Below are 57144 nucleotides of genomic sequence, written 5' to 3' on the forward strand. Positions count from 1 at the left end.
CGGCCAGGTGCGCGTCGGTACGGAAACCATCGGTACGGCCTCGCGTGAAATCGCCGCCGGCAATATCGACCTGTCCTCGCGCACCGAAATGCAGGCGTCGTCGCTGGAGAAGACCGCGTCGGCGATGGAAGAGCTGACGTCGACCGTCAAGCAGAATGCCGACAATGCCCGCGAAGCGAACCAGCTGGCCGCCAACGCATCGGACGTGGCCCGCAAGGGTGGCGCCGTGGTGTCGCAGGTGGTCGACACGATGAGCTCGATCAACGAATCGGCCAACAAGATCGTCGATATCATCGGCGTCATCGACGGTATCGCCTTCCAGACCAATATCCTGGCGCTGAACGCCGCCGTCGAGGCAGCACGTGCCGGCGAACAGGGCCGTGGCTTCGCCGTGGTGGCATCCGAAGTGCGTAACCTGGCCCAGCGTTCGGCCGGCGCCGCCAAGGAAATCAAGGCGCTGATCGGCGACTCCGTCGAGAAGGTCGAGCGCGGCTCCAAGCTGGTCGGCCAGGCCGGCGTGACGATGGACGAAGTGGTGGCCTCCGTGCGCCGCGTTACCGACATCATGGGCGAGATCGCCAACGCCAGCCAGGAACAGAGCGCCGGCATCGAGCAGGTGAACCAGTCCATCATCGAGATGGACGGCATGACCCAGCAGAACGCCGCGCTGGTGGAAGAAGCGGCCGCCGCCGCCCAGAGCCTGCAAGACCAGGCATCGGAACTGGCCCGCGTGGTCAGCATCTTCAAGCTGGAAGCCGGCGAAGAGCGTGCCGTGCAGGCCGCCACCGCCGCCTCCACCGCCCGTACCCCGGTGGTCAAGGCCCTGCCGGTACGTACCCCGGCACCGCGCAAGGCAGTGGCAGCACCGCAAGCACCGGCCAAGCCGAAGAAAGTGGTGGCCAGCGCCGCTGCCGGCGCGGACGAGTGGGAAGAATTCTAAGCAATCCGGGAATGCCGCCCTGGGGGCGGCTTGCACAGACACGTTATCGAACATCCGTTGGAATAAAAATGAACAAACAACTCACCGGCTGCAAAGCCATCGCCCTGATCGCAGCAACCCTCTTCGCCGGCAGCGCTTTTGCCGTGGAAGTACCGGCATCGGTCGATGCCCGCAAATGCAAGGCCGACTACCCGAAAGCGTCGCTGCTGAACGAAGAGCAGGGCGCTGTGACGATGGCCTTCCTGGTGTCGCCGGGCGGCGATGTGATGGAGTCGAAAGTCGAGAAATCGAGCGGCTACAAGAACCTGGACAAGGCGGCCATCAAGGCCCTGACCGCGTGCAAGTTCAAGCCGGGCATGAAGGATGGCGTCGTGGCGCAGACCTGGACCAAGGTCGATTACGTTTGGTCGCTGTAATTAATTTTGATCAATTCAAGGGGAAATCAAATGACGACGAATAAGCGTTTCATGGGTGTTGTGGCCGCGGTGCTGGTGGCGTTCGCGCCGGCCGCGTTTGGCGCGGAAGTACCGGCATCGTTCGATGCCAAGAACTGCAAGGCCGATTATCCGAAGGCCTCGCTGATGAACGAAGAGCAGGGCACCGTGTCGATGTCCTTCCTCGTGTCCGCATCGGGCGACGTGAAGGATTCGAAGGTCGAGAAATCGAGCGGCTTCAAGAACCTGGACAAGGCGGCCATCAAGTCGCTGTCGGCCTGCAAATTCAAGCCGGGCTCGAAGGACGGTTCGCCGGCCGAAACGTGGACCAAGGTCGACTACGCCTGGAAACTGGACTGATCGCGTTTTACCCTGCAAAAACCGGCTTCGACAAGCCGGTTTTTTTATGTCCGCGGCCATGGCGTCGCCATGCCCTATTGAACGCCGCGCACATCTGTTAATCTGCTGGTATCGTCTGCCTGGTTTTTACGTCATGACCTACCCGTCCCGCTTGTCCCTGTCCGTCCTGTCGCTTTGCACCGTGACCCTTGGCCTGTCCGGCTGCGGCATGATGCGCAATCCCCATGACCCCGCGCGCCAGAAACAGACTGTGTCTGTCATTAATGCCATGACGTGGAACAATCCCCTGTCCGGCAAGCGCGACGGCGTGCGCACCAGCTGGCCGCTGGCGCAACTGGCCAATCACGAGGAGATATTCCCTCTGGCCCAGATCAGGCATTGCCCCGGCGTGGCAGCCACCTGTGCCTGGGGCGTGCTGAGCACGTCGCGCACCATCACGCGCTACGATTATGTACCCGGCGGCATATCGGTCGACCTGGGCCTGGTCGTGGACGTGCACCGGCGCCAGCAGGATCGGCGCCGCAATTTCCACACTTCGATGGCAATCCCGGCCGACGTGGCCGCCCTCAGCTACCAGAAAAAGGGCAAGGAAGCCGTGGCACTGCCTTACGGGAAGGTCTACCACGTCGAAATGGAATACGGCATCCGTTACGATATCTGTGCCCAGCGGCTCGACGCGGCAGGGCGTGCGCTGGATAAATGCGATATTCCGTATATTTGATTTCGAGGGAAACAAGGGTTTCCCACTTCGAACGGGAGAGTTCAGATGGCACAGTCGAAATCGTCGGGTAGTCAGAACAAGCAGTCCGCCACCCAGGCGGAACAGGAGTCGTCCTCGGCGGACAAGAAAGCCAAGAGCGGCAAGGACGCTGCCAGCCACACCAAGGCGGGCAGCGACAAGGGTGCCGGCGGGGGTAAGAAGCAGGCGCGCAAGCATTGATAAGAGAAGCGCCGCGACCGACCGTCGCGGCGCTTTATGGTGGATGCCTTGTGTTTGCCATGTGCACGCTGTAACCGTGTGTAAAACCACGGCAGGCAGGCGTGATTTTCCCTAGAATGGTCTATTGGGAGGAAAATACCATGCGAACCTTGTTGATTCTGCCAGTCCTCGTTGCCGGGCTTGCCGGCTGCGCCGTACCTGGCCCGTATTATGCTGCCCAGCCTGTCGACCCCTATCAATGGCGAACGGTGTCGGTCACGCCGGTACCGGTCGGTACGGGCGCGCGCGCGGGCTCGCAAGTGGAGTATCGGGATGTTCCGACAGTAACGTATGCGCCGGCGCCCGTGTATGCGCCCGCGCCGATCTATGCACCGGCACCTGTGTATGCAGCGCCGGGTTACGCTTCACCGTATTACTGGCCGCCCGTGTCGATCGGCCTGGATTTCGTGTTCAGCAGCCACCGCCATCGCGGCTGGGGCGGGCGCGGCTGGCACGGCCGCGGCCGGCGCTGATCAGCGCAGCAGGAACAGCGTGCCCTGGGTCAGGGCATCGGCCGAGCACAGCAGGTAGGTCGACGTGGCAACGAAGCCGAGGATGATCGTGCTGGTCAGGTGAAGGTGGCGTAGCATGGCGGGACTCCCAAAGGTGCCCGGATTTGATCGTTTTGATCGTTTTGATCGGGCATGGAGTCATCTTAAGTGAGGCTTAAGCCACCGTCATCGGCAAAAGGTGCGAGACCTTGTAGGAATAACGCTCGCGGTCTGGCGGCTTTATCCGGACAATAAAAAACGCAGGCGCGCAGCCTGCGTTTTTTATTGTCGAGCCGCTCAATGCCGCTGAATACTTATTTTCGGCCGAAGGTAATGACGTTGCTGGTCGGGGCCGTGTCCATTGCGTCGGAAACGGTCAGCCATTCCATCAGCAGCTCGGGATGACGCAAGGTGATATTGGTGCCGTCGATAAAACCGACCAGTTCCAGGGTGCTGGGATTCATCTTCGCCTTCGACACCGTGGGTGCCAGCGCGATCAGGCGGTCATACGCCTTGCGTACCTTGTTTTCCCACTTGTGCAGGCTGCTCTCGTCGAAGCGGTTGGCTTCGAAGTAGACCGTCAGCGAGCCGTCCGGGTTGCCGAAGCCGACAATGCCGGCACCCTTGCGGATCGTCGTCGAGGCGCCAAGGTCGAACATTTCCGTGGGGGTGAACACACCGACGCGGCCCCCGAAGCTGGGGTGGCCGACAGGCGTGTCCTTGCTGTAGGTGGTGAATTCTCTGCCGGGATTGTCTTCTGCCATGATGGGGTGCTTGCCTTGGAATCGATGCTGTTACGATCCTGTTATTCTAGCGCTAAACTAATTCCACTTGGAAACTTTCGGCGCCACTTTCATAGTATTTCGTCGTTCCCTTGCGCTGTGTCCCATTCCTGCATACGAAACGTCGCTTATCCCACGCGCAGGCCCAGCTCCGCCACCAGCTCGGCCGCCTGGCGGGGCGAGATCCAGGCGCCCTTGAACGGTTTCGTGTCCGTCAGGCGCAGCCCGCCCAGGTCGGCGCCGCGCAGGTCGGCATCCTCGAAGCGGGCCCCCTTCAGGTTGGCGTTCCTCAGGCTGCCGCCTTCGAACACAGTGTCGCGGAAGTCGCAGCCGGCCAGGTCGGCGTCGGACAGGTCCAGCTGCACCAGCGTGGCCTTGCGCAGCGACAGGCGGCGCAGGTCGGCGCCGATCAGCAGGCACTCCTCGAACACAAGGCCCAGGTGGGCCACTTCCTCGAATTTCGCACCCGTCAGCTTGCAGCCCTTGAAGGTGCTGGAGGCCAGCTTGGCGCGGCGCCAGCTGCTGTTGTTCAGGTCGCAGCTGGCAAATTGCGCGTCGGTCAGGTCGGCCGATTCGAAATCGGCTTCGCGGCCGCGGCAGCGCTGCCACGTGCTGTGGCCCAGGTTGGCCGCGTACAGCGACGTTTCGGCCAGGCTGCAGTTGCTGAAGGTGGCGCCCCGCAAATCCAGGCGCGACAGGTCGGCACCATCGAAGTCGCAGGTGTCGAAGCTGGGGGTGCCCTGGGCGAGAAGGGTGGCGACGTCGTCGCGCGTCAAGGTCTGGCCGGATACCTGCATGAAAAATGCTCCACAAAACAAAAAGCCCCATGCATGGGCACGGGGCTTTTCGATGAATTCGGTGGGGTGGCTGATGGGGCTCGAACCCACGACAACAGGAATCACAATCCTGGACTCTACCAACTGAGCTACAGCCACCACTGAACTGCTTTACTTCTTTTCTGCCACGCTTTCTGTGACAGAGGCCGCATTATACATAGCGGTTTTACTTTCTGCAAATCTAAATTCCGAGGTCGGAAAAATCCGGGACAGTCCCCGAAACATCCGGGACAGTCCCCGAATTTTCCGGGACTGTCCCGGACTTTTCTGCATTCAGCCCAGCTTGACGTGTTCGATGCGCGGTGTCAGCCCCAGCAGGCCGCGAAACGCTTCGGCCAGCACGTCGGCACCGGCCGTCGTGTAGCCGTGCAGCTGCGCCACGCCGGCCGGGCGCAGCAGGCCCGCGCCTTCCAGCAGGCGCCCCAGCTGGCGCGCCACGGCGTCGCCCGTGTCGATCAGGGTAACGGGCGTGCTGGCGTGTTCGCTGACGATGCGGCGGATGATGTCTTCCACGAAGGGGTAGTGCGTGCAGCCCAGCACCAGCGTGTCGGCACCGCCTTCCAGCAGCGGCACGACGTATTTTTCCAGCATCGCCTCGGTCGCCTCGGACCCCAGCTCGCCCAGTTCGATCTGGTCGACCAGGCCGACGCAGGGCTGCAGCAGGAAGCGCGCGTTCGTCGCCGCGGCGATCTGGTCGCGCAGTTGCAGGAATTTTTCGCCACGCAAGGTGCGGTCCGTGGCCAGCACGCCCACGGTGCCGCTGGTGGTGGCGGCGGCGCCAGGCTTCAGGCCCGGTTCGACGCCGACGATGGGCATGCCCGGCCACTGGGCGCGGATGGCCTTGATGGCGGCCACGGTGGCCGTGTTGCAGGCCACCACCAGCGCCTTGGCGCCGTGGCCGAACAGGAAGCCGGCCACGGCCAGCGAGCGCTCGACCAGCCATTGCTCGCTGCGGCCGCCGTAGGGGGCATAACCCGAGTCGGCAAAGTAGGTCAGGTGTTCATGGGGCAGCTGCGCGTGGATATGGCGCAGCACCGACAGCCCGCCCACGCCGGAATCGAAGATGCCGATCGGCGCGTCCGAGGCCGCGTTGTGGACGGGCTGTGTCATGGCTTCCCCTTATGCCGGCACGGCGTTCTTCAGCGACTCGATCTTGACGGACCATTCCTTCGGACCAGTCTGGTGCACCGAGGTGCCGGTCGAATCGACGGCCACCGTTACGGGCATGTCGACGACGTCGAACTCGTAGATCGCTTCCATGCCCAGGTCCTCGAAGCCCACCACCTTGGCGTGCTTGATGGCCTTCGAGACGAGGTAGGCGGCGCCGCCGACGGCCATCAGGTAGGCCGACTTGTGCTTCTGGATCGATTCGATGGCCGTCGGGCCCCGCTCGGCCTTGCCCACCATCGAGATCAGGCCGGTTTTTTCCAGCATCATGTCGGTGAACTTGTCCATGCGCGTGGCCGTCGTCGGGCCGGCCGGACCGACCACTTCGTCGCCGACCGGATCGACCGGGCCCACGTAGTAGATGACGCGGTTGGTGAAGTCCACCGGCAGGGTTTCGCCCTTTGCCAGCATGTCCTGGATGCGCTTGTGCGCGGCGTCGCGGCCCGTCAGCATCTTGCCGTTCAGGAGCAGGGTCTGGCCCGGTGCCCACGAGGCCACTTCTTCCTTGGTCAAGGTGTTCAGGTCGACGCGCTTGGATTTCTCCGTGTCCGGCGCCCAGCTCACGCTCGGCCAGTCGGACAGCTTCGGCGGCTCGATATAGGCCGGGCCGGAGCCGTCCAGCACGAAGTGGGCGTGGCGCGTGGCGGCGCAGTTCGGGATCATCGCCACCGGCTTCGAGGCCGCGTGGGTCGGGTACATATTGATCTTCACGTCCAGCACCGTCGTCAGGCCGCCCAGGCCCTGGGCACCGATGCCCAGCGCGTTGATCTTGTCGCACAGTTCGATGCGCAGCTCTTCCAGCTTGTTCTGGGGGCCGCGCTGCTTCAGTTCATACATGTCGATGTCTTCCATCAGCGACTCCTTCGCCAGCAGCATGGCCTTCTCGGCGCTGCCGCCGATGCCGATGCCCAGCATGCCCGGCGGGCACCAGCCGGCGCCCATCAGCGGCACGGTCTTGAGCACCCAGTCGACCAGCGAGTCGGAAGGGTTGAGCATGACGAACTTGGTCTTGTTCTCCGAGCCGCCGCCCTTGGCCGCCACGGCCACTTCCACCGTATTGCCTTCGACCAGTTCCATGTGCACGACGGCCGGCGTGTTGTCCTTCGTGTTCTTGCGCTCGAAGTGCGGGTCGGCCACGATGGAGGCGCGCAGCTTGTTGTCGGCGAAGTTGTACGCGCGGCGCACACCTTCGTTGACGGCGTCCGTCACGGTGCCGCGGAAGCCTTCGAAGCGCACGCCCATGCCGATCTTCAGGAAGACGTTGACCATGCCGGTATCCTGGCAGATCGGACGCTTGCCTTCCGCGCACATGCGCGAATTCGTCAGGATCTGCGCGATGGCATCCTTGGCGGCCGGGCTCTGTTCCGCATCGTAGGCGCGGGCCAGGTGCTGGATATAGTCGGCGGGGTGGTAATAGCTGATGTATTGCAGCGCTGCCGCCACGGATTCGATCAGGTCGTCTTGCTTGATGATGGTCATGTTAAAACTCACTAGCGGTTGGCTGGATTAGTGTTGCTTGGATTCGTTGTGGGTGGTCGACATCAGGCGGTCCGTGTAGGCAATCGCCATGGCCGACGCCAGGAAGGCGACGTGGATCACCGTCTGGGCGATCAGCACCTTGGGCTCGTAGGCCTGGGCGTTAATGAACGTCTTCAACAGGTGGATCGACGAGATGCCGATGATGGCCGTGGCCAGCTTGGTCTTGAGCACGGCGGCATTCACGTGCGACAGCCATTCGGGCTGGTCCGGATGGCCTTCCAGGTTCATGCGCGACACGAAGGTCTCGTAGCCGCCCACGATCACCATGATCAACAGGTTCGAGATCATGACGACGTCGATCAGGCCCAGCACCACCAGCATGATGGTGGTTTCGTTCAGCTTGGTCGGCATGGCCGCGCCGGGCACCGTGACGGCCTGGAAGATATGCTGCAGCGACGCTTCGTTGCCCATGGCGGCACCGATCAGATCCTTCAGCTCGACCCAGAAGTGGAACACGTAGACGCATTGGGCCAGGATCAGGCCCAGGTACAGCGGCAGCTGCAGCCAGCGCGACATGAAGATAAAGGATGCGATCGGGCTGAGGCGCGGGCCGGCCGGGCGATTGGGGTCGGTCATCGTACTGCTTCTCCTGTTGGACTTGCGGGCAAAAAACACCCGACATTCTACACCCGTCGGTTCCTTGCCGCTCTTCAAGACCATCGTTTTGCGGCCGCCCGCCACACCCGCCAGGCCCTGCACCGCACGGGCGTGATGTTGTTGTCGGTAAGTAACGGATGAGCAGGAATGTTTTGCCTTGTGGCATTATTTTCTCTACACTCTCGTCCTTCCCGGAAGCCTTCGACACCTGCCGCGCCCGCGCGCCGGCCTGGGAGGCGACGCCTTTCCAACCATATCGGATCGAAAATGTTCAATAGCCTGAAAATCGGCACGCGCATCAGCTTGATGCTTGGCGTGCTGTTTGCTCTCCTGCTGGCCGTCAGTGTCATGTCGCTCATCAGCGTCTCGCGCAACAACGACGGCATCCGCGACCTGAAGTCGAGCAGCGGCGGGCTCGTGACGGCGCAGAACGCGATGTGGGAGTTGCGCTTCGGTGTGGCCAACTTCATGACCGGCAACGAGCAGGCCCGCGCCAAGATCCTGGGTGACGAGAAGAAATGGGCCGGCATCATCGAGGACAGCCTGGGCGCGTTCGCGCAGACGGCCGGCACCGACGAAGAAAAGGCGGGGCTGGCGCAGTTGCAGGAAGCCTACCGTAAGTACGTCGAATCGCGCCCGCGCTGGTTCGAGCTGTATTCGGCCGGCCAGGTGGAGGAGGCCGCCGACTGGCGTGCCAAGCACACCAACAAGTACGGTGCCGAGACCGTCAAGGCGTTCAAGGACATGATCGAACTGGAAAAGCGCATCGCCGATGCCGAGGTGGCCGCGCTGCTGGCCGCCAACGACGCCTACCGCACCGTGCTGGTCGTCGTCGTCGTACTGGCGCTGGCGTTCTCGGCCATCATGGGCTACCGGGTCGTGCGCTCCGTCGTCGTGCCCGTGCGGGTGGCCGTGCGACTGGCGGAAGCCGTCAGCCGCGGCGACCTGACGGGCCATATCGAGGTGCGCTCGAAGGACGAGATCGGCCAGCTGATGGGAGCACTCAAGACCATGAACGAGAACCTGGTGGGCATCGTCGCCCAGGTGCGCAGCGGCACCGACACGATCGCCACCGCTTCCGGCGAGATTGCCGCAGGCAACCTGCACCTGTCGCAGCGCACCGAGGAGCAAGCCGGGTCCCTGCAGCACAGCGCCACGTCGATGGGCGAGCTGACGGCCACCGTGAAGCAGAATGCCGACAATGCACGCCAGGCCAACCAGCTGGCCCAGTCGGCCTCCGGCGTGGCGGTCAAGGGCGGCGCAGTGATCGGGCAGGTGGTGGCCACGATGGACGCGATCAACGAGTCGTCGCGCAAGATCGTCGACATCATCGCCGTCATCGACGGCATTGCCTTCCAGACCAATATCCTGGCCCTGAATGCCGCCGTGGAAGCTGCCCGTGCGGGCGAGCAGGGCCGCGGCTTCGCCGTCGTCGCTTCGGAAGTGCGCAACCTGGCCCAGCGTTCGGCCAGTGCCGCCAAGGAAATCAAGGCCCTGATCGGCGACTCGGTGGACAAGGTCGACGCGGGCAGCCGCCTGGTGGCGCAGGCGGGCAGCACGATGACCGAGGTGGTGGATGGCGTCAAGCGCGTCACGGACATCATGGCCGAGATCACGGCTGCATCCGTCGAGCAGAGCGCGGACATCGAACAGGTCAACCGCTCGATCGGGCAGATGGACGCGATCACGCAGCAGAATTCCGCCCTGGTGGAGCAGGCCTCCGCGGCCGCCACGTCGCTGCAGGACCAGGCGGGCAGCCTGGCCCAGGTCGTCGCCGTGTTCAAGCTGCACGCGCCGGCACGGCAACAGGCCGGCCACAAGCTGGCCGCGCTGGCACGCTGACGGGCGGGTAGTACTGGGCCGGCATCGCCGGCCATCATGGATTGTGAGTAGAATGACAGGATTGCCATGCCCGGCCGCGGCAGGCCGGCTGTAAGGGGGGTGTAAGGCGTTCCTTTTACTGTCATGGCAAACAACTATTACCATGATGGAGACCAGCATGACAGCTCAAGGCACGGAACAACAAGGCCCTATCGAATCGCGCGTGTTCGCGCCACCCGCGTCGTTCACCGCACAGGCCAATGTGTCGGGCATGGAGGCCTACCAGGCCCTGTGCGACGAAGCCGCGCGCGACTACGAAGGCTTCTGGGCCCGCCTGGCGCGCGAGAACCTGGACTGGCAGACGCCGTTCACCCGCACCCTCAACGAAGACGAAGCGCCGTTCTACAAATGGTTCGAAGGCGGCAAGCTGAACGTTTCGTACAACTGCCTGGACCGCAATCTGCAGAACGGCAATGCCGACAAGACGGCCATCATCTTCGAGGCCGACAACGGCGACGTCACCCGCGTCACGTACAAGGAACTGCACGAGAAGGTCGGCAAGTTCGCCAACGGCCTGAAGTCGCTGGGCATCAAGAAGGGCGACCGGGTCGTCATCTACATGTCGATGTCGGTCGAAGGCGTGGCCGCCATGCAGGCCTGCGCCCGCATCGGCGCTACCCATTCCGTCGTGTTCGGCGGCTTCTCCGCCAAGAGCCTGCAGGAGCGCATCATCGACGCCGGCGCCGTCGCCGTCATCACGGCCGACGAGCAACTGCGCGGCGGCAAGCAGCTGCCGCTCAAATCCATCGTCGACGAAGCGCTGGCGATGGGCGGCTGCGACACCATCAGGAATGTCGTCGTGTACAAGCGCACGGGCGGCAATATCGGCTTCACCGAAGGCCGCGACGTCTGGCTGGCCGACCTGGTGGACGGCCAGAGCGCCGACTGCGAACCGGAATGGGTCGATGCCGAGCACCCGCTGTTCATCCTGTATACCTCCGGCTCGACGGGCACGCCGAAGGGCGTGCAGCATTCCACGGGCGGCTACCTGCTGTGGGCATCCCTGACGATGAAGTGGACCTTCGACATCAAGCCGGACGACGTCTACTGGTGCACGGCCGACATCGGCTGGGTCACGGGCCACACGTATATCGCCTACGGCCCGACGGCGGTGGGCGCCACCCAGGTGATCTTCGAAGGCATTCCCACGTTCCCGCACGCGGGCCGCTTCTGGGACACTATCGCCAAGCACAAGGTATCGATCTTCTACACGGCGCCGACGGCGATCCGCTCGCTGATCAAGGCTTCCGACGTGGACGAGAAGGTCCACCCGAAGAACTTCGACCTGTCCTCGCTGCGCCTGCTGGGCACGGTGGGCGAGCCCATCAACCCGGAAGCGTGGATGTGGTACTACCGTAATATCGGCCAGGAACGCTGCCCCATTGTCGATACTTTCTGGCAGACGGAAACGGGCGGCCACATGATCACGCCGCTGCCGGGCGCAACGCCGATGGTGCCGGGCTCCTGCACCTTGCCGCTGCCGGGCATCATGGCCGCCATCGTGGACGAATCCGGCGCCGACGTGCCGAACGGGCACGGCGGCATCCTCGTCGTCAAGCGCCCGTGGCCGTCGATGATCCGCACCATCTGGAACAACCCCGAGCGCTTCAAGGCCAGCTACTTCCCCGAAGAGCTGGGCGGCAAGTACTACCTGGCCGGCGACGGCGCCATCCGCAACAAGGACACGGGCTACTTCACCATCACGGGCCGCATCGACGACGTGCTGAACGTGTCGGGCCACCGCATGGGCACGATGGAAATCGAATCGGCCCTGGTCGCCAATCCGCTGGTGGCGGAAGCGGCCGTGGTGGGCCGTCCGGACGAAACGACGGGCGAATCGATCTGCGCCTTCGTCGTCCTGAAGCAGGCCCGTCCGACGGGCGAGGAAGCCAAGCGGCTGGCAACGGAACTGCGCAACTGGGTCGGCAAGGAAATCGGCCCCATCGCCAAGCCGAAGGAAATCCGCTTCGGCGACAACCTGCCGAAAACCCGCTCCGGCAAGATCATGCGCCGCCTGCTGCGCGTGCTGGCCAAGGGCGAGACCATCACGCAGGACGTCTCCACCCTGGAGAACCCGGCCATCCTGGAGCAGCTGAAGGAAAGCGCGTAGAGGTAGGTGAGGGGGCCACGGTCTCCTTGCCTGAAAAAAACTTTGTACTCTACAGAATCCGCGCTATAATCTGCGCCTCTCGCAACGCGGGAGAAGCAGTACAGAAGGACACCAGGAGAGGTGGATGAGCGGTTGAAGTCGCACGCCTGGAAAGCGTGTATAGGTTAATAACCTATCGGGGGTTCGAATCCCCCTCTCTCCGCCAGGAACACAAATGTGAAAAAAGCCACCCTCGGGTGGCTTTTTTGCATTTGTTTTCTGGCGGAGAGAAGGAGGGTCCCTGCGGACCCTCCGCGGGGGATTCGAAGACCTGCGCTTACCAGCGCGGGGCTCTCCGAATCGCCCATCTGTCGTTGCTTGGGGATTTTTCCGCACAGCGGAAAAATCCCCAAGCAACGGCCCGGCGCGCCGAGGGCGCGCTTCGTCACTCCGTTCCCGCTCGCTTCGCTCCGCCAAACAATCCCCGCTCCGCAACCGCTCCGCAACCGCTCCGCTAAAGGCAATCCCGGCAACGAGCAAAGCGACGTTGCCGGGCCCCCAAGCTCCGCGCCGCTCCGCCTCAAACCCCGGCAACGCGCAAAGCGACGCCGCCGGGCCCCCAAGCTCCGCGCCGCGCCCGCCAATCCCGGCAACGAGCAAAGCGACGTTGCCGGGGCCACCAGCCCAAACCCATCTACGCCCACTGCCCGGCCACGCACGGCACCCCACGCACATCCCAATCCCACAAACACTAGCCCCTCCACCCCCAACAACCAAGCTAAACTACCCAAATCTCCATCACCCTAGCCAAGCAAACCCAACCCGCACCCCCACCACCCGAAAGACCAACATGCCAATGATCGCCGACGCTTTCGAAAACTATCTTGTCGAAGCAACCGCCATGCAGATCGCAAAAGAATGCGACCAGGACGGCATGCTGGCCGCGGCGATCCATGCCAGGCACAAGGTCAGGAAGACCGACCTGCAGCTTTTTTTCGACAGGGCAAACGAGGCAAGCGCGAAAACCTGGGAACGCTACTTCTACACCTACTGTCTGATTGTCTATGCGTCGGCGGCATACCGGGACGTCGATGCGATCTGCAAGCAACGCAAGGGCGGGCTGGAGGACGTGGAAGTCATCCCCCATTGGTCGCGGAAAGCGAAAAGCTACCCACTGAAATCGGTCGTGTTCCAGGAGCCGCTCAACTTATTCCCCGGCCTGTCCACCGAGAACCTGTCCAACAACAGGACAATCATCGATCAACACATGGTCGCCAAGTACCAGGACGGCACCAGCAAATCGATGGCGATGATGCAACATAACCCACAGGGTGAGCTCACGGCCAGCCAAAGGGCTGCGCAATCGATGCGAAAGGTGGAGAACATCATATCGAGCTCGGTCCAGCCGACTACCCCGATCAAACAAGGCGTCAACTTTGAAACCGTCAGTACCCCCATCAGCAAGACGCTGGGCGGTACAGCGCAGCACATTGTGCTGAACCAGAATATCGCCGATGTGACAGAACAGTACGATGCAAGCACGAGTAATGCGAAAAAGCGCATGATCGCAAAGGAAATCCACGATCACGTGGCGGCACTTTACCTGGATGCCGTGGCGCTGACAAAGGCAGGCGAGGAGCACTACGATAACTTGTTAAAGAACTATGAAAATGCCATGAAGTTGACGCAGCAGTCATCCGATATCTTTCATATCAAGGCTGTCCTGACCGATGCAAAACAGAACTGGGCGACCTACAGGGCGGAACTGGTGATCGCCATTACCCGGCTCAAGGACGCCACGAAAGACGATTTCCCCTTGAAGTGAAGTTTGCAGCGGCCGGCGTCGTGCCATTCGTGCACGGTCGCCCGAGTCCCGACCGCTTCCTGCCGCCGTTCCGTCACGACAAGCATCGCGCCCCCAGCACGCAAAAAGGGCCCCCAAAGGGGCCCCGCAAGCACGACCAAGCCTCGCAAACCAGGTCACGCCTGCCCGGCTGACCGGATCAGCACCCCTGCGCGTTGCACAGCGCGACGATATTGGTGCTGGTGAAGCGTGCGCCGTTGTACGTCTGGCCGAAGGTGCCCGTGCAGGCAGCGCTCTGGTAGCCGTGCACCACCGAGTTGACGTAGTTGCCACGGCGGTACTGCCGGATCCATGGGCCGCCGCTGGAACCGTAGGTCATGTTGCAGCCCGTGTTCAGCACGGCCGCGCCGCCGCAGGCGGCAGGCGCGCCGAAGCTTTCGGAGGCGCACAGCTGCAGGGTCTGGCCATTGCCGATATTGCCCGGGTAGCCCAGCGAGTGGTGGCTCTGTACCGTGCCCCAATCCCACGAGCGGCCCAGCCAACCCGTGTAGTAGGTGACGGGACGGCCGGAGGTGTTGTTGCCCAAGGTGATCAGGCAGACGTCGGACGGCGTATCGCCGTTGTTGATCCAGCTGTTCAGCACCCGCGCGGACGTCCAGGGGAAGGAACCGTACGGTGCGCTGCCGTTGTTATACGCAGGAATGAAGGACCAGCCGCCGACCCAGCTGTTGGACGACCGGTTATAGCAGCAGTGGGCGGCCGTGACGATGATGTTGTTGCCGCTGATGACGGAGGCGGAGCAGGTACCGCTGTTGCTGAACAGCTTGCCGATGGCGCGGGGTGTGTTCGGATTGCCCGTTTCCTGGTACTGGGTGTAGACATTGGCGGTGCCGGCGAAGGCCTGCGACAGGCCGGAGCAGAGGGCGACGACGGCGAAGCGCAGCACTGGCCGACCAAGGATTTGTTTCGTGATCATTTCGGATCTCCTTCAGTAAATGTGATTAACGCTGATCCTGTTCCATGGTCTTCCACTCGTCGGAGAAATCCCGACGGGCTTCATCGTCCGCGCTCGCATTGGGCGCACCGCCGTCGCTCAGCTCCGGCTTGGCCGCCTGCAGCGCCGCCTTGTCCTCGGCCGACAGTTCACGCGGCTTCACCTTGCCGATCGTGATGCTCGAATCGAGCGGCTTGGCCGCCAGCCGGGCCTCGCGGGTGAGCGTTGCCGGCGCCGCCATCATCTTGCCGGCGTTGCTGCTCGCGGTGATGGTGGTGGTTTTTTCCTGCGCCGCGGCGACACCGCCCAACTGCGCCAGGACTGCTCCGCATACCGCACATAATGCTTTCATCCAGATTTTCGACATCTTCGCCTCCTGATCAATAAGAGCCTTTACGATTCACGTATCGGCTGTAAATGCACTGCCCCCGACTAACGGCTTTTCTTGGATCGCTATACTGTTCAGTTATTGCGATGGGCCGGTTAGTGAGAGACAGCGTAAGACTTTACCGACAGGGCAACCATCGTTTTATCGTATTTGTTTTGGCGCAAATTGTCTGAATATGTCGAATGCTCGACAATATAACGGCGTTGTCCGGTAAGCGCGGCAGTCGTCCGGGTGACGGGACCAGGTCATGAAAAATATCCATAAAAATCAGTTCACTAGCGCAGCAGGATATGCTGGAATATGGCTCGATCGTGCCATCAGTTGGCACGCGTTCGGAATCGTCAATTTGTAATGACCGCTGTGGCCGAAATTAGCGGGAATAACACGGCGATGTGACGGATTGAGCTGGCATTAAGGCCGCTATGGTGCGGCGAAGGTGAATCGTCGGCACAGGATCGAATTGAACGAGGGCTCACGGTAATGCCTTGTTCTCGAATGGATGGGGCAACCGATTCCAGAGGATTGGATCGGCCGCAAATTGCGCGAGCCTGCCACGGCCGTGCCATCGGCCTGAAAAGCGGACCATCCCATATTGTCCCGCGTGGCGCCGACGACGTCGGTGCGCGCTGGCGGCAAAGGGGGCATGATCGCTTCTTTTTGGCAACATAGTTGTATATATGCTCCAACATAGTGAGTGCTATTGAGGCATCGACACGGCCATGCTAGGATCGCTAACAACAGTTGAGTTCAAGACATACCGGACTTGCCCGCCCCAGCTTTCACCGATCGGAACCGATGCCAGACCTGCTGAAAACGCTGCACGACAATCCGGCCACGGGCTGGCTGGCACGGGCGCTGGGCTTGCCCGATCCTGTCGAGCTGGCGCGGGTGGACGGTCCCTATGGCGCGCTGCCGCTGGACGGCAAGCGGGCGCTGCTTGCAGGCGCCGGCGGCTATGGCGCCGGTGCGCTGGCTGCCGCGCTGACGGCCGCCGGCGCCGCGATCGACCAGGGCAAGGGTGCGGTGGACATTGTCGTTTTCGATGGCACGGCTTGCCGCACGCCAGGCGACTGCCGTGCCTTGTATGACACGTTTCACGCCGCGCGCATCGCCACCAACGGGCGCGTGCTGATCGTGGCGGCACCGCCCGTCCTGGCGCAGGACCCGGTCGCCGCCGCCACCGCACGGGGGATCGAAGGCTTCAGCCGCTCGCTGGGCAAGGAACTGGGCCGCAAGGGCATTACCGTCAATCTGGCCTATGTCGCGCCCGATGCCGTCGACCGGCTCGACGGCGTCGTCAGGTTCTTTTGCGGCAGGCAAGCCACCTATGTGTCGGGCCAGGCCATCGACGTGACGGCCACCGTTGTCATGCAGTCAACGACACAGGCCTTGCCCGCACTGGCCGGCAAGGTCGCCCTGGTGACGGGCGCCGCACGGGGCATCGGCATGGCGACGGCCGCGCGGCTGGTCCAGGAGGGCGCCACCGTCGTGTGCCTGGACGTACCGGCCGCATCGCAGGCCCTGCATGAAACCTGCCGCACGCTGGGCGCCACCGCGCTGGTGCTTGATATCGCGGCGGCCGATGCGCCGGCCCGGCTGTGCGACTTCCTGCGCGAACGCTTCGGCGGCGTCGATATCGTCGTGCACAACGCCGGCATCACCCGCGACCGCAGCCTGGCGAAAATGCCGGCCACGGACTGGGACCTGGTGCTGGCCGTCAATTTCGGCGCGATTGCCGGCGTCGACGAAGCCCTGCTGGCCACGGGCCTGCTGCGCGATGGCGGGCGGGTGGTGTGCCTGTCGTCGATCAGCGGGGTGGCGGGCAATTTCGGCCAGGCCAACTATGCCACCAGCAAGGCGGCACTGATCGGCTACGTGGCCGCGCGTGCACCCGCGCTCGCATCGCGCGGCATCGCCATCAATGCCGTGGCGCCGGGCTTTATCGAAACGCCGATGACGGAGCGCATGCCGTTCATGCCGCGCGAACTGGGGCGCCGCCTGAATTCGCTCAAGCAAGGCGGCCAGCCGCGTGACGCCGCCGAGCTGATCGCCTTCCTGTGCACGCCGGGCAGTGGCGGCATCACGGGCAACACCATCCGGGTCTGCGGCCAGGCCCTGGTGGGCGCCTGACGATGACGCGACAAAAACATGGCATTGCCGCCGAGTGCGCGGCAGAATAGAAAAAAGCAGCAGCAAGACAGCAGTGCAAACACACGAGGCGGCACAAGCCGCCCGCAACGTTGACGACAACGGAGACAGCATGACCAGTGAAACCTTGAGCAACACGCCCCCGCCATTCCGACAGGTCTGCCGCGCCACAGCGGCGACACCCGGGCGCCGCCCCACCGCGGGCGCCTGATTTCCCCGATTGCCTGCCGGCCGCTCGCGCGGACGGCATCCTGCAAGGCCGCCACGCGCCAAGCGTGGCGGCAACGGCGCGGCCGTCTCGTATTCGCCGCTGACCGGTAACAACGATAACAATTCGTCGTACAACAAAATCAACGGAGGAGATCAATGAAGAACCAAGCTAGCAAGTCCAACAAGCTGCGCCAGGCCTGCGTCCTGACGGCATCGGTACTGGCCTGCAGTGCGGCCTGGGCGCAATCGTCGGTGACGATCTACGGCCTGGTGGACGTCGGTGTGGATTCAGTGCACAAGGGCGAAGGCAATGTGCAGGGTACGGTGTTCGGCCTGTCCGGCACGACGCCGGTACCGAATGCCATCGCCTCGCCATCGACCCGCACCACGCGGATGGCACCGTCGCTGACGGCGCAAAGCCATTTCGGCATCAAGGGCACGGAAGATATCGGCGGCGGCTGGAAGGGTGGCTTCACCTTGGAAGGCGGCCTGCAGGCCGACGGCGGCACCTTGGGCAATGACGGCCGCCTGTTCGGGCGCCAGGCCTTTGTCAGCCTGACCACGCCATACGGCGAAGTCCGGCTGGGGCGGCAGGCATCGCCGATGCTGATCGCCGGCTATATCGCCACCACGGAACGCCTGGGCAGCACCGACCTGATGGGCGCGGGCCTGGTGGTCAACAACCTGCAGACCTACCAGGACAATATGGCATCGTTCCTGGTGCGCAAGGGTCCCTGGCTGGGCGTGCTGTCGTATTCGACCAACGCGGGCGTGGCCAGCCGCGTCAGCGCCGCGCGCGCGTCGGCCACCAGCGCCACGCCGGCCGCCAACGCGAACACCGGCCAGATCATCGGCGGCCTGACGGCCGGTGCCGAGTCGGCGGACGACCGGGGCCGCGCCCAGGGTGCGCTGCTGGCCTATAACGGCAAGCCGTTCGCCATCCTGGCCGCGTATCACCGCAACGACTTCCGCGGCGCCCAGGTGGGCATCGCCTCGCTGGCCGGCGGCGGCACCTTCATTCCCCTGTACACGGCCGACACCTTCACGGGTGCGATGATCGGGGCCAAGTTCCAGCTGCCGGCCGGCACCATGCTGGTGGCGAACTTCCACCAGGGCCAGTACAAGAACGTGGGCGCGCTCGATCCGAAGGTGCAGACCGCCTCGGCCGGTATCAAGCACCCGATCGGCAACTGGGAACTGGGCGCGCAGTACATGCAGAGCCGTTTCAAGAACTTCACGAAGGGCAAGGACTCCGGCGTCATGCTGGGCGTCGACTATAACTTCTCGAAGCGCACGGCCTTGTACAGCCGGGTCGGCTTTGTCGATGACGACCGCGGCAACATCGTGCGCGGCACCGTGACGCCGCTGCCGATCGCCGGCGGTCCCGGCGCGCTGCTGGTGCCGCTGGGCGCGCAGGAAGTGCCGCTGTTCTCGGGTGCGGGCCAGAACGTGGATGCCCGTACCAGCATCGTCAGCCTGGGCCTGCGCCACTACTTCTAAGCCAGGGGTTCAACCGGGAGCGAGCGGCAGCAGGAACAGTTTTTTCGCGAAGTTCAGCTGCCGCTTGCGCGCCTTCTCGTCGTTGACGTCCCACAGCAGGGCCTGGGACATCTGCACGCTGTAGATGAGGAAGGCGCGGTTTTCCGCTTCGGCCTTGCCGAAGCCGCTCTTGCGCAGCGCGTCCGTGTACAGGGCCAGCCGTTGCTGGTCCACTTCCAGCACCGCCTGGCGCGCCATGTCGTCACGCCGGGCCCAGCCGCGGATGGCGAATTCCACCATTGCCGCGTGGCGTGCCGTCAGGCCATGCAGCGGCAGCGCCATCAGTTCATAAGCCAGTTCGTCGATCGGCATGCCGGCATATTCCTGCATCACCTGTGCCGTCGTGCGTTCGTGCCACTGGCGCAGCACGCTGGCCAGCAGGTCGTTGCGGTCGCGGAAGTGATAATAGAAGCTGCCGATGGTGATGCCCAGGTCGCGCGCCAGGGTGGCCGGGTGGATCGCGTCGACGCTCTTGCTGACCAGGATTTCGGTGGCGGCATCGATCCAGTCGAGCCGTGTCAGGGTGCGTCTCGGCCCCTTTGCCGGCTTCGTCGCCGGCTTGTTCTCTTCGTCGTTCTTCACGCCGCTTGTCCTCGCGCGGATTCTTTGCGAATCCTGTTATCGGTGTCCCCATGAGCCACGGCATCGCCGCCCGGCTGGGACCGATTATAAGGGCAGGCGCGCGGGCGTGCCGGCGACCGTTCAGCGTCCCCGTCCTAGCACCTGGGTCCAGTAGACCCGGCCCCGTTCCGGATTGACGGCGTAGGCCAGGCCCATTTCATCGAAGCCGGCATTCATGATGTTGGCGCAATGCCCCGGGCTGTCGAGCCAGCCGGCAACGGCTTCATCCACCGAGGCCTGGCCCGACGCGATGTTCTCGCCGATACGCCGCCACGCATAGCCCGCATGCAGCGCCCGGTCGCCCACCACGCTGCCGTCCTGCTGCTCGTGGCTGAAGTAGCGGCGCTCGGCCATGTCGCGGCTGTGCACCAGGGCCGCCTGCGCCAGGGTGGCATTCCACCGCAGCGGCGGCGCGGCGGCGAAGTCCTGCTCGCCGCAGCGGCGGGGCAGGGCGCGGGCCGCGTTTACGGCCGCCAGCACGGCCGCATCGAGCTCGCCGGGGGCGGGCAGCGGCGCCGCATGGCGCGGCCGGGCAAACACGATGACCCAGTCGTCGCCCGAACGGACGGCCCCGGCGGCGGCAAAGTCGGTGCTCAGCAATTTCTCGCAGAAGCGTTCCCGCAGCAAGGTCAGCGCCGCCACGGCATTCGTCACATTCGACAGGTACACGGCCTCGGCATGCTCGACGGGGTAGCCGGCCTGTTCCAGTGCCTGGTCGAGGAAGGTGCCGGCGCCGATGCGCGCCCGCCCGATCGCCGCCGGTGATTCCAACGGCGGCACGGGCGCGGCACTATGGCCGCCACAGCTGCGCGGCGCGGCCCGGTAGTCGTTGACGAGGCTGACGATATCCCCGCTGCGGGCATGGGCCGGCATCGCGGCAAGGGCGAGTACGAAAGGAATGAGAACGCGGCGAACGAACATGGCGGAACGGACGAACAAGGCGGATCGGTGTAAGTGTGATGGTCGCACGGGTCCATCATCTTACGTCAGACAATTCCGCAAGGCAACTTACCGTACTGTTTGCGCATGAGGATGCCGGCGTTTGCCGGCCCCTGAGGGGCCGACAAACGCCCGTCAGAACCGGTATTCCGCCGTCAGCCGCACAGAGCGTCCCTGCACATCCTCGATATCCTGCGGGATCACGCCGCCGCCGTCGGCATTGAAGGCGCGCAGGTTGACCGGCGGGCGGTGGTCGAACAGGTTGCGCAGGAACAGCGACACCGTCAGGTTCTTCACGCCCGTATAGCTGAGGTTGTAATCCCAACGCACGAAGGAGGCGATGCGGCATTCGTTCGGCGTCCACTCGCGGTCGGCACAGCCGGCCGGGCTGTACTCCTCGTCGTAATAGTCGTACTGCAGCTTTTGCGGGCTGCGCCACGTGGCCCGCAGGCTGTGGCTGAAGCTGCCCATGCCCAGGGTCGCCATCAGGTTGGCCGTCGTCTTGGAGTAGCCGTAGCGGCCGGCCAGGTCGTCGCCCCAGCTGCCGCCGTTGCGGGTGGGGGCGAACAGCTTGTAGTCCAGCAGGTAGGTAGCGTTGCCCAGCACGTCCACGCGCCCGATAGGCGTGTTGACGCGCGAGGACATGGACAGGTCGATGCCGCTGGTCTTGGTCTGCGCCGTGTTCTCGAACATGCCGGAGGTGGATGCCAGCGGCCCCACGGTCACGCCGTACAGGGCCCGCTCGGCGGCCGTGAACGTGCGGTCCTGGGCCAGCGGCAAGCGGTTGACGATGCCCGGGACCAGCGAGTCTTCCGACGACAGCAGTTCCTGGGTGGATTTCAGGCCGATCTCGTCCTTGCGCTTGATATGCCACGCGTCGAAGGAAAAGCTGGTGCCGCGGATCGGCTCGATGACAAAGCCCAAGGTCGTGCTGCGCGACGTTTCCGGCTTCAGGTCGGGATTGTTGCGCACGATATTGGCAATCCCCGTGGCGCACTCATTGCCTTCGACAGTATCGGCCCGGGCCGACAGCAGCTGCTTGTCCGGGTCCGTGGCCGGCAGGGCGTCGGACTGGGCGCGCAGGTCATTGGCCAGGGCCTGGGCCTGGTCGCACCGCTTCGGATCGACTTCGCCGTTATCGAAGGAGAACTTGCTCGACTGGGCGCTTTCCGTCAGGTTCGGCGCCCGGAAGCCCGATTCCCACGTGCCGCGCACCATCAGCTGGGGCGTTGCCTCCCAGCGCAGCGACACCTTCGGCGATGCGTGCGCCTTCACATCCTTGAACTTGTCGATGCGCACGGCGCCCGTCAGCTCCAGTTTCTCCAGCAGGGGCACGCTGCCCTCGGTGAAGATGGAGCTGTTGGTGCGGCTGGCATTGGCCGTGGCCGCGCCGTTGCTGACGATGTCGCCGGCCAGCAGGTTGGCGGTGGGATTGATGGCGAACTTCTCGTGGCGGATCTCGCCGCCCAGGGCCATATTGACGGGCCGGCCCTGGAACTTGCCCACTTCGCCAGTGATCTTGCCGTCGATGAAGGTTTGCGTGATCTTGCCGTCGTAGCCGTTTTCCGGGAACAGCGCGGCCAGCACTTCGGGCGTATTCGGTTGGCCGATGCGGTAGGCCCGGTTGAACAGCAGCGGATCGTCCGACTCGGCATCGGTGGCGCCGATCACCTGCTGGAAGCCGGACAGGCTGAAGAAGCCGCCCCGGCTGCGGTCCTTCGTCTTGCTGCCCATGACGCCCAGCGCCGTTTCCCAGTCGTACGTGCCCAGCTTGCCGCGCAGGCCGGCCAGCACCCGGTACTGGTCGCTGACGGTATGGCGGAAGCCCGGATCGTCGGCGAAGCGGTAGCGCAGCTCCGCTTCCTCGCCCGTCGTGTTCAGGGGATGGGTAGCGGGCAGGTAACGGTACGTAAACGAGCGCGCATTGCCCGTGCGCGGGTCGCCCCAGACGGCATCGGGATTGGTCGAGCCATACGTGGCCAGCGCCGACATGTAGTCCGTCTTCGTGTGCGAGTACAGCACTTCGGCAAAGCCTTCCAGCGTGTCGCTGATGGCGAACCTGCCCGAGACGAGCGCATTGACGTGCTGGGCCGACGGCTGTGCTTCGAAGCGGCTGAAGCGGTCGTACACGCACAGGCCCGCCGCGTTCAAGGTGGCGCAGCCGGGAATGGCGCCCTGGCCGATGATGTTGCCGGGGTAGCTGAAGGTGGACGGCGCACCCCGGTCGCCGAACATCAGGCCGCTGCCCGGGGCCACGGCCGAGAACTTCTCGCCATAGGCGGGGTTGATGTCGTCGACGATGCCGCGCCAGCCGACGGCATTGCGGCGGTACACCTCGATATTGGCCAGCACGTTGTAGCGGTCCGTTTCCAGGTTGCCCAGGCCGCCCGTCAGCGCCGCCGTCGATTCATGGAATCGGCCGTATTCGAGCGACTGGTTGTGCGAGGCGCGCGCCTGCACGCCCCGGTAGTCGCCGCGCGTGATGATGTTGATGACGCCGGCCACGGCATCGGAGCCATAGATCGCCGAGCCGCCGTTGCGCAGGATTTCCACGCGCTCGACGGCATCGAGCGGCAAGGTGTCGAGGTTGGTGAAGACCTCGTTGTAGTCGGCCAGCGCATACGGCGCCACCCGGCGCGAATTGAGCAGCACCAGCGTGGACTGCTTGCCCAGCCCGCGCAGGGCCACGGCCGAGGCGCCGCCGGCAAACGAGTTGCTGCCGCCGATATCGGACAGCGCACTGCGGTCGGCCGACGTCAGCGTATCCATCAGTTCCTTGACGGTATTGACCCCCATGCGCGTGATATCGGCCTGGCGGATCACCTGGACGGGCGTGGCCGTTTCCACATCGATGCGTTTCAGGTTCGAGCCGGTGATGACGACCCGCTGCAGCGGCTGCCCGCCGGGCTGGGTGGCGGCATCCTGTGCCAGCAGCGGCGGCGCGCCCAGGGCCAGCGCCACGGCGGCGGCGCCGCGTTTCAGTACGAGCTGCGTGTTCAAGGCATTCTCCTTGACGTGCGGGCACCGGGGAACTGCCGGGCGGTTCTCGCAGGTTGGACAGTCGTTGCCGCTGCCCGCGTCGTGCAGTTGCCCGCAGCGGCTGAACGATCCGTTCGCAATATCTCATGAGGGTAGCAATTTGCTATCGTGCTGGTCAAACCCGCGGCGCGGCGGTGACGTGCGGGCGCAACGTTGTCGATGAGATTATTTGGAGTATAGAAAAGTTGAGCGGAGATGATCCGGCGAAACGGGGCGGGGGGCGATGGCTGTGCCGGGCGGGCGACGCATGCGCCGAAGAAAGTTACTGTCACCAGGCAGGGGCTGGGCATCCTGGCCGGAAAGGACGCCAGGAACGGGCAAGAAAAGAGGCCAAAAAACGGGGCCAAAAAAAAGCCCGCCGAAGCGGGCCAGGAAATATTGTCAGATCAACGCTTGACGGAAGTGTCGTCCGCGTTGCTTGGGTTGCTTGGCGACGTGCCTGGCGTGCCCGTGGTCGATGGCGTCGTCGATGGCGTGGTCGCGTCCATGCTGCTGCCCGTCGTGCCCGTGGCTGGGGTGCTGGCGCCGGACGTGGCGCTCGCGCCGGAGGTCGCGCTGTCGCTGCTGCCGCTGGTGGTGTCGGTGGTGCTGCAGGCTGCCAGGGCGACGCAGAATGCTGCGGCGAAAATCGTTTTCACAATAGCCATGATGTTTTCCTTTTATAAGCGGGTTAAAACGATAGAGCTTGAGGGAGGCATCGTAGTGGAACGGCCGGCACGACGGCGCGCGGTTGAATTTTGACAACATTATTCGCCAAAATGCGACAGCGCCATATCGTCCCCCGGGCGTCGCCACCACCGTGGAGCGTGTAAGATGCAGATGACTTCAATCGTACGCGCATTGACAGTCTGTTTTCCACGTGTCAGCATTAGTTTCTTGAAAACAATAGACAATCTCTGTGGAGCGTCTCATGAGTGATGTGTCCTTTGCGCAGGAGGGCCTGGCCCAGCGCCTGGCCGCCAGCAGCGTGGAAGAGCTGGACGAAACCGATTTCGGCATCATCGGTTTCGATGCCGACGGCGTGGTGCGCCAGTACAACCGCTTCGAGTCGCAGGCGGCCGGCCTGTCGCCGGCCAGCGTGCTGGGCCAGCCGCTGTTCACGACGGTTGCGCCATGCATGAACAATTTCCTCGTTGCCCAGCGCTTCGAGGATGCGCAGGCCGACGGCAGTGCGCTGGACGACACCATCAATTACGTGTTGACCTTGCGGATGAAACCCGTCAAGGTCCTGCTGCGGCTGCTGGCCTTGCCCGGGGCGCCGATGCGTTACGTCCTCGTGCAGCGCCGGCTGTGAACGGCGCCGCCGCCAGCCTCGCCGCCGAGCACGAGGCGCTGATGCAGTTCCTGTACCTGGCCCCGGTGGGGCTGGTGCAGGCGGGGCTGGACGGCGAGATCGCCATGATCAACCCCGTCTCCGCGCAACTGCTGATGCCGTTGTCGCGCGATGGCGGCCTGTCCAACCTGTTCGTCGCGTTGCAGGACGTGGCCCCGGAATTGCGGGGGCTGTGCCAGGCCTTTGCCGCTCCCAGCGGGCTGATCTGCGACGGCCTGCACGTTCACCTGCACGGCGGCAAGCAGGGCGGGCCGCAGATCCTGGCCCTGTCCGTGCTCAAGCTCGACAGCGCGCGCCTGATGGCCGTACTCAGCGACATCACGGTCCAGGTCCAGCGCGAGCGCCAGCTGCGCCGCAGCGATGCCTGGCTCAATGCCCTGCTCACCAGCAGCAACGACTACGCCCTCGTCAGCCTGGACCGCGCCGGCCGCATCGAGCGCTGGCATGACAGCATCGGCCGCGTCACCGGCCATACGGCGGCCCTGGTCGGCAGTTCCAGCCAGGTGCTGGCGCCCGCGCCGGCCGTGGCGGAGCGCCTGCGCGAGGCCGACGCCCACGGCTGGAGCGTGGAGCAGGGGCCGCGCCTGCGCGCCGACGGCAGCAGTTTCCAGGGCAGCTCCATCATCACGCCGCTGCCGCAGGGCGAGAACGAGCAGCAACTCCAGCACGAGCGCGAGCCGGCCTACTGCATGGTCCTGCGCGACCTGACGGGCTGCCCCGGCGCCGGGCCCGTCCCCGCGCCAGCGCTGCTGACGGACCCGCTGACGGGGCTGGCCAACCGGCGCGCCTTCTTCGAAGCGGCCGAGGCGGCCGGCAAGGGGTCCGCGCCGGGCGGCGTGGCGATGATCCTGTTCGATGCCGACCATTTCAATGAAGTCAGCGCCCGCTATGGCAATGCCGCGGGCGACGCCGTGCTGTGCGCGCTGGCCCAGGCCCTGCGCGCGGCCTTCCGCGGTGCCGACGTGATTGCCCGGCTGGGCGGCGCCCAACTGGGTGTGCTGCTGGCCGGCATCGAGCGTGACCGCGCAGCCGCCATTGCCGAGCGGCTGCGCGCGGGCGTCGAGCAGGAAGTGGTGGAAATCGACGGCCACACGCTGCGCTACACGGTCAGCGCCGGCGTGGCCGCGCAAGCGGGCAGCGCGGGCATCGACGTGCTGATGGCGCAGGCGGGCCAGGCGCTGGCCCGGGCCAGGGCGGGCGGCGGCAACACGGTGCTGTGCCGGGAGGATGCCGATGCCAGTTGACGAGAGCGCCTACGAGGCGCTGATCCAGTTCCTGTACCGCACCCCGATCGGCCTGGTGCAGACGACCCTGGACGGTACCATCGACATGCTCAATCCGATGTCGTCCCAGCTGCTGATGCCGCTGGCGCGCGACACGGGCCTGGACAACCTGTTTACCGTGCTCGACCCCGTCGCGCCACGGTTGCGCAGCCTGCTGGCCGCCTACGATGCGCCGTCGGGCGTCGTCTGCGAAGGGCTGCGCGTCGACCTGGAAAGCCTGGGCATGGCCCAGGTGCTGTCGTTGAGCGTATTGAAGCTCGATGGCACGCGCCTGATGGCGGCCGTCACCGACATCACGCTGGAAACCCAGCGCGAGCAGGAGCGCATCGCCAGCCGCCTGTCCAATGCGGCGCGCACGGACGCATTGACGCGCATGCCCAACCGCAACGCCGTGCTGGAGCAGCTGCAATTGATCCAGGCCCGCGAACCGGGCGCGGCGGATGGGGAGGGGGCCGGCTTTGCCGTGCTGTTCATGAACTGCGACCGCTTCCGCCAGGTCAACGACGCGCTGGGCCAGAGCGCCGGCGACCAGTTGCTGATCATGATCGCCGAGCGCATCCGCACCGTGCTGCGCCCGCCGACTGACCGTATCGGCGCCCATGGCGGGCAGCTGGCGGCGCGCGTGGGGGGCGACGAATTCATTGTCGTCCTCGACGGCCTGCGCCGGCCGGAGGATGCCGAAGGCGTGGCGGCGCGGCTGATCGGCGCGACCGGACGGGGCTACACGGTGCAGGGCCATGACGTGGTCTGCAATATCAGCGTCGGCATCGCCTGGGGCGGCCCTGCCCAGGAAAGCAGCGGCCCGCAGGACCCGGACGCGCTGCTGCGCGACGCCAGCATCGCCATGGTGGAAGCCAAGCGGGCCGGCGGCGGGCGCCAGGTCCGCTTCGCCCAGGCCATGCGCGAACGGGCCGCGCACCGCAGCGATATCGAGGCCGACCTGCGCCTGGCCTTGCAGGAAGAGCAGTTGTTCGTCGTCTACCAGCCCGTCGTCGGCCTGTTGCCCGGCGGCGGTACGGATTACGCGGCCGGCGTCGAAGCGCTGGTGCGCTGGCAGCATCCCACCCGCGGTGTCGTGCCGCCATTCGAGTTCATCGGCATTGCCGAGGAATGCGGCCTGATCGGCGCGCTGGGCGACTTCGTGCTGGCGCGGGCCTGCCGCGATTTCCGCGCCTGGCAGACCCAGCTGGGCGAGCAGGCCCCGCGTCTGCTGGCCGTCAACCTGTCGCGCGCCCAGCTGGGCCAGCCGGGCTGGAGCGAAACGGTGGCGCGCGTGCTGGCCGAGACGGGCATGCAGGCGCGGCAGTTGCAACTGGAAGTGACGGAAAGCCTGGCGGCCCAGGATGCCCAGATCCAGCAGCGCCTGCACGAGCTGAAGGCGCTGGGCATCACCCTGGCGCTGGACGACTTCGGCACCGGCTATTCGTCGCTGGCCAGCCTGCACCTGCTGCCGGTGGACACCGTCAAGATCGACCGCTCCTTCGTCAGCCAGAGCGAAAGCAGCGAGCACCACCGCGTGCTGATCGAAGCCACCGTCAAGGTGGCGCAAAGCCTGGGGATGGGCACGGTGGCCGAAGGCATCGAGACGGTGGAGCAGGCCGACGTCGTCCGCCGGCTGCATTGCAACAAGGGCCAGGGCTACCTGTACAGCCGGCCCCTGACGACCGAGGCGCTGGTGGCGTGGCTGGCCCAGTGGCCTAGCGCCGGCTGAACAGGCGGCGCGGCAGGTTGGCGCGGTCCTGCGGCGCGCGCAGGAAGTCCTGCAGCACGGCTTCGTAGAGGGCCAGGCCCGGTGCGCTGCCGCCGGCCCGGCACTGGCGCAGCAGTTGCGGCGCGAGCAGGAACCGCAGCGCGAAGTAGTCGGCCAGCAGGTCGCCCTGGGCCTCCATATTGAAGTCGCACAGGCGCTTGTGCGGCGCCAGCTCATACGCGTACGGCAAGCCGATCCGCAGTGCCCCGCGCCATTTCACGGGGTAGCCCAGCTGGTGCTGCCACACATGGGTCATCTCGTGCATGAACCAGTGCAGCCGCCACGCATGCTCGCGCGAGAAGTCGGCGCTGCAATCTTCCGCATTGAAGTAGAGGTGGCCATCCGGTGCCATGGCCGTGTGGCGCCGTTGCAGCCCGAACCACAAATAGCCGCGCCCATGCACCCGCACCCGGTCATGGTCGATGGCGTCGCCGAAGAGGCGGCGGCACCAGAAGATTTCGCCCTGCGTCAGCCCGCGCGTCACCGTGGAAATTGCTTTCTCCCCGCCATGGTTTCCCCATAAATGGGGACAGACCCCATTTTTAAAGCAATTTTCAGGCGTCGGTCGCTGCCGCCAGGAATTGGCCGATCACGGCATTGACGTCGGCCGCGTGCGTCAGCGGCGCCATATGGCCACCCGCCGTGCGGCGCATCACGGCGCGGGGCAGCGCGGCCGTCAGTTCCTCGGCCACGGTGCGGGTCGACAGCGGACCGTCGCGGCCGAACAACACCAGGGTAGGAATATCCAGCGCCGCCATGTCGCGCAAGGTGGCCGGTTCGCCCAGCAGGGCGACGAAATCGAGCCGCACCTTGGCGATCTGTCCCGTAAAGCGCTGCTGCATGACGTCCGGCAGGGCAGCGAAAGCGCCGGCACCGTTCCAGTAGTCGATAAAGGCTTCGGCACCGTCGCGCGGCGAGGTGGCACTGTCGATGCGGGCGATGACGGCGGCGATCTCGGCACGGGCCGGGTTGGCGGGGGCCAGCAGGTGGAAGGCGACAGGTTCGAACAGGGTCAGCGACAGTATGCGTTGGGGAAACCGGCGCGCCAGGCGCAGCGCCGTGGCGCCGCCATACGAGTGGCCGACCAGGTGGAAGGGCTCATCAGGCTCCAATTGTCCGTCCAGCGTGGCGAGGATGGCCTGCACTTCGTGCTCCAGCGAAAACGCCACGTGGATGGCCGGGTCCGGGAAGGGCGCCTTGCCGTAACCGAGCAGGTCCGGCGCGATGCAGCGCAGGTGGTTTTGCTGCTGGGCCATCAGGGCGGACCACTGGCTGCGCGAACTCATCGAGCTGTGCAGCAGGACACAGGCGGGGCGCCGCTGGGGCGCGTCGGGGGAATCGGTCATGGGACATGAAGATAACGGATGAGGCCGCGATTATAGCGGCCTGAACCAGGACGCCTGTCGTGAAACTGTCGTCAGTCATCTCAATGTGTGGCGGTGGACGACGGGCCGACGGGAATCCGACATTGCGGCTTCTCCGGCGAACATTGGCGCTGCCCCGACTCCGCCGGGCTTAACTTCCGCGATTATCGGGCTGCATGGTTAATTTGCAATGAACAAAGGTATAATCCGGGCAGGGTGTTCGTGCTTATTGCATGACAGGATGCGCGATGGTCGGGCCGCCACGCGGCAACCTTTACGCCTATTGCCAATGCAGCGTCACCGTCAGCTTTTCGCCCGAACCACGGCAACCATCTCATTCATCCCCCGGCCGGAGGCCTGCCGTTTCCTGTTAGAGGCGCACTGCCAGCGCCAACTTTAAACCACCGTCAGTTCTTCGGCCGTCGCGGACCGATAGGCGAATGCGGCTACGCGGTTTCAGCAGGCGAAAGCCTTTGCCCGTTTTACGGGCATTTTTTACAAAGTAGAGACTTGGAGAATGGCTTCCACCCGAGTCATGGAGAAGGAAAGAATGCGCGTCGAAAAGCGGCTCTCTAAAACATTCAAGCAATTCGCTCAATCAAACAAGGCCGGCGGTATCGTGCTCATCCTCTGCACGATCGTCTCGCTCTCCATCGCCAATTCTTCGCTTGGCCCGGCGTACCTGGGATTCTGGCATCAGTACGTCGCTGGATTGAGCATCGAGCACTGGGTGAACGATGCCTTGATGGCCGTCTTCTTCCTGCTCGTCGGCCTGGAGCTTGAACGTGAGCTGTATAACGGCGAGCTGTCCGATATCAGAAACGCCATGCTGCCGATCCTCGCCGCCGCCGGTGGTATCGCCGTGCCCGCCCTGATTCACTTCATGCTCAATGGCGGAACGCCCACGCAGGCAGGCGTGGGCATCCCGATGGCCACCGACATTGCGTTTGCCCTCGGGGTTCTTGCCTTGCTCGGCAAAAACGTGCCTGCATCGCTGAAGATTTTCCTGACTGCGCTGGCAGTGATGGATGACCTGGGGGCGATCATCGTCATCGCCGTGTTCTACACTGCGGAGCTGTCCGTCGCCTACCTCATCGCGGCACTTGGTCTATTCGGGGCGCTACTGCTGATGAACCGTGTTCTTCGTGTCATCTCCTTGCTGCCGTACCTGGTCGGTGGCGCAATCATGTGGTTCTTGATGCTCAAGTCCGGCGTGCACGCGACCATTGCAGGTGTGCTGCTGGCCTTTGCGATACCCTACTCGCGTGCGGAAGACGATGCGGCGTCGCCTTCTCACCGCCTTGAGGCAGCGTTGCACAAGCCGGTGGCCTTCCTGATCCTGCCCGTGTTCGCACTTGCCAATACAGGAATCGTGATCAGTTCCGGCTGGGCGCAAGATCTCCTGTCGTCGAATAGCCTTGGCATCCTGCTCGGCTTGGTTGTGGGGAAACCGGTCGGCATTTTCCTGTTCAGCTTTGCAGCCGTCCTGCTTGGATTGTGCCGGTTGCCGCTTGACCTCGCCTGGCGGCACGTGCTGGGTGCGGGCCTGCTCGGCGGTATCGGTTTCACCATGTCGATCTTCATCACGAATCTCGCGTACACCGGGCAGGCTGAGGTAATCAATGCATCGAAAATGGCGATCCTGGTTGGCTCGCTCGTCGCCGGAATCCTCGGCTTTACCTGGCTGAAATTGTTCGGCGCACCGCTTGCATCCGATCCCGATACCGATACCATGGATTTCGACGATAGCCCGGTGCGCCGTCCTTTGCGCTCGCCCTCGACGTGAAGGCGATTCTCCATCCGGCCAGGGCAGTGACGCTGGCCTTCCTGGCCGCGGTCATGGTCGGCACAGTGCTGTTGATGCTGCCCGCAGCGCGTGCCGACGGGTCAGGGGCGCCATGGATTGTCGCGCTTTTCACAGCGGTATCGGCGGTGTGCGTCACGGGATTGGTGACCGTTGACACGGGCACTTACTGGTCGGCGTTCGGGCAGGCGACGATCATGGTGCTGTTCCAGTTGGGCGGATTCGGCATGATGACGGCGGCTACGCTGCTGGGACTGATGGTGAACCGCTCGCCCCGGCTGCGTACCCGGCTGATGACCCAGACCGAGTCGCGTACGCTTGCATTGGGTGATGTGTCAAGCGTGGCGAAAGTAGTGCTCGTGGTAACGGTGCTCGTCCAGCTTGTCGTGGCCGTCATTCTGATCCTGCGCCTGCACCTGGGCTATGGCTTTGGCTGGCTTGAAGCGGGCTGGTCGGGTTTATTCCATACGGTCTCGGCATTCAACAACGCCGGGTTTTCCATCCATGCGGACGGATTGTCCCGCTATGCCAGCGATGCGATGATCCTGGGTCCTGTCATGCTGGCGATTTTCATCGGCGGCATCGGTTTCCCCGTCCTGCATGATCTGCGGCACCGCTGGCGTGATCCTCGCCACTGGTCTCTGCACTCGAAGCTGACACTGAGCGGTACGCTCGTGCTGCTGGCTGGCGGCTTCCTCGCTGCGCTGGTATTCGAATGGCACAATCCCCGAACCATCGGACCGTTTGCTGTAGCCGACAAGCTGCTCAACAGCCTGTTCATCTCGGTCTCGGCGCGGACTGCGGGCTTCAACGCGATCGACATCGGTGCCCTGACCCACGAAACCTGGGCCCTGCACTATCTCCTGATGTTCATCGGCGGTGGCAGCGCCGGCACCGCGGGAGGGGTCAAGGTTGGCACCGTGGCGGTGTTGTTCCTGCTCGTCCTTGCCGAAGTCAAAGGCCATCCCGATGCCGAGGCGTTCGGGCGCCGGGTTGGCACGTCGGCCCAGCGGCAGGCCATTACAGTCCTCGTGCTCGGCAGCGTGGTCGTTGCGGTCGGTACCATTATCCTGCTGCGCATCTCCGAGTTTCCAACCGATCAAATCATCTTCGAGGTCATCTCTGCGTTTGGAACGGTCGGCCTTTCGACAGGCATTACTGCCCAGCTGCCAGTGACGGGCCAGCTCGTTCTGGCCTTGTTGATGTTTTTTGGCAGGGTGGGCACGATCACGCTCGCAGCTTCGCTCGTTCTCAGCGAGCGGCGCATGCCCTACCGTTATCCAGAGGAGCATCCAATTGTTGGGTAGAATTTTTACAGAGCAGTTTGCATTTTCGGCAAGTGACAGTGTTGTCGTGATCGGCCTCGGCCGCTTCGGCGGCGCAGTCGCGCAGTCGCTTGTCCGACTTGGACATGATGTCATGGGTATCGATCAGAAGGAGGAAATCGTCCAGGTCTGGGCCGATCGGCTGACCCACGCCGTGCAAGCCGATTCCACAAATGAAAACGTCATGCTCCAGCTGGGCGTCGCTGATTTTTCTCACGCCATCGTGGGAATCGGGTCTGATCTTTCCGCCTGCCTGATGACCCTGATGGTCCTGACAGAACTGGGCATCAAGGATATCTGGGTCAAGGCGATGACACCCGAACATGGCGCCATCGCCCAACGCATCGGTGCCCATCATGTGATCTACCCTGAAGCCGACATGGGGGCGCGAGTAGCGCACCTGATCACCGGACGCCTGATTGACTTCATCGAGTTCGAGGACGGCTTCGGCATCGCCAAAATCCAGGCGCCCCCCGAGACTCACCACCATACCCTGGCGGAATCGCATGTGCGGTCGCGGTTCGGCGTCACGGTCGTGGGCGTCAAGCGTGCCAACGAAGACTTCCAGCATGCCTTGCCTGCCACGCGAATCTTGCCGGCCGACCTGCTGATCGTCTCGGGGCCCACCCGCAAAATCGAGGTTTTTGCCGCGGGTGAGAAAAAATCAAAAAGAAGCTAGGGAAACGCCGATCCTCGCCAGACCTCGGTATGACGATGCGTTGCACCTTGCCTGACCCGCTTGCCGATCCATTTGCTCCCGCCAGAGTCGATCAGCGGTTCTCCTGGCACTGCGAACTACTCTGGGCATGCTGCTTGTCGCCGCAAGCGACCGGCAGCATGACCCCGGAGTACGATGGTGTTGCTGCCACGACGAGCCACGGGGGGCAAGCGCTGGTGGTTCTCGGTTGTCGTGGCAGACATTTCCGCTTGTGACCGCACTGGCGGTTTGTGGCAAAAGCTGTCAGCTCGCCACAGCGGCGCGCCAGTGAAGACGCGCTGTCGTCGTTACTTGTGGGCGCGGCGGCGTGCGAAGGCGGCAATTCCAGCCAGGCCCAGCAGCAGCATGGCGCTTTCGCTCGGTTCCGGCACGGCGCTGACGGAGATATTGTCGATGGCGATGTCGTAATCCGTGTAGCCGTACACCATGCCGGGTACATAGGTGGTGTAGACGACTTCGTCGACCCCGGCCAGCACGCTGGCGAAGGTACGGTCGGACGGCAGCAGGGGGTTGCCGTTGGCATCCTCCGCACCGTAGCCGCCCCAGCCGGCGGGCAGGGCCGTGGCCGTCGTGTCGTCGATCGTCACGGACAGGTGCTGCCACCCCTGCTGGCTCGCCGACAGGGTGCCCAGGTTGAACCATACGCTCGTGTAGGGCAGGCCATTGGTGGCGTTGTCGTAGTCGCGCAGCTCCAGTACGAGGTTGCGCGATACTTCCTGATTGAAGAAGCGGATGCTCTGCGTCGAGACATCGATGCCGAAGGTCACGGCGCCCATTTGTGTGTAGTCACGCACGAAGCTGCTGTTCGTGTTGTTGGTCCACGACACGCCGAAGTTTTCCATCACGGTACGCATGGCCGGCGCGCCGTTGCCCATCGATGTATCGATGCCGGAGCCGCCGATACCGTCGAGCGGCTGCATGCCATACCACCCTTCTTCGCCATTCGAGAACGTCACGGTGCTCGAGTCGGCGGCCATGGCCGAAACCTGGCTTGCTGCAAGCAACAACATCAACAAAGTCTTCTTCATGGTAGTCCTTGTAGGTCGGATAACCTCGTATCGCTGAGCCGCCGCGGGATAAGCGGGGCCAGCCGGCGCTGCAGGCAGGGCGCCGAGCTTAATCAGTTCTTAAGGGATACGAGGCCATTCTGGGCAGGGCAAAACCAACAGTCGAGAAACTTCGATAGCTATTTTGTAACAAAGTGCCGCACGAAAATGGTCGTGATAGCCGAGCAAAACCGGACGCCGATTAAAGTCGGCTCGGCCAGGCGGCATGCGGGACAAAGGAGGCTGGCGCGGCGGCGGAGCGCCGCGCGGGAACCGCGTTGACTGAACAGTCTTTATTGCTGAGCGAGCAAGTGGCTTGCGCGATACAAGCCGCGATCAGGGCAGCGACGCCGTGCGGTTGCCCAGTTCCAGGCTGAGTTTGGCAGCTTTCAAGGTGGCCACGTCGATTTTCGGTGCCGTGGAAACGGGTGCCTTGCGGCTGGCCTGCGTGCGTTCGAGCTCGGCAGGCGGCAAGGTATAGCGTTCCTTGACGACACGACGGGGCTGCTCGGACCCGGCAGCCACGCCGACATCCATCGGCACGTCCGCGACGTCGCCCTGTGCGACCGCTGGTGCCGCATCGGCGGGCACGCTTTCGATGACGGCGCACGGCTTGTCCGTCAACAGCAAGGTGCCGTTGGCGTCCATGCATTTATACAGCTGGTCGCTGGCGACTGCGGCCGAGCCGGCCAGCGCGGCCATGCAAACCGTGGCGGTAAAAACGAAACGTCGCATGATGCACCTCCTGTTGAAACGATGGTGCGATTGTGCGCGTCTGCCACGGCGTGGTCTGTTAGACATCTCACCCCCGCACGGAGGACCAGTCCTACAGCAGCCTCGGCTATTTTCCCGTCGAGCTCGCTGGAGGCGTCCCTGCGGCCGGGGTCGCGGTGCTGTCGGCAACGCCGGGAATCGGCGTGCCGGGACGGGCGAACTTGCCCTTGAGCGCATCCACGCCGGACTGCGGCCGGGCCAGCACGCGCAGGTCGGCCCGCTCGCGGCGCTTGGCGGCCGTGTCGATCTTCAACTTGCGGTCGCGCTTTTCCACCAGGGCCGGCAAGGCCTCGCCGTCGCGGTTGAACGACCACGCCAGCTTCGCTTCGCCCAGCGGCATCGCTTCGCCCGTGTGGCCTTCATGGCCCGTGTTCCACGTATGCCAGGTCTTGCCGTAGCTGTTCATCTTGGTTTTCATCAGCGCCTTTTCCGCCGCGGCGGGAATGCCGGGCGCCACCAGCTGCCCGGACAGGATCTCGCCGTTGTGGGGATGCCAGAACTTGCGCTCGGCCTCGGGCAGCAGCGCGAAGGCCTTTTCGGAAATGATGTATTCGACGCCGTTCATGTTCGCGTCCGCCGTATTGCCGTCGAACAGGATGCACTGGGCGAAATCCTCGTTGCGCTGGTGGCACCAGTGGTGGGCTTCCATCTGCAGTTCCGGCGCATCCTTCATCGGGTGAAAGCCCACCAGGTAGACATCGAAACCGCGCATCGGTGCGGCGCCCTGCAGCACCTTGGCACCCACCTCCAGCGCCTGGGTCTTGGCCGACTTCGGCGCGCCGGCGGGGCCGACGGAAGGTGGCGAGTCGTGCTGCGCCAGGGCCGGCAGCGGCCAGCCCAGCGCGGCCGCCAGCAGGGCGGCGATCGTACGTGAACGCATTGTTTTCTCCTGATGACCATGGGGGCGCCCATGCTACCGCCGGCGGCGCCGAACCGGCGCGGCCATGTCCTATGCCGCTTGGCAACGTTGCTGCAAAAATGGGGACAGACCCCATTTTCTTGGCAATATTGCCGCCCGCTCAGAATGCGCCGCGGGCGCGCAGCAGCCGTTCCCAGGCGGGGATGGCGGCCTGCCAGAAGACGGGGATGGTGGCGGCATGCAGGTCCAGGCCGAGGAAACGCGCGGCCGGCAGCAGCGCGCCTTCGAGCAGGGCCTGGCTTGATGCGCCGTTGTCGAAGGCCTGCGCGCCCGTCTGCTTCGACAGCTTCTCGCCGTCCGCGTTGACGACGACCGGCACATGCAGGTAGCGGGGATGGGGCAGTTGCAGCAGATCCTGCAGGTAGAGCTGGCGCGGCGTCGAATCGAGCAGGTCGGCACCGCGCACGATGTCGGTGATGCCCTGGGCGCTGTCGTCCACCACCACGGCCAGCTGGTAGGCCCAGAAGCCGTCGGCACGGCGGATGACGAAGTCGCCCACCTCCGCCGTGATGTCCTGGCTCACGTGGCCATGCCAGCGGTCCGTGAAGGCGACGATGCGGGTGCCGTGCGTATGCAGGCGCAGCGCCCTGGCGGACTTGCCCGGCGCCAGGCCGGCGCGGCAGGTGCCGGGGTAGACCAGGGTCGCGTTGGGCGACGTGGCGGCCAGGCGCGTTTGCGAGTCGAGGATTTCGCGGCGCGAGCAGCCGCACGGGTAGATGTGCTGCCCCAGCTGGCGCAGGGCCGCCTCGTACAGGTCTTCGCGCTGCGTTTGCCACGTGACTTCGCCGTCCCAATGCATGCCGCAGCGCTGCAGCGAAGCGAGGATATGGCGGTCCGCATCGGGCACGTTGCGGTCGCGGTCGACATCCTCGATGCGCACCAGCCACTGGCCATGGTGCGCCTTCGCGTCCAGGTAGCTGGCCATGGCCGCCACCAGGGAACCCAGGTGCAGCGGGCCGGTGGGGGAAGGCGCGAAACGGCCGATGTAGGGGACGGAAGGTGCTGGCGCGGTCATGCGCGCAGTATCCCCGAGCGGCCGGCGGCGCGTCAACCGCGCCCGGTGCGATGCCTTACAATGCGGGCGCGGCGGACCAGCCGCCTTCGACAACCGCAAACGGACCACGAGACCATGCCCAACACCTTCCCCATCCTGACTGCCTGCGCACTTGCCATCGCCCTGGCGCTGCCGGCCCACGCCGCCCCCAAGACCCTGCCGCAAGTGCAGGAAGCGCCGCTGCGCGCGCACATGGCCTTCCTGTCCAGCGACCTGCTGGAAGGGCGTGGCACGGGCCAGCGCGGCGGCGACCTGACCGTCGCCTACCTGGAAAACCAGGCCATGGCGGCCGGCCTGCAACCGGCGCGCGACGGCAGCTACCGCCAGCTGGTGAAGATCGCCGGCGTGACGACCCTGCCGGAAGGCTCGACCTTGCGCGCCCACGCCAACGGCGCGGCGCTGCCGCTGGCCTTCGGGAAGGACTGGGTCTGGGGCGCGGGCGACGCGCAGGCGCAGCACGAGCTGGACGCGCCGCTGGTCTTTGTCGGCTACGGCATCACGGCGCCGGAAGAAGGCTGGGACGACTACAAGGGTCAGGACATGAAGGGCAAGATCGTCGTCATGATGGTCAACGACCCGCTGCCCACGGCCGACGCGCCGAACCGCTTTGGCGGCAAGGCCCTGACCTACTACGGCCGCTGGACCTATAAATTCGAGGAAGCGAAACGGCGCGGTGCGGCGGGCGCGCTGCTGATCCACACGGACGCCTCGGCCTCGTATGGCTGGAGCGTCATCCAGAACAGCTGGAGCGGCGTGGAACGCTTCCAGCTGGCGCAGGGCGCGCCCGGCACGGCGCTGCAGGGCTGGCTGACGAACGACGCGGCGGCTGCCCTGTTCAAGGCGGGCGGCCAGGACCTGGAGGCGCTGCGCCTCGCCGCCGAACGCAAGGACTTCAAGCCGGTGGCGCTGGGCGCGAAGTTGGCGGGCACGATGAAGTCGGCCGTGCGCACGGTGGACCAGTTCAACGTGGCCGGCATCGTGCCCGGCACGGACCCGAAGCTGAAGGACGAGGTGGTGATCTACAGCGCGCACTGGGATCACCTGGGCAAGCAAGGTGACGGCAAGGACGGCAAGGACAATATCTACAACGGCGCCGTCGACAATGCTTCCGGCACGGCGGCCCTGCTGGCGATGGCGCAGGCGGCGGCGCGGTCGCCGGGCAAGCGCAGCCAGATGTTCCTGTGGGTGGCGGCGGAAGAGCAGGGCCTGCTGGGCAGCGCGGCCTACGCCACCGCGCCCCTGTGGCCATTGGAGAAAACCGCGGCCAACCTGAACCTGGACAGCCTGAACTGGATCGGCCGCGCGCGCGACGTCGGCACCCAGGGCAGCGAACGCACGGACCTGGGCAAGATGGCGGCGGCAACGGCCAAGGCCATGGACCTGCGCATCGCCGACGCCGAACCGGACCTGGCCGGCGGCTACTTCCGCAGCGACCACTTCAGCTTCGCCAAGGCCGGCGTGCCCGCTTTCTCCATCGCGGGCGGACGCGACACCGTCGGCGACAAGGAAGCGGCGGCCGCCGAGCGCAAGGCCTACCGCGCCCGCTACCACCAGGTCGGCGACGAATACGATCCGAAGTGGGACCTGTCCGGCATGACGCAGCAAGCCCAGTTTACGCTGAACCTGGGCCGCGCTGTCGCCGACGCCCCCGCCATGCCACAATGGAAGGCGGGCGACCCCTTCGGCGCCATCCGCGCCAGGTAAGTTTTCGATTCGGTGTCAGCCACCGAATGCTAGGTGAGCAAGGCGGCCCATCAGGCCTGCCTTGCTGCCGTCAGGCCCGCTTCGCTTCCGTCAGGAACAGGGCCAGGCCGGCCAGCGGGAACATCAGGCCCGTCACCAGCACGCCGTGCCAGCCATGATGGGCATACATCCAGCCACCCAGCGAGGAGCCGAGGGCGCCGCCCATGAAGAAGATGGCCATGTACAGGCCGTTCAGGCGCGAGCGCACTGCATCCCCCAGCGAATAGATGGCGCGCTGGCCCGTCACGAGGCTGGCCGAGACGCCCATGTCCAGCACGATCGACGCCAGCGCCAGCAGGCCCAGGTCGAACAGGCGGCTGCCCTGCAGCACCAGCGGCACGGCGAACGACAGCGCCGCCGCCACCAGCGCGATGGCCGTCGTGGAGCGCGACTTGCCCTGGTCCGCCCGGCGTCCCGCCCATGGCGAGACGATGGCGCCGGCCACGCCGACCAGGGCGAAGATGGCGATGCCGGACTGCGACAGGCCGTGGGCCGGACTGGCCAGGACCAGCGGCACCGTGGTCCAGAACAGGCTGAAGGCGCCGAACATGCAGAACTGGTACAGGGCCCGGCGGCGCAGCACGGGCGTGGCCTTCAGCAGGTGCCACATGGAGCCCAGCAGCGCGGCATAGGTGCTGGTGTGCTCCGGTTCGCGCAGCGGCAGCAGGCGCTTGAGCACCAGCGCCAGCACGGCCGTGCCGACGGCAGACAGCACGAAGATGGCATGCCAGCCCAGCGCGTCGGTGACGAGGCTGGAGACGGGGCGGGCCAGCATGATCCCCAGCAGCAGGCCGCTGACGACGGTACCGACGGTCTGGCCGCGTGTTTCCGGTTTCGACAGGTGGGCCGCGAAGGGCACGATGATCTGGGCGGCGACGGAACCGAGCCCGATGCAGAAGGCGGCAATGAGGAACAGGGTGGCGCTGGTGCTGAAGGCGGCCACGCCCAGGGCGCAGGCCGTGGCGGCCAGCGCCGTGACGATCAGCCGGCGGTTTTCCACCAGGTCGCCCAGCGGCACGATGAACAGCATGCCGGTGCAGTAGCCCATCTGCGTCAGGGTGACGATCAGGCCGGCGGCGCCCGCATCGAGGCCGGTAGCCCGGCTGATCGGCCCCACCAGGGGCTGGGCGTAGTACAGGTTGGCGACGATCAGGCCGGTGGCGATCGCCATCAGCCACACCATGGCGGGCGAAATATCCTGTTGTTGTTGTTTGTGTTGCACGCTCACGACGACTCCATTGATTTCGAGAGCGCGATATTGTATACAAAATTCGCATACCCTGCCGGAGGGCATGCGAAGCGGGGGGCGTCCTTACAGGCGCTTGTGCACCTCGGCCGTGATTTCGTAGGAGCGCAGCCGGGCGCTGTGCTCGAAGATCTGCGACGTGATCATCAGTTCGTCCGGCTGCGTGCTGGCGATGAAGGCCTTCAGCTGCGCTTCGACCGTTGCGGGCGAACCGACGGCGGAGCAGGACAGCACGGAGTCGAGCATGGCGTTTTCCTGCGGGCCCAGTTGCTGGCGGTAGTCGGCCTGGGGTGGCGGCAGCTTGCCGGGGCGTCCCGTACGCAGGTTGACGAAGGCCTGCTGCATCGACGTGGCGCGCCACTGCGCTTCCTCATCCGTATCGGCGGCGAACACGTTATAGCCCAGCATGACGTAGGGCTTGGCCAGTTGCGCCGACGGCCGGAAGTTATTCCGGTACATGGCGATGGCCTGCATCATCATCTGCGGCGCGAAGTGCGAGGCGAATGCATACGGCAGGCCCATATGGGCCGCCAGCTGGGCGCCGAACAGGCTGGAACCGAGGATCCACAGCGGCGTCTTCGCGCCCTGGCCCGGCACGGCCAGCACGCGCTGGCGCGGCGAGTCCGACAGGTGGTCCTGCAGCTCCAGCACATCCTGCGGGAATTCGTCCGCGTCGGAGGCGAGGTTGCGGCGCAGCGCGCGCGCCGTGGTCTGGTCCGAGCCGGGCGCGCGGCCCAGGCCCAGGTCGATCCGGCCGGGGAACAGCGCTTCGAGCGTGCCGAATTGTTCGGCGATCACCAGCGGCGAGTGATTCGGCAGCATGATGCCGCCGGCACCCACGCGGATGGTCGACGTGCCACCCGCCACGTGGGCAATGACGACGGCCGTGGCGGCGCTGGCGATGCCGGGCATGCCGTGGTGTTCGGCCAGCCAGTAGCGCTGGAAGCCCCACCGTTCGCCGTGCTGCGCCAGGTCGAGCGTGTTGCGCAGCGAGGCGCCGGCATCGCTGCCTTCGGCGATGGGAGAGAGGTCGAGTATGGAAAATGGGATCATGCGTGGACATGTCGGGGCAGGGGGCGGGGATTCAAGCAAGGCCCTGCACCCGTTGTGGGTTTAGGCCGTCCGGCTGCTGCCCTGGTCGGCCGTTTCCACCAGCGCGGCGCGCTCGCGCAACAGGGCCTTCATCTGCGCCAGCTGCAGGGGCTTGACGATGTGGCGGTCGAAGCCGGCCGCGCGCGAGCGCTGCTGGTCCTTCTCCTGGCCCCATCCCGTTACCGCCACCAGCGTGCAGCCGGCCAGGTTCGGGTCGGCGCGCAGCCGGCGCGCCAGCTCGTAGCCGTCCAGGCGCGGCATGCCGATATCGAGGAAGGCGATATCGGGCGCGAAGGCCTCGGCGCAGCGCAGCGCGGACAGGCCGTCGTAGCAGACATTGACGGTCTGGCCGGCCGCCAGCAGCAGCGCACGCAAGGTATTGGCATGGTCGACATTGTCGTCGGCCACCAGCACGCGCAGCGTGGCGATCGGCGCGTCGCCGGCGTCGCCGACCTTGACGGGCTGCGCGTCGGCCTGCGCCAGCGGCAGGTCGATGGCGAAGGTGCTGCCCAGGCCTTCGCCGGCACTGCTCGCCGTCAGCACGCCGCCATGCAGCTCGACCAGGCGGCGCGCCAGCGACAGGCCGATGCCCAGCCCGGCCTGGGCCCGGCCCAGCGAGCGGTCGGCCTGGAAGAAGATGTCGAACACGTGGGGCAGGGCGCCCGGCGCGATGCCGATGCCGTTGTCGCTGATCTCGATGCGCACGCGGCCCTCGCGCAGCAGCGCATGCAGGGCGATGCGCCCGCCGTTGGGCGTGTACTTGGCGGCGTTGTTGAGCAGGTTCGAGAAGACCTGGGCCAGGCGGGTGGCGTCCCCCGTCAGGTGCACCGGCTGCTCCGGCAGGTGCACGGCCAGCGCATGGCGGCGCTGTTGCAGCAGCGGGCCGGAGGTCTCCAGCGAATGGGCCACGACGTCCTGCAGTACCACCGTGTCGTAGCGGATGCCCAGCTTGTTCGTCGTGATCCGCGACACGTCCAGCAGGTCGTCCACCAGCCGCACCATCTGCCGCAGCTGGCGCTCCATGATCTCCAGCACGTTGGCCGGCGGCGGGCCGGCGCGGCCCGGCAGGCGCATCAGCTCCAGCGCGTTCACCAGGGGCGCCATGGGATTACGCAGCTCGTGCGCCAGGGTGGCGAGGAATTCGTCCTTGCGCACGTCGGCCGCCTGCAGCGCTTCCTGGGCAGCGCGCCGCTCCAGCAGCTCCTGGTCGGCGCGGCCGCGCGCTTCGTCCAGCGCCAGGGCAGCCCGCGCCAGCGAGTCGGCCACCTGTTGCGCCTCGCGAAAGTCGACCGCAGGTGCCGCCACGGCGCGGCCCGCGCCCAGGGCCGTCGCCGGCCCGATCAGGGCATGCACGGAGTGGGCGATGCGCCCGCCCACCAGCCAGGCCATGCCCAGGCCGACGGCCAGCAGCACGACGGTGGCGATGATCAGCGACTGCAGGGTGCGCAGCAGGCCGGCCGTCAGGTTGCCATGGGGGACGCCCAGCATCACGGTCCAGCCGGATTTGATGGAGCGGCTGTACAGCGTCACCACTTCAAGGTTGTCGACCGTCAGCGATTCGAAGGTGTCCTCGGGTTGCTGGCGCACGCGTGCCACCACTTCGGGACGGGGCAGCTGGCCGCGGAACTGCTCGATATCGCGGTTACGGGCGACGATGCGGATGCCCGGATCGAGAATGGCGGCGCGCCAGCTGGCGGGGATCTTCTGCTCGGCCAGGATGGGATTGAGCGCGGCCGGCCGCACCTGCGCGGCCAGGATGAAGCGCACCGCCCCGTCGCGCAGCACCGGCACGGCCACCGTGATCGTGGCCGCGCCGCCGGCGCCCCGGTACATGCCCGACACCATCGGCTGCGCCGTGCGCACGACGTGTTGCAGCAGCTCGGGATTACCCGGGTCGAGCGGGCTGGCCGGGGCGGCGGCCGTATTGAGCAACTGGCGCCGCGTGGCCGGGTCGTACAGCACGATTTCCGTAATCGGCAGGATGGCGTGCACATTGCTGGCCTGGCGCCGGAACTCGGCCAGGTCATGTTCCTCGAGATCGTCCGACACCGACAAGGTGCGCAGCGCCGTGATGACGGTATCGAAATCGCGGTCGACGATCGACATCATCGAGCGCGCCGTTGCCATCGCCTCGCCCAGCAGGCTGGCCCGTTCGACCCGGTAGTGGTCGTAGATGAGGAAGGCCGACACGATGGCGGCCGGCAGCACGCAGCTCAGGACCAGCAGCGCCAGCCGGAAACGGATGGTCGGCAGCCGGGCCGCGGCGGCATGGCTGGCGGCCGCGCCGGGCGGGGCACTGTTCAGGTACGGAAGGGGGCTGGGCTCCACGGGGTTGGCTGACGGGGTGGGGTAAAAGATGTAGACTGGTAAATGTTGTGCCACGTTACCATAGCTCGTGGGCCGATGGCAGCCTGGCTTCATGCGCCGCTCGCGCGGGCGCTGCATCTGTTGCAGGGGTGCCGCGCCGGCACGCGATCCCACCGAACTCTCCACCGACAGGTCCGCCATGCTGAAGAAAGCCGTTCTGCTGTCCCTTGCCGTGCCCTTCCTGTTGATGCAGCCGGCCGTTGGTTCCACCGCGGCCACGTCGGCCACCCCGGCCGCGCCGGGCCCCCTTGCCGTCGAGACGGCCAGCCATGCCCGCGCCACGTACAAGGAAGCCGTCATCGACAGCCTGGCGGCGATGGTTGCCTTCAATACCGTGGCCGACCCCACCATTCCATTCGAGCGCAATCCGGCCCACCGGGGGTTCAAGGACTACCTGAAGGGCGAGGCCGCGCGCCTGGGCCTGGACTACCGGGATGACGGTCATGTCGTCGTCATCGGTCTGGGGGCGGGCGCGGAACGTGTCGGCGTGATCACGCACGGCGACGTGCAGCCCGTCGACGCCACGAAATGGAAGCAGTCGCCGTTCAAGCTGGACCGCACCAGCGAGCCGGGCCTGCTGCTGGGCCGTGGCACCGAGGACGACAAGGGCCCGATCGCCACGGCGCTGTATGCGATGAAGGCCATCAAGGACCGCCAGCTGCCCTTGAAAAAGCGCATCGAGCTGTATGTGTACATGGCCGAGGAATCGGATTGGGCGCCGCTCGAGGCCTACCTGAAGACGCACACGCCGCCGCAGATCAATATCACGCTCGACGCCGAGTACCCTGTCGTAACGGCGGAGAAAGGCTGGGGCCTGGTCACCGTCACCATGCCCGCCGAGAAGGCCCAGCCGGCCAAGCCGTCCAAGGGCGGGGCGCCGCGGCTGGGCAGCTTCACGGGCGGCTTCTTCGACAGCCAGATTCCCGAGGATGCCGCCGCAATCGTCGAGAACGCGACGCCGGCGCTGGAGCGGGCCATCCGCGCCCGCGCCGCGCGGCAGAAGGACATGCAATACCGCATCAGCCTGGCGGGCGGGCGCCTGCTGGTTGTCGCCAAGGGCGTCTCTGCCCACTCGTCCAAGCCCGAGGACGGCGTCAACGCGATTGCCATGCTGGCCGACGCCCTGGGCGGGCGGCAATGGCAGGGCACGCCGGCGGCGGCCATGGTCAATTTCGTCAACGACCTGGTCGGAACCGGGCTGTATGGCGAGAAGTTCGGCCAGGTGGCCTACCGCGACAGTTTCATGGGTCCGATGACGGTGGCCCCCGTGCTGCTGAAGGAAAGCGACCGGGGCCTGCAGCTGAACCTCAACCTGCGCCGGCCGCGCGGCAAGTCCTCGAGCGAGCTGGAGCAGCAGTTCCAGGTGGCCTTCCAGGCGTGGAAAGGGCGCCAGGGCGCGACCGTGCAGGATGCGCAGCTGACGGCGCAACTGGGCGAACCGTGGGTGCAGGACAGCGCGCCGCACCTGCCCGTGCTGCTGGGTGTGTTCTCGCACTACACGGGCATCAAGGATGCGAAGCCTGTCTCGATCGGCGGCGGCACCAATTCGCGCCTGTTCCCGAACGCCGTCAGCTTCGGCCCCAGCATGCCGGGGAGCGTCTACACGGGCCACTCCGAGCATGAGTTCATCAGCGAAAAGCAGTTGCTGCTGAACCTGGAAATGTACACGGCCGTACTCGTCGAGCTGGCCCGTTGAGCCCGTGTCGAGCTGAGCTGCAAGCGCTTGGGGAAGGTGGAAGGCAAGATTATCCGGATTATCTTTGGCATTATTGAAACGATGTCGCAATAATCAGTTTTTCATTGTTGGCAAGCAGTTGTTGTAAGCGCTTCCCATATTACCTGGCGCTCGCCAGAAAACTATTTCCCCAGCCGAAGAATTCATTTACCATGGGCAACAGGTCGCACTGCATGCGGCCTGCAGCCCATGCCCGGCTGCCACGCGCGGGCATTCAACGTTCAATTTTCAATGATTGAAATTGCTGGTCTTTGACCGGCAGGGGAACTTGCATGCCGCGTTTTCTGACATTTGTTTTTGCCCTATTCCTTTCGTGGTCGGCCAATTCTATGGAAATGAGCGTCCCCAATGCGGTTGCCGCCGCCGAGCCGATCAAGCTGGATGCCGTTCCGCGGCGCGGCGCCCTTTACCGGATTCACCACGATGGCAAAACCAGCTACCTGTTCGGTACCATCCACGTCGGCAAGCAGGGATTCTTCCCGCTCGAGCCTGAAGTCACCCGTGCGTTGGCGGACAGCACTTCCCTCGTGCTGGAACTTGACACCCGCGCCCACCGGCCGTTCGAACAGGCTCTCGCAAAGTACGGCGCTTATCCGGCCGGCGACACCATTACCCGGCACCTGTCGCCGCGCGCACTGGCGCAGCTGAACAAGGCACTGGCAAAGGCAGGCATCTCCCTGCAGAGCGTTGCCGGCTACCGGCCGTGGCTGGTGGCGAATATTTTGGTGGGGTCCGAGATCGAGAAGCATGGCTATCACCGCAGCAACGGCGTGGAGGGCTTCCTGCTGTCGGCCGCCATCGCGCAGAAGAAGCAGGTGCACGAACTGGAGTCGGCCGATTATCAGCTCAGTCTGTTTGCATCGCTGGACGACGCCCAGCAGGAACGCTATCTGGTGGAAAACCTGGAAGAGCTGGAGAACGGCAAGGCGCTGCAAAAATCGGCCGGCTTGATCGACGCGTGGAGCAATGCCGACGCGGCGCGCATCGCCACGATGGCGCGCGAATTGACGGCCGGCGACAGTGTCTCGGCCGTCTTCATGGATCGTACCCTGCTGGGCAAGCGCAATCCGGAAATGACGAACCATATCGAACGCATCATGCAGACGGACCAGGTTGCCTTTGTAGGCATCGGCTTGCTGCACCTGGTGGGCGAGAACGGCATTCCGGAGCTGCTGCGCCAGCGCGGGTATTCGGTCGAAAAAGTGTATTGAAAGGAGCGGGCACCGGCCGCCCGCCACCGACGCACGCCTTGAGCAAACTCAAAAGCCGCGCCCGGCGCGCATGCTCCGGGCGACATCAATCCCCTCATTGCCGCCGGATGGCACCGTTGCTGTAGGTGACGCGGTCGCCTACCTTGTAGTCCGGCGGCGTTTCCACCACCATACTCTGGCTGCTGCCGTCATCGGTACGCAAGGTGACCCGGTAAACCTGGTTGCCTGAGCCGGCCGTGCTCGGTACCGTACCGCCCGCTGCCGCGGCGCCGGTCGATCCCGTGACACCGATCCCGGCGCTCTGCCGCGACATCGGTTCGATCGACTGCACCACCCCATTCCACGTCAGCTGCGCGCCTTGTGTCGTGCCCGTGCCGTGCGAGCCCATTGCGCCGGTGCCGCTGGTGCTGCCAGTGCTGCCGCTGCTGCCCATGGAGCTGCTTGTGGTGGCGCCGTCGGTCATGGTGCTGGCGCCGGCGTAGCCGCTGCCCGAGGTGCCCGTGCCGGACAGGCCGGACGTGCCCGTGTCCGCACACCCGGCCACGGCAACGGCCACCAGGGCCAGCACGCCGGTCCGCCAGTGCGACCGCGGCGCGCGGCCCGTCCCCGATATCGAATCTTTTGATGCCAGACTGATTATTGATTTCATGATGTGTCTCCAGAAGAGGGCGCTGCCCTGTTACGGATTGGAGCTCAAGGGACACAGTTTGTTCGTCATGGGGGAAGCGCGCTTGATATAGATCAAACCCCGCATGGAGATGCTCAGCAATAATTGTCGCTCGGAAACGGATGAGGACAGAAATGCCAGTATGCAGCACCGAAACGCTTATCGAAGAGCTGGTCGAGGCCAGTTGTGGCGACAGCCAGGACCCCCGGGCGGGTCACGCGCTGCGACAAGCCCTGTATGGCCTGGTACGTCTGGCCAGGAGCGAGCAATTGACGGCAATGCGGCAGGATACCCGGCGTGCGCTGGGCCGCCTGCGGCCGGCCGATCTGGCGCGCGCCTTGACCGGCGAGACATGCAGCCATTGCGGTCCGGAGGCGGCAGGGGATTGGCGCTCCTAGGGAACCCTAGGCGGCCACCTTGCGGGTGGACCACAGGATCCACATCAGGCTGGCGGTGACGAGGGCGGCCGTGCAATCGACCAGCCAGTCGCCGATGGCGCCATGGCGGTAAGGCAGGAAACTCTGGACCAGTTCATCGAAGGCGCCCATGGCGGCGATGGTGGCGACGGCCTTGATGGCGCGCTGGGCCGGCAGGCCGCTGCTGCCCGTGAAGACGAGGAAGGTCAGCACGGCATAGGCGCAGGAGTGCAGCACGACGCCGGAGGCGACTTCGGCGGCATCGGCCCGGGCACCTGGAATCGACCCGACGATGACGATCAGCGCGAACATCGCCAGTGCGCTGCCATAGCGCAGGCGGGCGTGGGAGGAAGTGAGCAGCAGCGTTTTCAGCAGGTTCAGCACGGTGGTTTGGCGAAATGACAAGGAGGCGAAACGATAGCATGCTTCGCCGAAAAAAATGCCCGCTCCGGAGAGCGGGCCGCAAAACCCTGCTCGGGCCAAGAGAGCGGTGCGTCGCGCCGCGTCGCTTCCGGCAGGAACGCCGGGAGCATGCGCGCGGAAGGAATTGGGAGCGGTGTGCCGGAACCGGCACACCTGATCTGCGGCCACGCATATCGGTTGCGTGTGCAGCAGAGGAGTTCAGTATAGGGCGTCCGTATGACGTCGCCATGACATCGCGCAACAAGCGAGCACTGCTTTTAACACAATATTTTTAAGCCGGTAATGATGAAAATATAACCATAAGTTACAAATTCTGACAAAGGTCTGTTTCAGAAGTAAGAATTTTTTGTCTTTACACAAAATTACATTCAGGAATTTCTTATAAATAAACAGCTTTCAATCGGATAATTATCAATAAAGCAATAAATTTAGACACTTGTTGTTGATGCGCCACAACATCTGTCATTGACTGACTTTACTCCCTGTTGATGGTCTGATACGGCCCCTTAAAAGGTATGCCCGCGCGTATCGCGCAGCGATGCCGGGCAATCAAAAAATCGACCACCAGCAGGAGAGAGTCTTGAATCAGAAGTTGGTATTGAAGCGCAGCGTCATCGCCGTCGCGATGGCCGTTGCAGCGCAGGCAGCATTTGCCCAGGAAGCGCAAGCCCCGGTCCAGAAAGTCTTCGTGACCGGTTCGAACATCAAGCGCGCGGACAAGGAAGGTTCCTCGCCCGTGCAGACCGTGTCGGCCAAGCAGATCGCCGCCACCGGCGCCAATACCGTGGCCGAGCTGCTGCGATCGATCCCGGCCTTCGGCTCGGGTGCATCGGTGGACGGCTCGGACGGCGGTTTCTCGAACGGCGCCAGCACCGCCTCGCTGCGCGGCCTGGGTTCCTCGTCCACGCTGATCCTGCTGAACGGCCGCCGCATCACGGCATCGGCCTACGCCGACCCGAACCAGGGCAAGTCGGCCGTGTATGACCTGAACACGATTCCCGTGTCGGCCATCGAGCGCGTCGAAGTGTTCAAGGACGGCGCCTCCGCCGTCTACGGTTCCGACGCCATCGCCGGCGTCATCAACTTCATCACCAAGACCGATGCCAAGGGCCTGCAACTGTCGGCCAACGTCAGCGCCAACGACGATGGCGAATACGCACGCGACAACGTCAGCGGCGTGTGGGGCTTCGGCGACCTGGAAGAGAAGGGCTGGAGCGGTTTCGTCGCCTTCGACGCCTCGAAGCGCCATCGCACGACGATCAAGGAGCAGAAGGATGTCGAGAACGAGCTGTATCGCGACATCAATGGCCGGCTGAACCCGTTCTCCAGCTCGTTGTCGGGCTCGCCGTTCTTCTACCGCGAACGCCAGCCGGGCAGCATGTCGTTCTTCAACAGCTACAACGACCGCGCCAACGTCATCAACCAGGTCAACTGCGACAAATCGCAGCAGCTGGTGGGCGACCGTGCCGCGCATAACCTGGGCGCCAGCGACACGCTGATCGGCCGCACCTTCTGCAACTTCGACACCAACGACTACTCGGAAGTGCAAGGCAAGGGCAAGGACGCCAACGTGCTGTCGCGCTTCACGTTCAAGCTCAACAACGACCTGACCGGCTTCGCCGAAGCGTCGTACAGCCGCACCCAGCGCTATTTCACGGGCGCACCCCGTGCGATGCGCTCGACCGCGCCGACGACGGTGTTCGTCAACGGCGGCCTGCCGTCGCAGTTCCAGGTCGTGCTGCCGGTCGGCCACCCGGACAATCCGTTTGTCAACGCCCGTTCGGCCGTCGGCTTCCGCCTGATGAACTCCACCAATGCTTCCGAGAACATCAACGAAGCCTTCCGCGTCGTGGCCGGCCTGCAGGGCAGCTTCAAGGGCTGGGACTGGGAAACGGCGGCACTGTGGAACCGCAGCGAGCGTACCTCGCGCGACTTCGGCATGATGTACCTGCCGACGATCCGCCGCATCATGACGGAAAACCGCACCATCGCCCAGACCATCGCCGACCCGACCTCCACGCGCGACATCGAGGACCACGGCTTTGCCCAGGTCAAGCAGATCGATGCCAAGGCATCGACGTCGTTCGGCAAGCTGCCGGGCGGCGAAATGGGCCTGGCCTTCGGCGGCGAAATCCGCCAGGAACAGATCGGCCTGACGCCGGACATGGCGACCCAGCGAGGCGACATCATCGGCCTGGCCAACTCCACGGCCGACGGTTCGCGCATGGTCAAGTCGGCCTTCGTGGAACTGCGCACGCCGTTCTTCGACAACTTCGAGATGGACTTCGCCGGCCGCTGGGACAAGTACCCTGCGACGAAGAGCTTCGTGCCGAAAGTGGGCGCCAAGTGGACCGCCAACGAACACTTCACCTTCCGCAGCACCTTCGCCCAGGGCTTCCGCGCGCCGGCGCTGACCCAGGTGTCGCCAGGCGGCGTGCAGTCGTTCACGACGGTCCAGGACAGCCTGCGCTGCCCTGACGGCGTAACGCCGCTGCCGGGCGCCGACCAGCTGGACTGCTCCCGTGGCGTGTCGAGCCTGTCCGCCGCCAACCCGGCCCTGCAGCCGGAGCGTTCGCGCAGCCTGTCGTTCGGCATGATCGTCACGCCGACCAAGAACCTGGACGTGCTGATCGACTGGTACCGCATCAAGAAGGTCGACGAGACCGCCCTGCTGGGTGCCCAGACCGTCATCGACCATCCTGCCGATTACCCTGGCCTGGTGGTGCGCGACACGAACCGCAACAACTGGATCTCGGACGCCAACGGCAACCTGATCCCGAACTCGGGCGCCATCACGCAAGTGAACCGCTCCTACGTCAACCAGGGCAGCACGGAAGTTTCCGGTATCGACCTGGAGATCACTCACCGCCTGGCACTGGGCGAGATGGGCAAGATCACGACGAACCTGAACTGGGCCTACCTGGCCGAGTACCGCCGCGCCGAACACACGGGCGACCGCGCCGCCAACACGGCAGGCTCGAACGGCGGCCTGTCGGACTGGAACACGTCCTCGGGCGACAATCCACGCAACCGCGGCTCGCTGTCCGTCAACTGGCAGCGTGGCGACCATTCGGTCACCGCGATCGGCAACTACGTCGGCCCCGTGTCCCTGCTGCGCCGCTCGGACAACATGGACGTCTATCCGGAAGCCTACTGCTACTACGGCACCGGCCAGCCGAAGAGCGCCTACTCGCTGGGCGGCCTGCCGAAGTTCAGCAACTACTTCCCGAACCTGAACGACTGCGCCGTCGAATCCTGGACCACGTTCGACATGAACTACAGCTACACGGGCATCAAGAACGTCGTGCTGGCGCTGAACGTGCGTAACGTGTTCGACCGCAAGGCACCGTACGATCCACGCTACGGCACCACGTCGGACTTCCAGGGCTTCAACGAGCAGCTGCATAACGGCCGCGGCCGCTACTTCCGCGTGTCGGCATCGTACAGCTTCTGATGCACTGAACGACGCTGCCGGCCCGCGCCGGCAGCTGTCAAAAACCGCCGCACCGCGAGGTCCGGCGGTTTTTTTATGGCCGCGCAAAAAGCTGGACAAAAAAAAGCCCGCTACGAAGCGGGCTTGAAACTATTATCTTGGAGGAGAATAGTGGAGACAGGTGCAAGTATGCTGCGTCGCCACATATACGTCCAATTTTCGTTTTCGATAAGCGTTATAGAAAAACCCTATAACTCAACGGTGACTAGTCGCGCACGGGAACCGTGTAGTTCAGGGCCATGCGGCCGCCATCGACATACATCGTCTGGCCCGTCATGTAGCTGGCATCGTCGCTGGCCAGGAAGGCGGCGATGGACGCCACTTCCTCGGGCTCGCCGCAGCGGCCCAGCGGCGTGCGCGACAGGATCGTGTGGCGCGCCTGGGGGCTCCCCAGCACGGCTTCCCTGGCCAGCTCGGTAAGGATGGTGCCGGGGCCGATGCCGTTGACGCGGATGCCGTGCGGCGCCAGGTTCAGGGCCATCACCTTGGTCAGCTGGTTGATGCCGCCCTTGGACACCACATACGGCACCTGGTTCGGGATCGCCAGTTCCGCATTGACGCTGGACATATTGATGATGCAGCCCGAACCTTGTTCCACCATCACGCGGGCGGCGGCCTGGCCGCACAGGAACATCGACTTCAGGTTGATGCGCAGCACGCGGTCGAAGTCGTCTTCGGTCAGGTCGAGGAAATCGGCCGCGTGCGTGACGCCGGCGTTGTTGACGAGGATGTCGATGCGCCCGAAGGCGGCCACCGTGGCGGCCACCAGCGCGTCGACGTCGGTCTTGATGCCGACGTCGGCCTGGCAGAAGCGGGCCGCGTCGCCCAGGGCTTCGGCGGCCTGGATGCCCTCGGGGCGGATATCGGCCAGCATCACGCGCGCGCCCTCGGCGACCAGGCGCTGCGCGATGGCCAGGCCGATGCCGCGCGTGGCGCCCGTGACGATGGCGGTTTTGTTGGTCAGTCTCATGATCGCTTCCGGCAAGTGAAAGAAGCGGATTCTAGCAGCGCCCGGGCCTTACAGGATGACGGCCTCGTTCGACAACTGGTTCGGCCGCGAGCCGTCCGCCGGGAAGTGCCGCTGCAGCAGGTCGGCCAGCTGGTTCAGGGCCGCCACGGTGCTGTCGTGGAAGTCGCCCTTGGCGAACCCGGCCGTCATCGTGCGGCAGACGGCCTGCCACTCCGTGTCGGCGATCACGCGCCCGACATGGCGGTCGGCGACGATATCGACTTCGCGCGACGCCAGGTTCACGTAGATCAGCACGCCGCAGTTTTCCTCCGTGTCCCATACGCCGTATTCGGCGAACAGGGCGCGGGCCCGTTCGCGGTTGGTGACGTTGGCCAGGGCGGCGTCGAAGCTGAGCGACGGTTCGACGATCAGCCGCACTTCCGCGCGGTGGCGCCGTTCGCCGTCGGCGATGGTCGCCGCAATGGCTTCCAGGGTCCTGGGCGGGAAGCATTGCCGCCCCTTCGAGGAACCCGTGAACAGGTGGCGCAGCGCACGGCGCAGGCGTCCCATGAATGTGGTGGGCAAGGTGCTCATTACCAGTCTCCCGAGGCGCCGCCGCCGTCGAATGTGCCGCCGCCACCGCCGCCGAAACCGCCGCCGCCGCCAAAGCCGCCACCGCCGCCGCGGCCGCCGCTACTGAGCACGCTGCCGATGACGCTGCCGATGACGACGCCGGCCGCATCCGAGCCCCAGCCGGAACGGTGCAGGCCCCGCTTGCGGCTGCCGCCGCGCAGGATCGGCAGCAGCACGAAGACGCCGAACAGCAGCGCCGGCCAGAACCAGCCGCCGCCCTCGTCGGCTTGCCGGGCAGGGGCCTGGCGCGCCTCGGGGGCGGGGAAGTTCTCCTTGTCCAGCAAGGTGGCGATGGCGCTGACACCGGCGGCCAGGCCGCCGTAATAATCATTGTTGCGGAAATGGGGCGCGATGACATCCTGCAGCACGCGCTTCGACTGCGCATCCGTCAGCACGCCCTGCACGCCACGCCCGGCCTCGATGCGCAGCCGGCGCAGCGCGGAAGGGTTGTCCTTCGCCACCACCAGCAGCACGCCGTCGTCGACGCCCTTGCGGCCCAGCTTCCAGGCGTCCGTCACGCGGATGCTGTACTGCTCGATCGCTTCGGGCGCCGTGGTGGGCACCGTCAGCACGGCGATCTGGCTGCCCGTCTTGGTTTCGTAGTCGGCCAGCACGGCTTCGAGCGCCGTGCGCTGCTCGGGTGTGAGCAGCTTGCCCTGGTCGGTCACGCGCGCCTTCAGTTCCGGTACGGGCACGAAACCCGTGTCGTCGGCCCGGGCGGCCTCGACCACGAGCAGCGCGAAGCAGGCCAGGATGACGACGATCGCATAGCGCACCAGCCAGTGATTCAGCCAGCGCCCGGACGGCCGCGTCACCCAGCCGCGCAGGCCCCGGCGCCGGCCACGGCCGCGCACGTCGCGCTCGTGACCCACCTCGGCCGTGCCCAGGTACTTGTCTTCGGCCGGATGGTCGCTGGTACGCCGCCGCCCCGGCGCGGGGCTGGGTGATGCGTGATCCGTTGGGCCGAGCGGCATGGCGTTTCCTTATTTCTTGTTGAAGTCGACGGCCGGGGCCGACGAGATGGCTTTCTCGTTCTCCACCTGGAAGCTCGGCCGCACTTCATAGCCGAACATCATCGCCGTCAGGTTGGTGGGGAAGCGGCGCGCCAGGATGTTGTAGTCCTGGACCGAGGCGATATAGCGCTGGCGGGCCACGGTGATGCGGTTCTCCGTTCCTTCCAGCTGCGACTGCAGGTCGCGGAAGCTGGTGTCGGCCTTCAGGTCCGGATACTTTTCCGACACCACCATCAGGCGCGACAGCGCCTGCGACAACTGGCCCTGGGCCTGCTGGAACTTCTGGAACGCGGCCGGATCGTTCAGCACTTCCGGCGTCACCTGCATGCTGGTGGCCTGGGCCCGCGCCTTCGTCACCGCTTCCAGGGTTTCCCGCTCGTGCGAGGCGTACCCCTTGACGGTGTTGACGAGATTCGGGATCAGGTCGGCCCGGCGCTGGTACTGGTTGACCACTTCGCCCCACGCGGCCTTGACGCCTTCATCCTTGCTCTGGAAGTCGTTGTAGCCGCAGCCAGTCAGTGCCACGGCCATGACGGCCAGTGCGATCCATCGTTCGAACCTGTTGCGCATGATTTCTCCTTATTGGGTGCCCGTCGAATCAGGGTGTGTTGGACTATACACGCAATGGGAGTGGGGTTTTGTACGGTGCAGCACATAGCACCCGTCCGGCAACGCCCGCTACCATCGAACCTTTATAATAATGGGTTTGCAACGAAACAAATTAAAGGGGCTGTCGTGACTTTCATCAATAAACTGGACGCTGCGTGGGCAGCCAACGACTCCCTGCTGTGCGTCGGCCTGGACCCGGACATGGCGCGCCTGCCGGCCCAGTTCCAGTCGGCCCCGGACGGCATCTACCGCTTCTGTACCGAAATCATCGACGCCACGGCGGACCTGGCATGCGCCTTCAAGCCGCAGATCGCGTATTTCGCGGCGCTGGGCGCGGAGCAGCAACTGGAACGCATCTGCGCCTACCTGCGCGACAAGCACCCCCATATCCCGCTGATCCTCGATTCGAAGCGGGGCGATATCGGCGCCACGGCGAAGCAGTACGCGCGCGAGGCCTACGACCGCTATGGCGCCGACGCCGTCACTGTCAGCCCCTACATGGGCAGCGATTCGGTGGAGCCGTACATGGAATGGCGTGACCGGGGCGTGATCGTGCTGTGCCGCACGTCGAACCCGGGCGGCTCGGACCTGCAGTTCCTGGAAGTGAACGGGCGCCCCCTGTACCAGCACGTAGCGCAACTGGTGGCGGACAAGTGGAACCACAACGGCCAGTGCGCCCTCGTCGTCGGCGCCACCTTCCCGGAAGAACTGGCGCAGGTACGTGCCATCGTCGGCGACATGCCGCTGCTGGTGCCGGGCATCGGCGCCCAGGGCGGCGACGTCAACGCCACCGTCACGGCCGGCCGGACGGACAGCGGCAAGGGCATGATGATCAATTCCTCCCGCGCCATCCTGTACGCCACGGCGGCGGCGGGCGAAGACTTCGCGCAGGCAGCCCGGCGCGTCGCCCGCGAAACGCGCGACGCCATCAACGCGGCGCGCTGACGGCCGTCGTGTTGCAGCATCAGTACGGCTGCGGCACGATCATTTCGGCGTAGTCGTACAGCGCGCCCAGGATCTGCTCGGCGCGCTCGTCCGCCTCGGCCGACAGCGCGTCGATCTCGCCGAACAACTGGTCCAGGCTGCGCGCGCCGCCTTCGCCTTCCAGCAGCCGCGCGGCGCGGTGCTGTTCCCAGTGCTCCATCTCCTGTTCGGACAGCGTGTCCGGGAAGTTGCGGGCACGGTAACGGAACAGGATTTCCCCCAGGCGCTCGTCCTCGAAGTGGGGCGCCGCCGTCGCCAGCCGCTGCGGGCTTTCCTTGCGCAGCGATTCGAGCAGGCGGCGGTCGGCCGAGCCGATGAAGCCGCCGTACAGGTCTTCGTCCACGTCGGCCGGTTCTGCGGCCGGGCGGTGGAACACCTGGGCCCAGATGGCCGCCATGTCCGGCCCCTGCTGGGCGAAGCGGGCGTGTTCCAGCGCCTTTTCCACGTCGAACGTCCACTTCTGCGCCATCTGCGGCGACAGGGTCTTCAGGTTCGATACCAGCATCGGCGACTTGTTCAGGTGGATCGTCTTGATCGGCAGGCGCGTCATGCCTTCCGGCAGGTCGCTGCTGCGCGTGAACATGCGCTGGCGGATGGTGTCGACGTCCAGCTCGAACAGCTCGCGCGGGTCGTGGTGGCAATCCCACACGATCAGCTCGTTCTTGTTGGTGGGATGGCCCCCCAGGGGCCACACCAGCGCCATGCAACCCCGCTCGGCCGGGAACATGCCGGACACGTGCAGGAAGGGCTGGCGCAGCTCGCGCGCCAGGTGCATGCCGATCTCGTCGGCCACGCGATCCTTCTTGTGCAGGGCCAGGCAGAAGTCGAACAGGCGGGCATTCTTCTGGCGGATCAGCCGCGCCAGCGCGATGGTGGCACGCACATCCGACAGCGCGTCATGCGCCGCCTCGTGGGCCAAACCGTTGGCCTGTGTTAATAATTCAAGTTTGAAGCTGGGCTTGCCGTTATCCCCGGTAGGCCACTCGATGCCGTCCGGGCGCAGGGCGTAGCACATGCGCACGACATCGAGCAGGTCCCAGCGGCCGCAGCCGTTCTGCCATTCGCGGGCGTACGGGTCGATCAGGTTGCGCCAGAACAGGAAGCGCGTCACTTCATCGTCGAAACGGATGGTGTTGTAGCCGACGCCGATCGTGCCCGGTTCGGCGAAGGCCGCTTCGATGGTCCGGGCGAACTGGTGTTCCGGCACGCCCTGTTGCAGGCACTGCTGGGGCGTGATGCCCGTGATCAGGCAGGACTGCGGGTCCGGCAGGAAATCGTTGGCCGGCTGGCAGAACAGCATGATGGGGTCGCCAATCTCGTTGAGATCGGCATCCGTGCGGATGGCGGCGAACTGGGCAGGGCGGTCACGGCGGGGCACGGCGCCGAAGGTTTCATAGTCGTGCCAAAGAAAAGTGT

49 protein-coding genes and 2 tRNA genes (2 of these 51 running past the window's edge) are annotated in these 57144 nt (G+C 65.1%); 24 read left to right on the top strand and 27 right to left on the bottom strand.

Annotated elements, in window-relative coordinates:
* The 6 genes from GM672_RS03255 to GM672_RS03275 form a co-directional block, all read left to right on the top strand.
* A protein-coding gene (locus GM672_RS03255; protein WP_155469089.1) for a methyl-accepting chemotaxis protein crosses the window boundary here: on the top strand, positions 1–940 show its 3' portion. 791 nt of this gene lie to the left of the window's left edge; 940 of the gene's 1731 nt are visible here — the last part of the coding sequence; the start codon falls outside the window, past its left edge; its stop codon occupies positions 938–940.
* A 68-nt stretch (positions 941–1008) separates the two neighbouring features.
* A complete protein-coding gene (locus tag GM672_RS03260; RefSeq protein ID WP_155469090.1) occupies positions 1009–1356 on the top strand; it encodes an energy transducer TonB in 348 nt (115 codons plus the stop codon).
* Between the two features lie 30 nt (positions 1357–1386).
* A complete protein-coding gene (locus GM672_RS03265; protein WP_155469091.1) occupies positions 1387–1734 on the top strand; it encodes an energy transducer TonB in 348 nt (115 codons plus the stop codon).
* 133 nt (positions 1735–1867) lie between these two features.
* Complete coding sequence (locus GM672_RS03270) at positions 1868–2455, top strand: hypothetical protein (protein WP_155469092.1); 588 nt, start codon at positions 1868–1870, stop codon at positions 2453–2455.
* Positions 2456–2500: 45 nt separating this feature from the next.
* Positions 2501–2674, top strand: coding sequence for a hypothetical protein (locus GM672_RS28220; RefSeq protein WP_170299907.1), 174 nt, complete (start codon positions 2501–2503; stop codon positions 2672–2674).
* Between the two features lie 140 nt (positions 2675–2814).
* Complete coding sequence (locus GM672_RS03275; RefSeq protein ID WP_155469093.1) at positions 2815–3186, top strand: hypothetical protein; 372 nt, start codon at positions 2815–2817, stop codon at positions 3184–3186.
* Between the two features lie 332 nt (positions 3187–3518).
* Here the strand turns inward: GM672_RS03275 and GM672_RS03280 are convergent, their stop codons facing one another.
* From GM672_RS03280 to GM672_RS03305, 6 genes are all read right to left on the bottom strand, one after another.
* Positions 3519–3968, bottom strand: a complete 450-nt coding sequence (locus GM672_RS03280; RefSeq protein ID WP_155469094.1) for a hypothetical protein — start codon at positions 3966–3968, stop codon at positions 3519–3521.
* A gap of 146 nt (positions 3969–4114) precedes the next feature.
* Entirely contained in the window at positions 4115–4783 is a 669-nt protein-coding gene (locus GM672_RS03285; protein WP_155469095.1) for a pentapeptide repeat-containing protein, read from the bottom strand.
* Between the two features lie 62 nt (positions 4784–4845).
* A tRNA-His gene (locus GM672_RS03290) sits at positions 4846–4921 on the bottom strand.
* 174 nt (positions 4922–5095) lie between these two features.
* Positions 5096–5932 carry a glutamate racemase gene (gene murI / locus GM672_RS03295; RefSeq protein WP_155469096.1) on the bottom strand — a complete coding sequence of 279 codons (837 nt, stop codon included), beginning with the start codon at positions 5930–5932 and terminating at the stop codon, positions 5096–5098.
* Between the two features lie 9 nt (positions 5933–5941).
* The gene (locus tag GM672_RS03300) at positions 5942–7468 is read right to left on the bottom strand and encodes a fumarate hydratase (protein ID WP_155469097.1); all 1527 of its coding nucleotides are present in this window, start codon (positions 7466–7468) and stop codon (positions 5942–5944) included.
* A 27-nt stretch (positions 7469–7495) separates the two neighbouring features.
* Complete coding sequence (locus GM672_RS03305) at positions 7496–8104, bottom strand: YqhA family protein (RefSeq protein ID WP_155469098.1); 609 nt, start codon at positions 8102–8104, stop codon at positions 7496–7498.
* A 288-nt stretch (positions 8105–8392) separates the two neighbouring features.
* Here GM672_RS03305 and GM672_RS29115 point away from each other — a divergent pair, with 288 nt between their 5' ends.
* From GM672_RS29115 to GM672_RS03325, 4 genes are all read left to right on the top strand, one after another.
* Positions 8393–9967, top strand: coding sequence for a methyl-accepting chemotaxis protein (locus tag GM672_RS29115; RefSeq protein ID WP_155469099.1), 1575 nt, complete (start codon positions 8393–8395; stop codon positions 9965–9967).
* A gap of 157 nt (positions 9968–10124) precedes the next feature.
* The gene (gene acs, locus GM672_RS03315) at positions 10125–12116 is read left to right on the top strand and encodes an acetate--CoA ligase (RefSeq protein WP_155469100.1); all 1992 of its coding nucleotides are present in this window, start codon (positions 10125–10127) and stop codon (positions 12114–12116) included.
* A 114-nt stretch (positions 12117–12230) separates the two neighbouring features.
* A tRNA-Ser gene (locus tag GM672_RS03320) sits at positions 12231–12321 on the top strand.
* Between the two features lie 624 nt (positions 12322–12945).
* Positions 12946–13920 carry a hypothetical protein gene (locus tag GM672_RS03325; RefSeq protein ID WP_155469101.1) on the top strand — a complete coding sequence of 325 codons (975 nt, stop codon included), beginning with the start codon at positions 12946–12948 and terminating at the stop codon, positions 13918–13920.
* Positions 13921–14098: 178 nt separating this feature from the next.
* On the opposite strand, the gene GM672_RS03330 is transcribed toward GM672_RS03325, so the two are convergent.
* Together GM672_RS03330 and GM672_RS03335 are read right to left on the bottom strand one after the other, a co-directional pair.
* A complete protein-coding gene (locus GM672_RS03330; RefSeq protein WP_155469102.1) occupies positions 14099–14875 on the bottom strand; it encodes a trypsin-like serine peptidase in 777 nt (258 codons plus the stop codon).
* 25 nt (positions 14876–14900) lie between these two features.
* Complete coding sequence (locus GM672_RS03335; protein WP_155469103.1) at positions 14901–15260, bottom strand: hypothetical protein; 360 nt, start codon at positions 15258–15260, stop codon at positions 14901–14903.
* Positions 15261–16076: 816 nt separating this feature from the next.
* Between GM672_RS03335 and GM672_RS03340 the strand changes: the two genes are divergently transcribed.
* The gene (locus GM672_RS03340) at positions 16077–17411 is read left to right on the top strand and encodes a 3-oxoacyl-ACP reductase (protein WP_155469104.1); all 1335 of its coding nucleotides are present in this window, start codon (positions 16077–16079) and stop codon (positions 17409–17411) included.
* Positions 17412–17795: 384 nt separating this feature from the next.
* Positions 17796–19139: a porin gene (locus GM672_RS03345; RefSeq protein WP_155469105.1), complete on the top strand. Its 1344-nt coding sequence runs from the start codon at positions 17796–17798 to the stop codon at positions 19137–19139.
* A 9-nt stretch (positions 19140–19148) separates the two neighbouring features.
* Here GM672_RS03345 and GM672_RS03350 read toward each other — a convergent pair whose 3' ends face one another.
* The 3 genes from GM672_RS03350 to GM672_RS03360 form a co-directional block, all read right to left on the bottom strand.
* On the bottom strand, positions 19149–19760 hold the full coding sequence (locus GM672_RS03350; protein WP_170299908.1) for a TetR/AcrR family transcriptional regulator: 612 nt from the start codon (positions 19758–19760) through the stop codon (positions 19149–19151).
* Positions 19761–19880: 120 nt separating this feature from the next.
* Positions 19881–20738, bottom strand: a complete 858-nt coding sequence (locus tag GM672_RS03355; RefSeq protein ID WP_155469106.1) for a CAP domain-containing protein — start codon at positions 20736–20738, stop codon at positions 19881–19883.
* 135 nt (positions 20739–20873) lie between these two features.
* Complete coding sequence (locus GM672_RS03360; RefSeq protein WP_155469107.1) at positions 20874–23738, bottom strand: TonB-dependent receptor domain-containing protein; 2865 nt, start codon at positions 23736–23738, stop codon at positions 20874–20876.
* 234 nt (positions 23739–23972) lie between these two features.
* On the opposite strand from GM672_RS03360, the gene GM672_RS03365 reads away from it, so the two are divergent.
* From GM672_RS03365 to GM672_RS03380, 4 genes are all read left to right on the top strand, one after another.
* Positions 23973–24518 carry a hypothetical protein gene (locus GM672_RS03365; protein WP_155469108.1) on the top strand — a complete coding sequence of 182 codons (546 nt, stop codon included), beginning with the start codon at positions 23973–23975 and terminating at the stop codon, positions 24516–24518.
* A 169-nt stretch (positions 24519–24687) separates the two neighbouring features.
* Positions 24688–25071, top strand: a complete 384-nt coding sequence (locus GM672_RS03370) for a phosphonate transporter (RefSeq protein ID WP_155469109.1) — start codon at positions 24688–24690, stop codon at positions 25069–25071.
* Positions 25068–26354: a GGDEF domain-containing protein gene (locus GM672_RS03375; RefSeq protein WP_229427744.1), complete on the top strand. Its 1287-nt coding sequence runs from the start codon at positions 25068–25070 to the stop codon at positions 26352–26354. The genes GM672_RS03370 and GM672_RS03375 overlap by 4 nt, the downstream gene beginning before the upstream one ends.
* Complete coding sequence (locus GM672_RS03380) at positions 26344–28104, top strand: putative bifunctional diguanylate cyclase/phosphodiesterase (RefSeq protein ID WP_155469110.1); 1761 nt, start codon at positions 26344–26346, stop codon at positions 28102–28104. The genes GM672_RS03375 and GM672_RS03380 overlap by 11 nt, the downstream gene beginning before the upstream one ends.
* Here the strand turns inward: GM672_RS03380 and GM672_RS03385 are convergent.
* Positions 28091–28627 carry a Rhs element Vgr protein gene (locus GM672_RS03385; protein ID WP_170299909.1) on the bottom strand — a complete coding sequence of 179 codons (537 nt, stop codon included), beginning with the start codon at positions 28625–28627 and terminating at the stop codon, positions 28091–28093. The genes GM672_RS03380 and GM672_RS03385 overlap by 14 nt on opposite strands.
* A 70-nt stretch (positions 28628–28697) precedes the next feature.
* The gene (locus tag GM672_RS03390; RefSeq protein ID WP_155469111.1) at positions 28698–29489 is read right to left on the bottom strand and encodes an alpha/beta fold hydrolase; all 792 of its coding nucleotides are present in this window, start codon (positions 29487–29489) and stop codon (positions 28698–28700) included.
* Between the two features lie 568 nt (positions 29490–30057).
* On the opposite strand from GM672_RS03390, the gene nhaA reads away from it, so the two are divergent.
* The 3 genes from nhaA to GM672_RS03405 are packed head-to-tail and all read left to right on the top strand — an operon-like array spanning position 30058 to position 33315.
* Entirely contained in the window at positions 30058–31293 is a 1236-nt protein-coding gene (gene nhaA, locus GM672_RS03395; RefSeq protein ID WP_155469112.1) for a Na+/H+ antiporter NhaA, read from the top strand.
* Complete coding sequence (locus tag GM672_RS03400) at positions 31290–32618, top strand: TrkH family potassium uptake protein (RefSeq protein ID WP_229427745.1); 1329 nt, start codon at positions 31290–31292, stop codon at positions 32616–32618. Before nhaA ends, GM672_RS03400 begins: the two co-directional genes overlap by 4 nt.
* Positions 32608–33315, top strand: coding sequence for a potassium channel family protein (locus tag GM672_RS03405; RefSeq protein ID WP_229417528.1), 708 nt, complete (start codon positions 32608–32610; stop codon positions 33313–33315). Before GM672_RS03400 ends, GM672_RS03405 begins: the two co-directional genes overlap by 11 nt.
* Positions 33316–33641: 326 nt before the next feature.
* Here the strand turns inward: GM672_RS03405 and GM672_RS03410 are convergent, their stop codons facing one another.
* The 4 genes from GM672_RS03410 to gluQRS all read right to left on the bottom strand — a co-directional run bounded on the left by GM672_RS03410 (position 33642) and on the right by gluQRS (position 37108).
* Positions 33642–34382, bottom strand: a complete 741-nt coding sequence (locus GM672_RS03410; RefSeq protein ID WP_229417529.1) for a PEP-CTERM sorting domain-containing protein — start codon at positions 34380–34382, stop codon at positions 33642–33644.
* 354 nt (positions 34383–34736) lie between these two features.
* Positions 34737–35135 (bottom strand): DUF4124 domain-containing protein, encoded by a 399-nt coding sequence (locus GM672_RS03415; RefSeq protein WP_155469113.1) that lies wholly within the window; start codon positions 35133–35135, stop codon positions 34737–34739.
* A gap of 106 nt (positions 35136–35241) precedes the next feature.
* Positions 35242–36054 carry an OBAP family protein gene (locus GM672_RS03420; protein ID WP_155469114.1) on the bottom strand — a complete coding sequence of 271 codons (813 nt, stop codon included), beginning with the start codon at positions 36052–36054 and terminating at the stop codon, positions 35242–35244.
* 139 nt (positions 36055–36193) lie between these two features.
* Complete coding sequence (gluQRS, locus tag GM672_RS03425) at positions 36194–37108, bottom strand: tRNA glutamyl-Q(34) synthetase GluQRS (protein WP_155469115.1); 915 nt, start codon at positions 37106–37108, stop codon at positions 36194–36196.
* Between the two features lie 114 nt (positions 37109–37222).
* Between gluQRS and GM672_RS03430 the strand changes: the two genes are divergently transcribed.
* Entirely contained in the window at positions 37223–38851 is a 1629-nt protein-coding gene (locus GM672_RS03430) for a M28 family peptidase (RefSeq protein WP_155469116.1), read from the top strand.
* A 70-nt stretch (positions 38852–38921) separates the two neighbouring features.
* On the opposite strand, the gene GM672_RS03435 is transcribed toward GM672_RS03430, so the two are convergent.
* From GM672_RS03435 to GM672_RS29705, 3 genes are all read right to left on the bottom strand, one after another.
* Positions 38922–40073: an MFS transporter gene (locus GM672_RS03435; RefSeq protein ID WP_155469159.1), complete on the bottom strand. Its 1152-nt coding sequence runs from the start codon at positions 40071–40073 to the stop codon at positions 38922–38924.
* A 129-nt stretch (positions 40074–40202) separates the two neighbouring features.
* Positions 40203–41189, bottom strand: coding sequence for an LLM class flavin-dependent oxidoreductase (locus tag GM672_RS03440; RefSeq protein WP_155469117.1), 987 nt, complete (start codon positions 41187–41189; stop codon positions 40203–40205).
* Between the two features lie 60 nt (positions 41190–41249).
* Entirely contained in the window at positions 41250–43709 is a 2460-nt protein-coding gene (locus GM672_RS29705) for a hybrid sensor histidine kinase/response regulator (RefSeq protein WP_170299910.1), read from the bottom strand.
* 25 nt (positions 43710–43734) lie between these two features.
* On the opposite strand from GM672_RS29705, the gene GM672_RS03450 reads away from it, so the two are divergent.
* On the top strand, positions 43735–45291 hold the full coding sequence (locus tag GM672_RS03450) for a dipeptidase (RefSeq protein ID WP_155469119.1): 1557 nt from the start codon (positions 43735–43737) through the stop codon (positions 45289–45291).
* A gap of 368 nt (positions 45292–45659) precedes the next feature.
* Entirely contained in the window at positions 45660–46541 is an 882-nt protein-coding gene (locus GM672_RS03455; RefSeq protein WP_229417530.1) for a TraB/GumN family protein, read from the top strand.
* A gap of 94 nt (positions 46542–46635) precedes the next feature.
* Here GM672_RS03455 and GM672_RS28225 read toward each other — a convergent pair whose 3' ends face one another.
* A complete protein-coding gene (locus GM672_RS28225; RefSeq protein ID WP_170299911.1) occupies positions 46636–47190 on the bottom strand; it encodes a hypothetical protein in 555 nt (184 codons plus the stop codon).
* Positions 47191–47612: 422 nt separating this feature from the next.
* Positions 47613–48029, bottom strand: coding sequence for a VanZ family protein (locus tag GM672_RS03470; RefSeq protein ID WP_229417531.1), 417 nt, complete (start codon positions 48027–48029; stop codon positions 47613–47615).
* 598 nt (positions 48030–48627) lie between these two features.
* Between GM672_RS03470 and GM672_RS03475 the strand changes: the two genes are divergently transcribed.
* Positions 48628–51501, top strand: a complete 2874-nt coding sequence (locus tag GM672_RS03475; RefSeq protein WP_170299912.1) for a TonB-dependent receptor — start codon at positions 48628–48630, stop codon at positions 51499–51501.
* Positions 51502–51745: 244 nt separating this feature from the next.
* On the opposite strand, the gene GM672_RS03480 is transcribed toward GM672_RS03475, so the two are convergent.
* Genes GM672_RS03480 through GM672_RS03495 form a run of 4 tightly spaced genes read right to left on the bottom strand, consistent with a single transcriptional unit; the run spans position 51746 to position 54705 of the window.
* Positions 51746–52510, bottom strand: coding sequence for an SDR family NAD(P)-dependent oxidoreductase (locus tag GM672_RS03480; RefSeq protein ID WP_155469124.1), 765 nt, complete (start codon positions 52508–52510; stop codon positions 51746–51748).
* A gap of 48 nt (positions 52511–52558) precedes the next feature.
* Positions 52559–53083 (bottom strand): TPM domain-containing protein, encoded by a 525-nt coding sequence (locus tag GM672_RS03485; RefSeq protein WP_229417532.1) that lies wholly within the window; start codon positions 53081–53083, stop codon positions 52559–52561.
* Positions 53083–54096: a TPM domain-containing protein gene (locus tag GM672_RS03490; RefSeq protein WP_155469125.1), complete on the bottom strand. Its 1014-nt coding sequence runs from the start codon at positions 54094–54096 to the stop codon at positions 53083–53085. The genes GM672_RS03485 and GM672_RS03490 overlap by 1 nt, the downstream gene beginning before the upstream one ends.
* Before the next feature lie 9 nt (positions 54097–54105).
* Positions 54106–54705 (bottom strand): LemA family protein, encoded by a 600-nt coding sequence (locus GM672_RS03495; RefSeq protein WP_155469126.1) that lies wholly within the window; start codon positions 54703–54705, stop codon positions 54106–54108.
* A gap of 165 nt (positions 54706–54870) precedes the next feature.
* Between GM672_RS03495 and pyrF the strand changes: the two genes are divergently transcribed.
* Positions 54871–55689 carry an orotidine-5'-phosphate decarboxylase gene (pyrF, locus tag GM672_RS03500; protein ID WP_170299913.1) on the top strand — a complete coding sequence of 273 codons (819 nt, stop codon included), beginning with the start codon at positions 54871–54873 and terminating at the stop codon, positions 55687–55689.
* A gap of 19 nt (positions 55690–55708) precedes the next feature.
* Here the strand turns inward: pyrF and sbcB are convergent, their stop codons facing one another.
* Positions 55709–57144, bottom strand: the 3' portion of a protein-coding gene (gene sbcB, locus GM672_RS03505) for an exodeoxyribonuclease I (RefSeq protein ID WP_155469128.1). Its footprint extends 7 nt past the window's final position; only the last 1436 of its 1443 coding nucleotides appear in the window; the start codon falls outside the window, past its right edge — the gene reads right to left on this strand; it ends in the stop codon at positions 55709–55711.

Origin of the sequence: Pseudoduganella buxea (genome assembly GCF_009720835.1) — a bacterium.
GTDB lineage: Bacteria > Pseudomonadota > Gammaproteobacteria > Burkholderiales > Burkholderiaceae_D > Rugamonas > Rugamonas buxea.

Excerpts from the sequence above, each read along its gene's own strand:
- GM672_RS03260 (WP_155469090.1), top strand. The coding sequence starts at position 1,009 with ATGAACAAACAACTCACCGGCTGCAAAGCCATCGCCCTGATCGCAGCA.
- GM672_RS03265 (WP_155469091.1), top strand. The coding sequence starts at position 1,387 with ATGACGACGAATAAGCGTTTCATGGGTGTTGTGGCCGCGGTGCTGGTG.
- GM672_RS03270 (WP_155469092.1), top strand. The coding sequence starts at position 1,868 with ATGACCTACCCGTCCCGCTTGTCCCTGTCCGTCCTGTCGCTTTGCACC.
- GM672_RS28220 (WP_170299907.1), top strand. The coding sequence starts at position 2,501 with ATGGCACAGTCGAAATCGTCGGGTAGTCAGAACAAGCAGTCCGCCACC.
- GM672_RS03275 (WP_155469093.1), top strand. The coding sequence starts at position 2,815 with ATGCGAACCTTGTTGATTCTGCCAGTCCTCGTTGCCGGGCTTGCCGGC.
- GM672_RS03280 (WP_155469094.1), bottom strand. The coding sequence starts at position 3,968 with ATGGCAGAAGACAATCCCGGCAGAGAATTCACCACCTACAGCAAGGAC.
- GM672_RS03285 (WP_155469095.1), bottom strand. The coding sequence starts at position 4,783 with ATGCAGGTATCCGGCCAGACCTTGACGCGCGACGACGTCGCCACCCTT.
- murI (WP_155469096.1), bottom strand. The coding sequence starts at position 5,932 with ATGACACAGCCCGTCCACAACGCGGCCTCGGACGCGCCGATCGGCATC.
- GM672_RS03300 (WP_155469097.1), bottom strand. The coding sequence starts at position 7,468 with ATGACCATCATCAAGCAAGACGACCTGATCGAATCCGTGGCGGCAGCG.
- GM672_RS03305 (WP_155469098.1), bottom strand. The coding sequence starts at position 8,104 with ATGACCGACCCCAATCGCCCGGCCGGCCCGCGCCTCAGCCCGATCGCA.
- GM672_RS29115 (WP_155469099.1), top strand. The coding sequence starts at position 8,393 with ATGTTCAATAGCCTGAAAATCGGCACGCGCATCAGCTTGATGCTTGGC.
- acs (WP_155469100.1), top strand. The coding sequence starts at position 10,125 with ATGACAGCTCAAGGCACGGAACAACAAGGCCCTATCGAATCGCGCGTG.
- GM672_RS03325 (WP_155469101.1), top strand. The coding sequence starts at position 12,946 with ATGCCAATGATCGCCGACGCTTTCGAAAACTATCTTGTCGAAGCAACC.
- GM672_RS03330 (WP_155469102.1), bottom strand. The coding sequence starts at position 14,875 with ATGATCACGAAACAAATCCTTGGTCGGCCAGTGCTGCGCTTCGCCGTC.
- GM672_RS03335 (WP_155469103.1), bottom strand. The coding sequence starts at position 15,260 with ATGTCGAAAATCTGGATGAAAGCATTATGTGCGGTATGCGGAGCAGTC.
- GM672_RS03340 (WP_155469104.1), top strand. The coding sequence starts at position 16,077 with ATGCCAGACCTGCTGAAAACGCTGCACGACAATCCGGCCACGGGCTGG.
- GM672_RS03345 (WP_155469105.1), top strand. The coding sequence starts at position 17,796 with ATGAAGAACCAAGCTAGCAAGTCCAACAAGCTGCGCCAGGCCTGCGTC.
- GM672_RS03365 (WP_155469108.1), top strand. The coding sequence starts at position 23,973 with ATGATCCGGCGAAACGGGGCGGGGGGCGATGGCTGTGCCGGGCGGGCG.
- GM672_RS03370 (WP_155469109.1), top strand. The coding sequence starts at position 24,688 with ATGAGTGATGTGTCCTTTGCGCAGGAGGGCCTGGCCCAGCGCCTGGCC.
- GM672_RS03380 (WP_155469110.1), top strand. The coding sequence starts at position 26,344 with ATGCCAGTTGACGAGAGCGCCTACGAGGCGCTGATCCAGTTCCTGTAC.
- GM672_RS03390 (WP_155469111.1), bottom strand. The coding sequence starts at position 29,489 with ATGACCGATTCCCCCGACGCGCCCCAGCGGCGCCCCGCCTGTGTCCTG.
- nhaA (WP_155469112.1), top strand. The coding sequence starts at position 30,058 with ATGCGCGTCGAAAAGCGGCTCTCTAAAACATTCAAGCAATTCGCTCAA.
- GM672_RS03410 (WP_229417529.1), bottom strand. The coding sequence starts at position 34,382 with ATGAAGAAGACTTTGTTGATGTTGTTGCTTGCAGCAAGCCAGGTTTCG.
- GM672_RS03415 (WP_155469113.1), bottom strand. The coding sequence starts at position 35,135 with ATGCGACGTTTCGTTTTTACCGCCACGGTTTGCATGGCCGCGCTGGCC.
- GM672_RS03420 (WP_155469114.1), bottom strand. The coding sequence starts at position 36,054 with ATGCGTTCACGTACGATCGCCGCCCTGCTGGCGGCCGCGCTGGGCTGG.
- gluQRS (WP_155469115.1), bottom strand. The coding sequence starts at position 37,108 with ATGACCGCGCCAGCACCTTCCGTCCCCTACATCGGCCGTTTCGCGCCT.
- GM672_RS03430 (WP_155469116.1), top strand. The coding sequence starts at position 37,223 with ATGCCCAACACCTTCCCCATCCTGACTGCCTGCGCACTTGCCATCGCC.
- GM672_RS03435 (WP_155469159.1), bottom strand. The coding sequence starts at position 40,073 with ATGGTGTGGCTGATGGCGATCGCCACCGGCCTGATCGTCGCCAACCTG.
- GM672_RS03440 (WP_155469117.1), bottom strand. The coding sequence starts at position 41,189 with ATGATCCCATTTTCCATACTCGACCTCTCTCCCATCGCCGAAGGCAGC.
- GM672_RS03450 (WP_155469119.1), top strand. The coding sequence starts at position 43,735 with ATGCTGAAGAAAGCCGTTCTGCTGTCCCTTGCCGTGCCCTTCCTGTTG.
- GM672_RS03455 (WP_229417530.1), top strand. The coding sequence starts at position 45,660 with ATGGAAATGAGCGTCCCCAATGCGGTTGCCGCCGCCGAGCCGATCAAG.
- GM672_RS28225 (WP_170299911.1), bottom strand. The coding sequence starts at position 47,190 with ATGAAATCAATAATCAGTCTGGCATCAAAAGATTCGATATCGGGGACG.
- GM672_RS03480 (WP_155469124.1), bottom strand. The coding sequence starts at position 52,510 with ATGAGACTGACCAACAAAACCGCCATCGTCACGGGCGCCACGCGCGGC.
- GM672_RS03485 (WP_229417532.1), bottom strand. The coding sequence starts at position 53,083 with ATGAGCACCTTGCCCACCACATTCATGGGACGCCTGCGCCGTGCGCTG.
- GM672_RS03490 (WP_155469125.1), bottom strand. The coding sequence starts at position 54,096 with ATGCCGCTCGGCCCAACGGATCACGCATCACCCAGCCCCGCGCCGGGG.
- GM672_RS03495 (WP_155469126.1), bottom strand. The coding sequence starts at position 54,705 with ATGCGCAACAGGTTCGAACGATGGATCGCACTGGCCGTCATGGCCGTG.